Raw genomic sequence first — 55953 nt, 5'->3', positions numbered from 1 at the left:
GCATCGCCTCGAAGGCGCCGCGCACGTCGATGTCGGCGACGGCCATGCCTGCTCCGAGCAGCGTCGTCGCGAGCACGTTGCCGCCGGGATCGACGACCTTCGCGTTCCCGACGTAGCGGAGCGAGCCGAAGGTCCCCGACTGGTTCGAGGCGAGCCAGAACACCTGATTGTCGAGGGCGCGGGCGATGTCGAACTGATTGAACCGGTACGTCCAGCGGTCCTCCTGCAGGTTCTCGGCCGTCGCCGTCCGAGCGGCCGGCCACGCCGAGAGCGAGGCGATGATCTCGGCGCCGTCCAGCGCCATCGACCGCGCCGCCTCGGGGAACGCCTTGTCGTAGCAGATCTGCAGGCCCACCCGGCCGACCGGCGTCTCGAAGGTGCCGTAGCCCGGGCCCGGCGAGTACGAGAGGTGCTCGCCCAGCGGCTGGTGCACCTTCCGGTAGCTGCCGTAGACCTGCCCGCCGTCCAGGAGCGCGGCCGCGTTGTAGCGGGTCTCGCCGTCGTCGTCGAGCTCGCAGAAGCCGATCGCCACCACCAGGTCGCCGACGATCTCCTGCACCCGCCGCAGCTCCGGCCCGTCCAGGCGCACCGCCGGCGGGAGGGAGCGGCGGGTGGTGGCGACCGTGTCGCCGTGGTTGCCGAGCGAGGAGAGGTAGCCGCCGATCGCGGCCTCGGGGAGCACCAGGAAGCGCACTCCCCTCTCGCGGGCCTCCTCGGCCAGGGAGGCGATGAGCGCGTAGTTCTGATCCAGGTCGCGGGTGAAGTTCGCCGCGACCGATCCGACGAGGGTCATCGCGATCGCCTACAGGTTGTAGGTGGAGTTGATGATCGCGCCCTTGCGGGCGTAGTGGATGAGCGCGTCCTGCACGTCGAGCGGGTGGCAGGGGATGCAGCCCTCGATCAGGTCCTCCTCGCGGAGGCCGTGGAGCGCCATGCCGAACCGGCAGACGAAGACGCGGTTCCCCTCCTGGATGAAGGTCTCGATGGCGTTGTTGAGGTTCTGCTCGCCGGGGAATCCGGAGTCGCCGACCGTCGGGAAGCCGCGGGTGGCCATCGCGTTGATGGTGCCGGGCCCGTAGAAGTAGAGCGCGGACTCGTAGCCCTTCCGCGCCGCGCGGGTGGCCTGGAGCACTGCGACGAAGCTGACCGAGGACTCGTGGGCGATGCCGTGCACGAGGGTCAGGTACGACTCCCCGGGCTCGGCCTGGTAGTCGGGGAAGACCTTGGTGGAGCCGTAGAGGTTGCTGCCGTTCGGGAGCGCCGGGTGGGCGATCTCGGAGCGCGACATCTCGATGTTGGCGCTGACCTGGTCTTCGATCTCCTGGGAGACGGACATGGTTCCTCCTGGTGTCGGTCCGCCGAAGCGGCGTGCGAGTGCATGGCTCCGGCGGGATGCGCTGAGACGACGCGGGACGACGTCCGCCGGGGTGGAGCAGTGGTGCGGAGTGGAACGCGTCCAGTCAACGGCCGGGATGTTTCGGAGTGGTTTCCACCGGAAGAAGCTCCCGTGACGGCGGATCCGTAACGAGACCGCGTTCCTCCCGTCACGAGGGCGAAACACGAGGCGCCTTGACTGGGGGGTGAGACGACCGCACCGACATCCCGGCCGCCGCTGTGCGCGGCCCGTCCGGCCCGCTCCGCGGTGCCACGAAGGAGTCCTCGTGACCGATCTCCGCAGTCCCTCCCCCGCGTCCTCGCCGCCGGCAACCGGTGCGGCGCACCCGGCCGCCGGCCCGCACCCGGTCGGCGGGGCGCACTCCCCGGGCGGGGCGCACTCGACCGGGATCCGCCGCACCGGCCCCTCCGCCCTCCGCACTCGCGTCGACATCGCCCTGCAGGGCATCCGCGTCGAGGCACCGGTGCACCGCGAGGCCGGCGCCGGCCCGAGCGACGACGGGCACGTGATGCTCGGCGGCCTGGGCGCCGCGATCCCGGTGAACCCCGACAGCCCCTACGTGGTGAGCGGGAACCGCCTCCTGCTCGAGGGCGCCGACATCGGCCTGGACGTGACTCCCGTCCGCCGCCCGCGCTTCTACGATCTCGACACCGCCGACGGCGTCTCCTACGAGAAGATCGCCCGGCTGCACGGCCGTGACATCCTCGCGACCACCGTCGTCCAGACCTGCATGCGCTATGACGAGGCGGAGCGCTGCCGCTTCTGCGCGATCGAGGCCTCGCTCGAAGCCGGTGCGACCATCGCGGTCAAGACCCCGGCCCAGCTCGCCGAGGTCGCGGAGGCGGCGGTCCGCCTCGACGGCGTGCGCCAGATGGTGATGACCACCGGCACCTCCAAGGGCCGCGACCGCGGAGCGGCCCACCTCGCGCGCTGCGTCCGCGCGGTGCTCGCGGCGGTCCCCGGGCTGCCGATCCAGGTGCAGTGCGAGCCGCCCTCCGACGTCTCGGCGCTGCAGGCGCTGAAGGACGCGGGCGCCGTCTCGATCGGCATCCACGTGGAGTCGATGGACGACGCGGTGCGGCAGCGCTGGACCCCGGGCAAGGCGCGGGTCAGCCTGGACGAGTACCGCTGGGCGTGGCGCGAGGCAGTGCGGATCTTCGGCCGCAACCAGGTCTCGACCTACCTCCTGGTGGGCCTCGGCGAGGACCCGGACGAGCTGGTCACGAGCGCCCGCGAGCTGATCGGGATGGGGGTCTACCCCTTCGTGGTGCCCTTCCGTCCGCTGCGCGGGACCCTGGCGACCGAGGTCGACCACGTGCTCCCGCCGGCCGGGTCACTGCTGGAGCGGGTCAGCGCCGAGGTCGCCGCGCTCCTGATCGAGGCCGGGATGCTGAGCAGCGGGCAGAGTGCGGGCTGCGCGGCGTGCGGGGCCTGCGGCGTCCTGAAGACGGCCGGCGCCTGATGGTGGAGCTCTCGATCCTCGAGGGTGTTCGGGTCGCGCCTGCGTTCACGGTGGTGCGGGCGGAGGAGCGCGAGCTCGCCGCGCACCGGGCCCTGCGGCGCGAGGTCTTCGTCGCCGAGCAGGGGCTGTTCGCGGGCGACGACCACGACGACGCCGACGACGATCCGCGCTCGGTGGTGCTCGTCGCGGTGGCTCCGGACGGCGCGGTGCTCGGCGGGGTCCGGATCGCGCCTGTCGGCGGCGGACGCGATCTGGGCTGGTGGACCGGCAGCCGCCTGGTGGTGGCGCGCGAGGCGCGGGGCGGCTCCGGGATCGGTGCCGCCCTCGTGCGCGCGGCCTGCGCGGAGGCGGAGGCGCGCGGGGTGCTCCGCTTCGAGGCCTCGGTGCAGTTGCGCAACGAGGTGCTGTTCCGGCGGCTCGGCTGGCGGAGGATCGGCACGAGCACCGTCGCCGGAGTCGAGCACGCCCGGATGCGCTGGCCGGTCGACCGGCTCGACCGGGCGGCCACCGCGGCCAAGGCGGCCCTCGGCGCCCTTCTGGCTCCGCTGGCGGCCGAGGGGGGCCTCGGTGGGGCCGGCTTCGTCGGCGACGACGGAGCACCGGTCCCGGGCAGCGACCTGATCGCCGTCTGCGACGCGATCGTCCCGTCCATGGTGGAGCGCCACCCGGAGTGGGCGGGGTGGTGCTCGGTGCTGGTCAACGTCAACGACCTCACCGCGATGGGCGCGACCGGCATCGGGCTGATGGACGCGATCGGCGCTCGCGACGCGGCCGCCGCCGCGCGCATCGTGAGCGGTCTGCGGGCCGCCTCCGCCGCCTGGGGCGTCCCCGTGCTCGGCGGGCACACCCAGCTCGGAGTGCCGGCGGCCCTGAGCGTCACCGGTCTCGGCCGTACCGCGGCGCCGGTGCCGGGCGCCGCCGCTCCGGGCGACGAGCTCTCGCTGACGGCCGACCTCGGCGGCGGCTGGCGGCCCGGCTTCGCGGGCGCCCAGTGGGACTCGACGTCGTCCCGGCGCGCGGAGGAGCTCCGGGCGATGGCCGCCTCCGTCGGACTCGCGCGGCCGAGGGCGGCGAAGGACGTGAGCATGGCCGGGCTGGTGGGGACGGTCGGCATGCTCGCCGAGGCCAGCGGAGGAGGAGCGGTGATCGACCTCGCGGCGGTCCCCGTCCCCGAGGCGGCCGGCACCGCCGACTGGCTCGGCTGCTTCCCCGGCTTCGCGATGATCACCGCCGACCGGCGGGGGGAGTCGCGGATGGGCACACCCTGGACCGCGACGGCCGCGGTGGGGAGCGTCGTCACGGAGCCGGGCGTGCGGCTGCGCTGGCCGGACGGCGAGGAGACGACGGCGATCGCCGGTGCGGTGACGGGGCTCGGCGCAGCGGGCTGACGGGCCGGGCCGGAGGCGAATCGTCCTCGGCGCGGCCGTGAGACGCAACCCCGCGCAGATCCTCGCCGAGCGGCGGAGACTGGCGGCGGCCCGTTGCTCGACGGGCGCTCATCGACGGAAGGAACGACCCCATGGTGGATCTCGGAGGACTCGCGGACAAGGCGAAGAACGCCGTGAACAGCGACAAGGGCGAGGAGCTGACCGACAAGGGACTCGACAAGGCGGGCGACGCCGCCGACTCCGCGACCGGCGGGAAGTTCGCCGGCCAGGTCGACAAGGCCCAGGAGGCCGGCGACCAGCACGTCGGCAACGACTGACCGCCGGGCGGCCCTTCCGCGCTGTCGCGGAGGGCCGCCCGTCCATCAGTCCCGGTCGCCGAGCCCGCGCAGCAGCGCCCGCACCACGGCGACGGAGCGATCGGCCGCGTCGTCGACATGCGCCTCGAACTCGCCGGGGGCGCAGAGGTCCGAGATCCCGCGGACCGAGACGAACGGCAGCCCGTGCACGTGCGCCGTCTGCGCGAGGGCGACGGATTCCATGTCGGTGGCGAGCGCGCCGGGGAAGTCGTTCCGCACGCGGTCCACGTGGGCGCTCGAGACGAAGACGTCGCTCGAGACGATCAGGCCGCGGCGCACCGGCGGCCCCTCCAGCAGCTCGAGCTCCGCGGCGAGCGCCGCGTCGTCCCCGGAGTAGCGGGCGGGCATCCCCGGGACCTGCCCGAGCGCGTAGCCGAACGCCCGCGCATCGGCGTCGGTCTGCACGTACTCGGCGCCGATCACGACCTCGCCCACGCGGACGTCGGCGCCCAGGCCGCCGGCGGTCCCCGCGCTCACCACGAGCGGCCGGGAGCCGCCCTCCCGCAGGATCGCTGCGGTGAGACCGCCGGCCGCGTTGACGAGGCCGATGCCGGTGCGGACGAGCAGCACCGCGCGGGAGTCGAGCTCGAGCTCCCACTGCAGCGCGTTGCCGACGGCGCGCGGCTCGGAGGCGCTGGACGCGGCGGCGAGGAACGGCGCGGCCTCCTCGTCCATCGCGACCAGGACGATCGCCGTGCTCACGCGGTGACCGTCTCCCACTCCGAGCGGTGCGCGAGGAACATGCGCGCCGCCTCCTGCGCCCCCTCGAGGGAGTGGTTGGCGCCCCAGCCGCACTGGGTCTCGTTGGCGGCCGGGACCTCGTCGGCCTCGGTGATGTCCTGGAGCGTCGCCTCGACCAGGCCGAGCACCTCGGAGAGCTCGGGCTCGCCCGAGAGGAGCAGGTAGAAGCCGGTCTGGCAGCCCATCGGCGAGAAGTCGATCACGCGGTCGGAGTGGTTGCGGGACTTCTCGGCGAACAGGTGCTCGAGCGAGTGCACGGTGGGCATCTCGAGGTGCCCGCGGTTGGGCTGGGTGAAGCGCACGTCGTACTTGACGAGGTGGTCGCCTCCGGGCAGCGTCTTCGCGTCGGCGAGGCGCACGTACGGCGCTGCGACGGTGCGGTGGTCGAGGTTGAACGACTCGACGTTCATGCGCGGCTGATCCACGGTGGTCTCCTTCGCTGGGGGTCCCTCCATTGTCCTCCGCTCCGCGGAGCGGAGGCGGACCCCGGCGGATCCGGCTGCTTCTTCTCCGGGGCTGCGCCCGGATGCGAAGAGCTCCTCGCCGGCCACGACGAGGTACGCCGTGTCGAGCGCGATGATCACCAGGACCGCCCTGAACAGGCGCGCGGAGACCGTGCGGTCGTCCAGCGGGACCCCGCCGCCCAGACCCGCACGGAGGCGTGGAGCACCCCGGACAGCACCAGCGCGACGAGCGCCGTCACGCCGAGCACACTGTCCGGAACGACCACCGCCACCACCTCCTCCGTCGACGGGTCGAGCATGCCGTCGCGCCCGACGCGGCGGGGACCCGGGCCCCTGAGCGGTGGAGAACGGGCCGCTCCGATCCCTGGGGAGGAGCCTCGGCCGCTCCTCAGAACAGGTCCGAGAAGCCCATCGCGACGAGGTTCGCGTGCGAGGTCCGCAGGCAGTCGAGCGCGCTCCGCCCGTAGCGCTCGTCCTGCTCGACGAGGAGATGGTCGACGCCGAGCGCGAGGCTCGTCCCGAGGATCCCCGGGAAGTCGAGGTTTCCCTCCCCCACCTCGGCGAACTGCACGTTCGAGGTGAAGGCGTGCACGGACCACCCGCCGGACATGTCGGCGGGCGGCCCGACCCGGTAGTCCTTCAGGTGCACCAGGGCGACGCGCTCCCCGTACCGGCGCAGCGTCGTCACGGGATCGAGCCCGCCCCGCTGCACCCAGTGCACGTCGAGCTCGAGCCCCAGCAGCGGAGCCCGGTCGGCGACGACGTCGAGCAGGAGGCGGCCGCCGTGCCGCGCGAACTCGTGGTGGTGGTTGTGGAGCAGCAGCCGCAGCCCGTCGTCGCGGAGCCTCGCCGCGGCGGCCTGGCAGCGGTCGGCGAAGCCGAGCAGAGCGGCCGGCGAGGCCGCCGCGGAGGCGGGCAGCATGCCGATCCGGACCGTGCGCGTGCCGAGCGCGCGGGCGTCGGAGACGATCCCGGCGAGCCCGCCCTCGAGCGCGGCGCCCGGGGAGTCCCCCGGTGCCAGGCCCGCCGAGATCGCCGCGATCTCGACGCCGAGCTCGTCCCGCGCCCGCTGCAGCTCGGCCACGGTGGCCGCCGTCAGCGGGATCTGCGAGATCTCCACCGACCGGTAGCCGATCGCTCGGACCTCCCGGAGCGTCGCGAAGGCGCCCGCCGAGGCGAACGCGTCCTTCAGCATCATCGCCTGCACGCCGATCCTGGTCACGGCAGTCCTCCCGGTCGCGGTGGGGGCCGGCGTCTCCGCGGCCCGGAACGCCCCCGACGGTAGAGGCGCGCCTCCGATCTTGTCAATCGGTTGCCAATACGCGTATGGTCGTGGCACGGCGGCGCTCCTGCCCGCCGGTTCCCGACGACGAGAACGAGGCACGCACCGTGACCACCGCACCCGCGAACCCCGCACCCTGGACCCTCTCCGGCTTCGGCGACGAGATCGACCCCGACCCGGTCGTCCAGGTCGCCGTCCTCCGAGCGCTCGGCGCGCACAGCATCGAGGTGCGCAGCGCCTGGGGCCGGAACGTCGTCGACCTCGACGACGAGCGCCTCGCCCGCCTGGCCGCCGTGCTCGAGCGCGGCGGCCAGTCCGTCTCGGCCGTCGCCTCGCCCATCGGCAAGGTCGACGTCGCCCTCGACCCCGAGCTCGAGGTGGCGCGCCTCGACCGCGTCATCCGCGCCGCGCACGCCCTCGGCACACCGAGCATCCGCGTCTTCTCGTTCTACCGGGGCGAGGGAGTGCCGGTCGAGAGCATCCGCGACGACGTCCTGCTGCGCATGCGCATGCTCGCCGATCGCGCCGAGCGCGAGGGCGTGATGCTGCTGCACGAGAACGAGAAGGACATCTACGGCGACGTCCCCGAGCGGATCCTCGACCTGGTCGAGTCCGTCGGCTCGCCCGCCCTGCGCCTCGCCTGGGACAACGCGAACTTCGTGCAGTGCGGGGTGCGGCCCTTCGACGACGGCTGGACGGCGCTGCGGCCCTACGTCGACTACCTGCAGGTGAAGGACGCGGTGGCCGCGACCGGCACCGTGGTGCCCGCCGGCGAGGGCGACGGCCAGCTGCGCGAGACGCTCACCGCCCTGCGCGACGACGGCTGGACGGGCGTCGCCTCGCTGGAGCCGCACCTCGCGATCACGGACGCCCTCGGCGGATTCTCCGGCCCCGAGTCGTTCGGAGTGGCCGCTCGGGCCTTCCGGGGGCTCGCCTCCTCGCTCGGGATCGACCTGCGATGACCGTCCGCGCGGCGGTGATCGGCTGCGGCGACATCTCCTCCGTCCACCTCGCGGCGATCGGCACCGCACCCGGCGCGGAGCTGGTGGCGGTCTGCGACACCGACCCGGGCCGGCTCGCCGCGGCCGCCGAGAGGCACGCGGTGCCGGGCTTCCCCGAGGCGGTCCGGATGCTCGACTCCGTCCGCCCCGACGTCGTGCACGTCTGCACTCCGCACAGCACGCACGCCGCGCTGGCGGTCGCGGCCCTGGACCGCGGCGTCGCGGTGCTCCTCGAGAAGCCGCTCGCCTCCTCCGTCGCCGAGGGCGAGCAGGTGATCGCCGCGGCCGAGCGGGGCGGGGCGCGCATCGGCGTCTGCTTCCAGAACCGCTACAACCCGCCCGTGCAGCGCCTCCGCGAGCTGCTGGCGTCCGGCTCCCTGGGTGCCGTGACGGGTGCGGCCGCGACCGTGCTCTGGCACCGCGCTCCCGGCTACTACCTCGACCGCCCCTGGCGCGGGATGCGGGCCGAGGGCGGCGGCGGGATGCTGATGAACCAGGCGATCCACACCGTCGACCTCCTGCAGTGGCTCCTCGGCGAGGTGGTCGCGGTGAGCGGCTCCGCCTCCACGCGCCTGCTGCCGATCGAGGTCGAGGACACCGCCGACCTGGTGCTCACCCACGCCTCCGGCGCGCGCAGCGTCCTCTACGCGACCGTGGCGAACGCGTGGGACGAGCCGGTCGAGCTCCGCCTGCGCACCGAGCGCGCCACCGTCTCGTTGCGCGGTGCCCTCACCGTGCGGCGCGACGACGGATCCGTCGAGGTCGTCCCGGACACGGAGCGCCGATCCGGCGGGCGCTCGTACTGGGGCGCCTCGCACGAGCTGCTCGTGCACGACTTCTACGCCCGCCTCGGCGAGGACGAGCCCTTCTGGATCTCGCCCCGCGAGGCGGCGAGGTCGCTCGCGATCGTCCAGGCCGCCTACGCCCCGAGCGCGCCCGCGCGGATCCCCCACTCCACCCCGAACGAAGGACTCCTCCCATGACCACCGTCCGCCTCGGCATCATCGGATTCGGCGCCCAGGGCTCCTCCTACGCCCGCTTCCTCGCCGACGGCAGGGTGCGCGACCTCGTCGTCACCGCCGTCGCCGACGTCGACCCCGCCCGGGAGGCGGCGGCCGCCGCGCTCGCGCCCGGAGCGTCCTTCCACGCCGACCACCGCTCCCTCCTCGCGAGCGGGGAGGTCGACGCCGTCGTCGTCTGCACTCCGCACTACCTCCACCCCGGGATCGGCATCGACGCACTCGAGCACGGGCTGCACGTGCTGGTCGACAAGCCGGCGGGCGTCTACGCCGCGCAGGTGGCGGAGCTGAACGAGGCCGCCGCCGCCCGTCCCGGTCAGCGCTTCGCGATCATGTTCAACCAGCGGGCGAACCCGCTCTACCGCCGGCTCAAGGAGGTCGTCGACGAGGGCGGGATCGGGCGGATCCTGCGCTCGAACTGGATCATCACGACCTGGTGGCGGCCGCAGGCCTACTTCGACCAGAGCGCGTGGCGTGCGACGTGGGGAGGCGAGGGCGGAGGCGTCCTGGTCAACCAGGCGCCCCACCAGCTCGACCTGTGGCAGTGGCTGTGCGGAGTGCCGGAGTCGGTGGTCGCGAAGGCCGGCTACGGGCGGTGCCGCGACATCGCGGTGGAGGACGAGGTGACGGTGCTCGCCGACTTCGGCGGGGGCACGACCGGAGTGCTGGTCACCACGACGCACGACCCGATCGGCACGGACCGCCTCGAGATCGTCGGCGAGCGCGGTCGGATCGTCGTCGACGACTCCCGGGTCGCGACGATCACCCGGCTGAACGCCCCCGAGCGCGAGGTCAGCGCCGCCCTCAGCGCCGAGGACGTGGGCCTCCTGCTCAGCGGTCGCTACGACACCGCGGGCCTCTCCACGACGGAGCGGATCGAGTCGGCGTCGGTCTGGGGCGAGCAGCACACGGCCGTCCTGCAGGACTTCGCGGACAGCATCCTGCACGGCACGCCGCTGCTCGCACCCGGGGCGGAGGGGATCCTCGGGGTCCGGCTCGCCAACGCCATCCACTACTCGAGCTGGACGGGACGCGAGGTACCGCTCGACCTCGACGAGGGCGTGTTCCTGGCGGCGCTCAACGAGCGCATCCGCGAGGAGGGGGCGTTCCCGGAGCGGAGCTGACGGGGCGGAGCCGCGCGGACCCGCGCTGGACGGGGCCGGAGCGGTGAGCGGCCGGCCGGTGACGGCGGCCTCCCGGAGCGCGGGCTCCCCGATCCGGCGCGACCCGGACGCGAGCGACGGGCCGGGCGGGCTTCTCGGCCCTGTGGCAGCATGGGCGGCGGACGGCGCCCCGTCCGCCGCCGTGCCCCTCGAGAGAAGACCGCGATCGTGCCCAGCGAAGACGCGCCCACCGGCACCTCCGCCGCGAGACGCCGCGGCCGCTCCGCGACGACGATCTACGACGTCGCCCGACTCGCCGGCGTCGCCCCCTCCACCGTCTCCCGCGGGCTGAGCACGCCCGGACGGCTGAACGCCGCGACCGAGCAGCGGATCCGCGCCGCCGCGAAGGAGCTGGGCTACCGGCTCAACCCGATGGCGCGCGCGCTGCCGACGGGCCGCACCTCGACCCTCGGGCTGCTGGTGGCCGACATCACCAACCCGGCCTTCTTCCCCGCCGTGCGCGGAGCGGAGCGGGCGGCGTCGCTCCGCGGCTTCACGATGATCCTCGCCGAGTCGCAGGAGTCCGGGGAGCGCGAGGCCGAGGCGGCCGACCGCATCGCCGCCTCCACCGACGGGCTCGTCCTCGTCAGCACCCGCCTCAGCGACGAGGAGATCATCGCGCTGGCCGGGCGCATCCCGGTCGTCGTCCTCAACCGCGTGGTCCCCGGCGTCGCGGGGATCGTGCCCGATCTCGCCCCCGGGATCGACGCCGCGCTCGACCACCTCGCGGCCCTCGGCCACCGCTCCCTCGCCTTCATCGCCGGTCCGCCCGACTCGTGGATGAGTGCCGCGCGATGGGAGCTCCTCCTCGACCGCGCTCCGCAGCGGGGCATGACGGTCGTCGAGATCGGGCCGGGCGTCTCGACCCTCGAGGGCGGGAGGAGCGCGCTCGCGAGGGTGACCGCCTCCGGCGTCGGCGCGGTGATCGCCTACAACGACCTGGTCGCCATCGGGCTGATGCGCGCGGCTCAGGAGTCGGGCGTCGCGATCCCGGAGCAGCTCAGCATCATCGGCTTCGACGACATCTTCGGGAGCGACTTCACCTCGCCGCCGCTGTCGACCATCAGCGCACCGCTGGGCCGGATGGGCGAGCGGGCGGTCCGCCGGGTGCTCGGCGACGAGGAGCCTCCGGAGCGGGCCGACGATCTGCCGACGGAGTTCGTCCCGCGCGCCTCGACGGGGCTCCGCCGCGACTCCTGACCCCGGTCCGCGCCCGGCGCGCCATCCGGTGCGACACCTCTGGCAATCGGTTGACACTCCTCGGCACCCATACTTGGATGGCCCCGTGCCGACGAAGCTGCTGAACGATCCCGACCGACTCCTGCCGATCGACCCGACGACCCGGGCGATCGCCCGCGATCTCCACGCGAGCGTCGCCGACCTGCCGATCCTCTCCCCGCACGGGCACGTGGATCCGCGCCTCCTGCTCGAGGACCGCCCGTTCGCCGACGCGGCCGAGCTCTTCCTCCGGCACGACCACTACGTCACCCGTCTGCTCCACTCCGCCGGGATCGACCTCGGCGATCTCGGCATCCCGGGAGGCGAGCGCCTCGCCGGCCCGGAGGAGGTGTGGCGCACGTTCTGCGCGCACTGGCGGATCTTCGCGGGAACCGCCTCGGGCTACTGGCTCCAGTCGATCCTCGCCGAGCAGTTCGGCATCACCGAGCAGCCCGACGCCTCCACCGCCGACGCCCTCTTCGCGGCGATCGGGGCCCGGCTGGCGTCCGACGCCTTCCGCCCGCGGGCGCTCTTCGAGCGGTTCGGGATCGAGGTGCTGGCGACGACCGACGATCCACTGGACGACCTGGCCGTCCATCGGGCTCTGGCGGAGGATCCGGCGTTCCCGGGCCGCGTGCTGCCGACCTTCCGCCCCGACGCCTACCTCGATCCCTCCGCCCCCGGCTGGCCCGAGCGCGTCGCCGCCCTGGCCGCCGCCACCGGAACGAAGGAGTCCAGCTTCCCCGGATTCCTCGAGGCCCTCCGCGCCCGTCGCCGGCACTTCCTCGACCACGGCGCCGTCTCCGCCGACCACGGAGTGCTGGAGCCGCTGACCGTCGACCTCGATCCCGCCGAGGCGCAGTCCCTCTTCGCCCGCGCCCGCGCCGGCACGATCGACGCCGAGGGCAGCCGCGTCCTCGCCGGCCACCTGCTGCTGCAGTCCGCCCGCATGAGCGTCGACGACGGCCTGGTGATGACCGTCCACGCCGGCGTGCTGCGCAACCACGATCGGCCGACCTTCGAGCGCTTCGGCCCCGACACCGGCCACGACATCCCCGTCGCGACCCGGTTCGCCGAGCCCCTCCGCCCGCTGCTGCAGGAGCTCGGCAACGCGCCGGGCTTCCACCTCGTCCTCTTCGGGATCGACGAGAGCACCCACTCGCGCGAGCTCGCTCCCCTCGCCGGCTACTACCCGTCGGTGTTCCTCGGAGCGCCGTGGTGGTTCCTCGACGCGCCCGACGCGGTGCTGCGCTTCCGCGCCGCCGTGACGGAGACCGCCGGCTTCTCGCGGAGCTCCGGCTTCATCGACGACACCCGCGCGTTCCTCTCCATCCCGGCCCGTCACGACATGGCGCGGAGGCTGGACGCCGCGTTCCTCGCGCGCCTGGTCGCCGAGGGGCGCATCGACTTCGAGACGGCGAGCGCCGTCATCCTGGACCTCGTCGACGCCCAGCCGCGGAAGGTCTTCAAGCTGTGAGCGGGCACGGCGGAGGAGGCGGTTTCGATCGCGCGTCCGCGGGCCTGCCGGCGGCTCCCGTCCGCATCGTCCACCTCGGCCTCGGCGCCTTCCACCGAGCGCATCAGGCCTGGTACACGCACGCCGTCGACGACGACCACGAGTGGGGCATCGCCGCATTCACCGGCCGGAGCCCCCGCGCGGCCGAGGAGCTCGCCGCGCAGGACGGCCTGTTCACGCTGATCGAGCGCGGACCGGAGGGCGACTCGGCGACGGTCGTGGGCAGCATCGTCGAGGCGGTCGACGGCGCGGACGTCGCGCGTCTCGTCGAGCTCGTCGCGGCTCCAGGGACGGCGATCGTCACGCTGACGATCACGGAGGCCGGGTACCGTCTCGCCGCGGACGGCGGCCCCGACCTGGACGACCCCGCCGTCCGGAGCGACCTCGCCGCCCTCCGATCGGGAGGAGCGCCGACGACCGCGCTCGGCCGCCTCCTCCTCGGCCTCACCGCCCGGCGCGACGCCGGCTCCGGCCCGCTCGCCGTCGTCCCCTGCGACAACCTCTCCGGCAACGGCCCTCTCGTGCGCCGTGGACTGCTCCTGCTCGCCGAGCGGCTCGACCCGTCGCTCGCCGACTGGATCGACCGCACCGTCTCGTTCGTGTCGACCTCCGTCGACCGGATCACCCCGGCCACCACGGCGGCGGACCGGGAGGCGGCGGCCGAGCTCACCGGCATCAGCGACGCCGCGTCCGTCGTGACCGAGCCGTTCCGCGACTGGGTCCTCTGCGGCGGGTTCCCCGCCGGCCGACCCGCCTGGGAGCGCGTCGGAGCCCGCTTCGTGGACGACATCGAGCCCTTCGAGCGGCGCAAGCTGCGACTCCTCAACGGCGCGCACACGCTCCTCGCCGCCACCGGCCGCCGGCGGGGCCTCGCCACCGTCGCGGAGGCGATCGCCGACCCCGCCTGCCGGAGCGCCGTCGAGGCGTTCTGGGCGGAGGCGGCGGCCGGCCTCCCCGCCGGTCTCGACGCGGACGCCTACTGCGCCGCCCTCCTCGAGCGCTTCGGCAACCCCCGGATCGAGCACCGGCTCGAGCAGATCGGCGCCGACGCGACCGCCAAGCTCCGCATCCGGATCGTGCCCGTGCTCCTCGCCGAGCGCGCGGGCGGACACGGCGGAGCCGCCTCCCTCCGTGCCGTCGCCGACTGGATCGCACTGCTGCTCCAGGGCGACCACCTGCCCGACGCGCAGCGCCCCGCCCTCGACCGCGCCCTCGGCTCCGCCCGGCCCGTCGAGGCGCTGCTGCGGCTCGTCGACCCGCGCCTCGCCGACGACCCGGCCCTCGTCGCCGCGGTCGCCGCTCAGGCGGCCTAGACCTCCACCCCGCCTCTCCGCGCGGCGCCTTCCGGCGCCGTCGGCAACCGATTGCCACCCTCGCACCGTCTCGATGCGGCGCGGATCCCCGACGGGTCCGCGCCCGGGTAAAGGAGCCCGCATGACCCCCCGCACCACCGCGCCCGGAGCGCCCGCCGCTGAGAAGCTCTCGAAGCTGAGCATCGTGGGCTACGGCGCCGGCGACACGGCGAACAACCTCGCCTTCACCACCGCCACGATGTTCCTGCTCGTCTACTACACCGACGTCGCCGGGATCTCCGCGGCCGCGGCGGGCACGCTGCTGCTCGTCGTGCGGATCTTCGACGCGTTCGCCGACGTCTTCGCCGGCCGGGTCGTGGACCGCACCTACAGCAGGCGCTTCGGCAAGTTCCGGCCCTTCCTGATGTTCGGGTCGGTCCCGCTCCTGCTGCTCTCGGCCGCGACCTTCTCCGTCCCGCAGATCGGCGAGAGCGGAACCCTGCTCTACGCCTACCTGAGCTATGCCGCGCTCGGCCTCGCCTACAGCCTCGTCAACATCCCCTACGGCTCACTCGCCGGAGCGATGACGCAGGTCGGCACCGAGCGCGCGAAGCTCGCCAGCGCCCGCGCCATCGGCGGCGCGATCGTGGGGGCCGGGCTCGGCACCTTCATGGCCCCGCTGGTCGTCCCCGGCGCCGATCTGCAGTCGCTCTTCTCGATCGTCACGCTGAGCTTCGTCGTCGTCGGCTCCGCGCTCTACCTCTTCACGATCCTGACCGCGAAGGAGCGCGTCCAGCGCGACGTCGCGCACGTCACGTTCCGTCAGAGCATGACGACCCTCCGCTCCAACCGGCCGCTGCTCTTCCTCTGCCTCAGCTCGTTCCTGTTCCTCACCGGGACGCTCGCGCTCCAGACCGTGCAGCTCTACTACCTGCGCGACGTGCTCGGATCGGTCCAGCTCTACGCCGCGATGTCGCTGATCCAGCTCGCCCTGACCTTCGGCCTGGCCGCCCTCGTCCCGACGATCGTGCGGCGGTTCGGCAAGCGCAACGCCTACATGGCCGGAGTCGGGGTCCTGATCAGCGGCGGAACGGTCGTCTTCCTCGCCCCGGGCGACGCGGTGGCGGTCGGCTTCGGCGGACTGGTCCTCGCCTACGTCGGCATCCAGCTCGTCAACATGCTCGTCTGGGCCATCGAGGCCGACACCGTCGAGTACGGGGAGTGGAAGACCGGCATCCGCTCCGAGGGCACGATCTACGCCCTGTTCTCCTTCACCCGCAAGACCGGCCAGGCGGTCGGAGGCGCCCTCGCCGCGTACGCGCTGGCCTGGGGCGGCTACGTGGCCGGGGCCGCGGAGCAGAGCGAGCACGCCGAGTGGGGCATCCGCGCCGCCGCCGGCCTCATCCCGGCCGTCGCGGCCCTGCTCGCGGTGCTGATCATGGCGTTCTACCCGCTGACCGACCGCCGGCACGCGCAGATCGTCGCCGAGATCGCCGAGCGCCGCGAGAGCACGGGTCAGGCCGCGCCCGTGGCGCCCGGCCTCTCGACCGCCGCGTTCTCGATGGACCGCGCTCCCGGCCGGAACCCCTGACCCGATCCCCCACCACGAAAGGCACCCCATGAAGATCGACAAGGTCGAGGTCGTCGTCACCAGTCCCGACCGCAACTTCGTCACCCTCAAGCTCACGACCGACGACGGGCTGACCGGCCTCGGCGACGCGACCCTCAACGGCCGCGAGCTCGCCGTGGTCTCCTATCTCGCCGACCACGTCGTGCCGCTGCTCCTCGGTCGCGACGCCTCGCGCATCGAGGACACCTGGCAGTTCCTCTACCGGTCGTCCTACTGGCGCCGCGGGCCGGTCACGATGGCGGCGATCGCGGCGGTCGACACCGCCCTCTGGGACATCAAGGGCAAGGCCGCCGGCATGCCGCTCTACCAGCTGCTCGGAGGCGCGTCCCGTACCGGCCTGCTCGCCTACGGCCACGCGTCCGGGCGGACGGACGCGGAGCTGTTCGACAGCATCCGCGAGCACCAGGAGGAGGGGTACCGCGCGATCCGCGTGCAGACCGCGGTGCCGGGGCTGACCTCGATCTACGGCATCGCCTCCAACGCCGTCCTCGAGGGCAACGCCGGTGTGCGCTACGACCACGAACCGGCGCAGCGCGGCGGCCTGCCGACCGAGGAGGACTGGGACACCCGCGCCTACCTGCGCCACGTCCCCCGCGTCTTCGAGGCCGTCCGCAACGAGTTCGGGCCGGGGCTCCCCCTCCTCCACGACGGCCACCACCGGATGACACCGATCCAGGCCGCGGCCCTCGGCAAGTCCCTCGAGCCGTACGACCTCTTCTGGCTCGAGGACTGCACGCCCGCCGAGAACCAGGAGGCCCTCCGCCTCGTCCGGCAGCACACCACCACGCCCCTGGCGATCGGCGAGGTCTTCAACACCGTCTGGGACTACCAGCTCCTCATCCGCGAGCAGCTGATCGACTACATCCGGAGCGCGGTCACGCACACCGGAGGCGTCTCCCACCTCCGGAGGATCCTCGACCACGCCGCGCAGTACCAGATCAAGTCCGGGATGCACGGACCCACCGACGTCTCCCCGGTGGGCATGGCGGCCGCGATGCACCTGGGCCTGGCGATCCACAACTTCGGGATCCAGGAGTACATGAAGCACGGCGAGCGGACCGACAGCGTCTTCCAGCAGTCGTTCACCTGGAGCGAGGGACGGCTGCACCCGGGCGACGCCCCCGGTCTGGGCGTGGAGCTCGACGTCGACGCCGCCGGGAAGTACCCCTACGTGCGCGCGTACCTGCCCTTCAACCGCCTCGCCGACGGCACCGTCCACGACTGGTGACCTGCCCCCTCCGCCGAGGCGATCCCGGACCGTCGCGGGAGCCACGACCAGAGGGCCCCCTCGACGGTCCGGGGTTCCCCCGCTGAGCAGAGGCCGGTCAGGGCACGAAGCGGTAGCCCATGCCGGCCTCGGTCAGCAGGTGCCGCGGATGCGCGGGGTCGGGCTCGAGCTTCTTGCGCAGCTGCGCGAGGTAGAGGCGCAGGTAGCCGGTGTCGGTGACGTGCGCGGGGCCCCAGATCTCGGCCAGCAGCGAGCGGCGGGTGACCAGCTTGCCCGCGTTGCGGATGAGGATCTCGAGCACCTGCCACTCCGTCGGGGTGAGCCGCACGGAGACGCCGTCCCGCGTCGCGCTCTTGGCCACCAGGTCCACGGTCACCTCGCCGATCACGACCAGCGGCTCGCCGTCGGCCGGCTGCACCCGCCGCGAGAGGGCCCGGATACGCGCGAGCACCTCGTCCATCGAGAACGGCTTGGTGACGTAGTCGTCCGCGCCGGCGTCGAGCGCGCCCACCTTGTCGGCCGCGCCCGTCCGCCCCGACACCACCAGGATCGGCGCGCTCGTCCAGCCGCGCAGTCCGTGGATGACCTCGACCCCGTCGAGCCGGGGCATGCCGAGGTCGATCATGTAGAGGTCCGGATGCTCGTCCACCGCGCGGTTGATCGCCTCGGTGCCGTCGCCGGCCGTCACCACGTCGTATCCGCGGGCGGTGAGGGTGATGCGCAGGGCGCGCAGGATCTGCGGGTCGTCGTCGGCGATCAGGATCTTCATGCGGCTCCTCCGGAGTCCTCGTGCGGGGCGGTGCCCGACCCGCCGTCGTGCGGGGCGGCGGGAGCGACGTGAGCCGCAGGAGCAGCGGCAGCAGTCTCCGGCGCCAGCGGCAGCGTCACCACCATCGTCAGCCCGCCCCCCGGAGTGTCCTCCGTCTCGAGCGTGCCGCCCATCCCCTCCGTGAAACCCTTCGAGAGCGCGAGGCCGAGGCCCAGGCCCGTGAGGTTGTCGTCGTCGCCGAGCCGCTGGAACGGCACGAAGATCTCGGCGCGCCGCTCCTCGGGCACCCCGGGGCCGTGGTCGACGATCCGCAGCTGCGCGCTCCCGCCGAAGGCGCTGGCGGCCACGCGCACCCGGGTGCCGGACGGCGCGTAGCGGACGGCGTTCGCGAGCAGGTTGACCACGACGCGCTGCAGCAGAACCGCGTCGGCGAGCAGCGCCGGGCCCTCCGGATCGAGGTCGAGGTCGACCTCGCCGGGACCGAGACCGAGCTCGTCGAGCGCGGGAAGCACCACGTCGGCAGCGTCGAGCGGAGCGAGCGCCACGGCGAGCGCCCCCGCCTCCAGCCGCGTCACGTCCAGCAGGTCGGTGACCAGCGCGGCGAGCACGGTGAGGCTCTCGTCGGCGGTGGCGAGCAGCTCCTCCCGGTCGCGCTCGCTCCAGACCACCTCGGGCGAGCGCAGACCGCTGACCGCCGCGGTGGCCGCGGCGAGGGGCCGGCGCAGGTCGTGGCTGACGGCCGACAGCAGGGCGCTGCGCACCCGGTCGGTCTCGGCCAGCGGAGCGAGGGAGCTGGCCGTCTCGCTGAGAGCCGCGTTCTCGAGCACCGAGTCCAGCTGGGCGGCGACGACCTGGAGCAGCCGCCGCTCGCTCCCCTCCAGCTCGCGGCCGTGCAGCTCGAGCACCGCGCCCTCGCCCACCGCGATGCGCGCGGGATCGCCCTCCGGCTGCGGCTCGCCGTCCGCCGCGACGAGCTCGCCGCCGCGCAGCAGCCGCACGCCGGTCAGCCCGAACGCCTCGCGCGAGCGCTCGAGGATCGCCTGCAGCGCCCCCTGCCCGCGGATCACGCCACCGGCGATCGTCGCCAGCAGCTCCGACTCCGCCCCCGACCGCTTGGCGGCCCGCGCCCGCCGGGCCGCGCGGTCGACCACGGCGCTGACGAGCGCCGCGTTGAGCACGTAGAGCACCAGGGCCAGCGCGTGCAGAGGCTCGTCGACGGTGATCGTGTAGAGCGGATCGACGAAGAAGAAGTCGAGGGTCAGCCCCGAGAGCACGGCCGCGAAGAGGGCCGGCCAGAGCCCGCCGACCAGCGCGACCACCACCACCAGCAGCTGGTACGAGAGCACGTCGCTCGTGATCGACTCGTCGCTGCGGAGGCTCGAGAGCAGCCAGGTCACCAGCGGGCCGCCCACGAGGGCGAGTGCCAGTCCCAGGAGGCGGCGCCGCAGCGTCAGGGCGCCGTCGAGCCTCGGCAGCACCGCGGTGCGCCCGGCGGCGGAGTGGCTGACGATGTGCACGTCGATGTTGCCGGACTCGCGGATCACCGTCGACGCGGTGCCGGGCGTCAGCGCCGAGGCGAGGCGGCTCCGCCTGCTCACGCCGATCACCAGCTGCGTCGCGTTGACCGAGCGGGCGAACTCGACCAGCGTGCGCGGCACGTCCTCGCCGACCACCTGGTGGTAGCTGCCGCCGAGCTTCTCGACCAGCACCCGCTGCGCCTCGAGCACGTGCGGGCGCGGGGTGCGGAGGCCGTCGGGGGTCACCACGTGCACGGCGAGCAGGTCGCCCCCGGAGGCGCGGGCCGCGATCCGCGCGCCGCGCCGCAGCAGGGTCTCCCCCTCCGGCCCGCCGGTGAGGGTCACGACCACGCGCTCGCGCGCCTCCCAGGTGCTGTCGATGCCGTGCTCGACGCGGTAGTCGCGCAGCGCGCTGTCGACCTCGTCGGCGAGCCAGAGCAGCGCGAGCTCGCGCAGGGCGGTCAGGTTGCCGAGCCGGAAGTAGTTGGACAGCGCCGCGTCGATGCGCTCGGGCGGGTAGACCCGGCCGTCGGCGAGGCGGTCGCGCAGCGCCTGGGGCGCCAGGTCGACGACCTCGATCTGATCGGCGGCGCGGAGGACCGCGTCCGGGATCGTCTCGCGCTGCGGCGCTCCGGTGATCGCGTGCACCACGTCGTTGAGCGACTCGATGTGCTGGATGTTCACGGTCGAGAAGACGGTGATGCCGGCGTCGAGGAGCGTCCTGACGTCCTCCCAGCGCTTCTCGTGCCGGGAGCCGGGGGCGTTGGTGTGCGCGAGCTCGTCGACCAGCGCGACGTCGGGCCGGCGGGCGAGCACCGCGTCGAGGTCCATCTCGTCGAGCAGCACACCGCGGTGCTCGACGGCCCTCCTCGGCACGACCTCCAGCCCCTCGACCATCGCGGCGGTGGCGGAGCGGCCGTGCGTCTCGACCACGGCCACCACGACGTCGCGGCCCTCGGCGGCGAGCCGGCGGCCCTCCTCGAGCATCGTGTAGGTCTTGCCCACTCCGGGCGCGGCTCCGAGGAGCACGCGCAGGCGGCCCTTCGTCATGCTCCCGGCCTCCCCTCGTGCTCGCGGCTCCGGGGCGCCCCGGGCTCGCGGGACCGGCGTCGATCCGCTCGATCGGACGGTCGCGACGAGCCGATCGCGATTCTACGAGCCGGAGGCGCCACCGCAGCGGTCACAGCCGCGCGAGAGCGGCGTTGAGCTCGAGCACGTCCACCGTCGGCTCGCCGAGGTACCCGAGCTCGCGGCCGGCGGTATGCTCCTCGACCAGCGCGCGCACGGCGCTCACGTCGAGCCCGCGGGCGGCGGCGACGCGGGGCGCCTGCAGCTGCGCGTAGGCGGGGCTGATCGCGGCGTCGAGCCCCGAGGCGGAGGCGGTCAACGCATCGGCCGGCACCGCGGCCGGGTCGACGCCCTCGAAGGCCGCGATCGCGGCCCGGCGCTCCTCGACGGACGCGACCAGGCCGGCGTTCTCGGGGCCGAGGTTGCTGCCGGTCGAGGCCGCGGCGTCGTAGCCCGCGGCGGAGGGACGCGACTGGAACCACTCCGGCAGGGGCGCTCCGTCGGCGTCCGTGAACGACTGGCCGATCAGCGACGAGCCGATCACCGCGCCGTCCTGGCGCAGCAGCGAGCCGTTCGCCTGGGCGGGCAGGGCGAGCTGCCCGATCCCGAGCACCGCGAGCGGGTACGCCGCTCCCAGCAGCACGGTGAGCACGATCATCGCGCGCAGCGCGACACCGTAGGGACGGAACATGGTCTCTTCTCTCTGTCTTCAGTGGTCGGGACGGGCGGGTCAGAAGCCGGGGATCGCGGCGACGATCAGGTCGACGAGCTTGATCCCGAGGAACGGAGCGATCACTCCGCCCAGCCCGTAGACCAGGAGGTTGCGGCTGAGGATGCGCGAGGCGGCGACCGGGCGGTACGCCACTCCCCGCAGCGCGAGCGGGATCAGCACGACGATCACCAGCGCGTTGAACACGATCGCCGAGAGGATCGCCGAGGCCGGCGAGTGCAGCTGCATCACGTTCAGCACCGCGAGCCCGGGGAAGACCCCCGCGAACATCGCCGGGATGATCGCGAAGTACTTCGCCACGTCGTTCGCGATCGAGAACGTGGTGAGCGCGCCGCGGGTGATCAGCAGCTGCTTGCCGATCCGCACGATGTCGATGAGCTTGGTGGGGTCGGAGTCGAGGTCGACCATGTTGCCCGCCTCCTTCGCCGCCGAGGTGCCGGTGTTCATCGCCACGCCCACGTCGGCCTGCGCGAGGGCCGGGGCGTCGTTGGTGCCGTCGCCGGTCATCGCGACCAGCGCGCCGCCCTCCTGCTCGCGCCGGATCAGGGCGAGCTTGTCCTCGGGGGTCGCCTCGGCGAGGTAGTCGTCGACTCCCGCCTCCGCCGCGATCGCCTTCGCGGTCAGCGGGTTGTCGCCCGTGATCATCACGGTGCGGATGCCCATCGCGCGCAGCTCCGAGAAGCGCTCGGCGAGCCCGTCCTTCACCACGTCCTTCAGGTGCACGACGCCGAGCAGGCGGGCGCCGTGGGCGTCCTTCACCGCGACGACGAGGGGCGTGCCGCCGCTCTCCGAGACGCCGTCGACGAGCACCGTGAGGCGCGCCGCGACCGCGGACGGCAGCGGCCCCTCCTCCTCCACCCAGGCGCGCACGGCCGAGCCGGCGCCCTTGCGGATGGAGGAGCCGTCGGCGAGGTCGAGCCCGCTCATCCGGGTCTGCGCGGTGAACGGCACCACGGCGGCCTGAGCGGGCTCGGCGGCGGGGCGGCCCGAGTCGCCCGCGAGGTCGACGATCGACTTCCCCTCGGGCGTCGGGTCGCTGAGCGAGGAGGAGGCGGCCGCGTCGACGAGGGCGGCCTGCGCCACTCCGTCGAGCGGGAGGAACGCCACCGCGCGGCGGTTGCCGTAGGTGATCGTCCCCGTCTTGTCGAGCAGGAGCGTCGTGACGTCGCCCGCCGCCTCCACCGCCCGGCCTGACATCGCGAGCACGTTGCGCTGCACGAGCCGGTCCATGCCGGCGATGCCGATGGCCGAGAGGAGGGCGCCGATGGTGGTCGGGATGAGGCAGACGAGCAGGGCGACCAGCACCGGGACGCTCACGGAGGCTCCCGCGAACGAGGCGATCGGGTTCAGGGTCAGCACGACCACGACGAACACGATCGAGAGGCTCGCCAGGAGGATGTCGAGCGCGATCTCGTTCGGTGTCTTCTGCCGCGACGCGCCCTCGACCAGGCCGATCATCCGGTCGACGAAGGTCTCGCCCGGCCGGGAGGTGATGCGCACCACGATCCGGTCCGAGAGCACTCGCGTGCCGCCCGTCACCGCGCTGCGGTCGCCTCCGCTCTCGCGGACGACCGGGGCCGACTCGCCCGTGATCGCCGACTCGTCGATGGAGGCGATGCCCCAGACGATGTCGCCGTCGCCGGGGACGAGGTCGCCCGCCTCCGCCACGACCACGTCGCCCAGCTGCAGCTCGGCCGAGGAGACCTCGACCAGGCGGGCCGACAGGGCGGAGGGGTCCGCGGGGTCGTAGTCGGCCACGCGCCGGGCCGGAGTGCTGGTCCGGGTGGCGCGCAGGCTCTCGGCCTGGGCCTTGCCGCGGCCCTCGGCCACCGACTCCGCGAGGTTCGCGAACACCACGGTGAGCCAGAGCCAGATCGCGATGCCGGCCGTGAAGGTGACGGGCACCGTGGATCCGCCCGACTCCTCCGGCCCGCCGAGGAACGGCTCGGCGATCGCCAGCACCGTGGTCAGCACGGCGCCGACCTCGACGATGAACATCACGGGGTTGCGCCACATCAGGCGCGGATCGAGCTTGCGCAGCGCTCCGGGGAGGGCGGCGGCGAGCTGGCGCGGCCCGAGGGCGGCGCGGGTGGGGCGCGCGGGTTCCGCGGGGGCCTCGGTGAGTGCAGTGGTCATCGGAGTCGCAGTCCTTCCGCCAGGGGGCCCAGCGCGAGTACGGGGAAGTAGGTGAGCGCGGTCACGACGACCGTGACGCCCACGAGGAGGCCGACGAACTGCGGCCGGTGGGTGGGCAGCGTGCCGGCGCTGGAGGGCACCGGCGACTGCGCCGCGAGCGAGCCGGCCAGGGCGAGCACCAGCAGGATCGGGAGGAAGCGGCCGAGGAGCATCGCGACGCCGAGCGCCGTGTTGAGCCAGGGCGTGTTCGCCGTCAGCCCCGCGAACGCCGAGCCGTTGTTGTTGGACGCGGAGGTGAAGGCGTAGAGCACCTCCGAGAGCCCGTGCAGCCCGGGGTTCAGGATCGACGTGCTCTCCACGTCCTCCCGCACCGCCGGGATCGCGAAGCTCAGGGCCGTGCCGGCCAGCACGAGCGTCGGCGTCACGAGGATGTAGAGGCTCGCGAGCTTGATCTCGCGCGGGCCGAGCTTCTTGCCCAGGTACTCGGGCGTCCGGCCGACCAGCAGCCCGCCGACGAACACGGCCAGCACCGCGAGCACGAGCATCCCGTAGAGGCCCGAGCCGACGCCGCCGGGGGCGACCTCCCCGAGCATCATGTTGAGCATCGGCAGCATGCCGCCGAGCGCGGTGAAGGAGTCGTGCATCGCGTTGACGGCGCCGGTCGAGGTGAGCGTCGAGGCGGTCGCGTAGAGGGCGGAGCCGGCGATGCCGAAGCGCGTCTCCTTGCCCTCCATCGCGGCTCCGGCGGCCTGTGCCGCGGATCCGCCGCCCGCCGCCTCCAGCGCGGTGAGGGCCGCGAGCGACACGACGAAGATCGTCGCCATCGCCGCGAGGATCGCGCGCCCCTGCCGCACGTCGCCGACCATCCGGCCGAAGGTGCGCGGCAGCGAGAACGGGATCGCGAGGATCAGCACGATCTGCAGCAGCGACACCCACGCCGAGGGGTTCTCGAACGGGTGCGCGGAGTTGGCGTTGAAGTAGCCGCCGCCGTTGGTGCCGAGCAGCTTGATCGCCTCCTGCGAGGCCACCGCGCCGCCCGGGATGCTCTGCTCGCCGCCGGTGAGCGTGGTCACCGTCAGCGGGCCGTTCAGGTTCTGGATCACGCCGCCCGCGATCATCACGACCGCTGCCGCCACCGCGAGGGGCAGCAGGAGGCGCAGCGTGCCGCGCACGAGGTCGACCCAGAAGTTGCCGAGCGTTCCGGAGGAGCGGCGCGCGAATCCGCGGATCAGCGCCACCGCCACGGCCAGGCCCACGGCCGCCGAGACGAAGTTCTGCACGGCGAGGCCGCCGAGCTGCACCGCGAAGCCGAGGGTCGCCTCCGGGGAGTAGGACTGCCAGTTGGTGTTGGTGACGAACGAGACGGCGGTGTTGAACGCCAGCCCCTCCGGCACCGCGGGCAGGCCGAGGGAGCCGGGCAGGACCGCCTGGAGGCGCTGCATCCCGTAGAGCAGGAGCACGCCGACGAGCGAGAAGGCCAGCACGGCCCGGAGGTAGGCGCGCCAGCTCTGCTCGCCCGCGGAGTCGACGCCGATGAGGCGGTAGACGCCGCGCTCGAGGGCGAGGTCGCGCGTCGAGGTGTAGACGCGGAACATGTGGTCGCCGAGGGGGCGGTGGAGGAGGGCGACGGCCAGGCCGACGGTCGCGACCTGGAGGACGGCGAGGAGCGGATCCATCAGAAGCGCTCCGGTCGGATCAGGGCCGCGACGAGGTAGACGACGGCGGCGAGCGCCAGCACGGCCGCGAGGGCGTCGAAGACGATCACCGGCCCGCCTCCTTCTCGCGGGTCCCGCGGGTCGCCGAGGGGGGCGGTCCGCCCAGCCGCTCGACCCCCTTCGCCGCGAGAGCGATGAGCGAGAAGAGGGCGAGCACGCCGAGGAGGTAGGCGAGGTCGAGCACGGAGGACTCCATCCGGGGAGCGGACGACGCCCGGGACCGGACGCCTGCCGGGAAGCGGCACAGGAAGCGATGCAACACCTCGCGGGGGCCCCTCGGAGCGGTCCTCACGGTTCCCCTACGGCCCGGCCCGGAGTCCTCGCGTTTCCCTCACGCGGACGGCGGCGGGCGCCCGGCGGAGGGGCGCGAGCCGGGCGGGAGCCGAGCGGTGAGAGCGTTCTCCCCCAGCAACGGCGGGGGTCGACGTCCCGAAGATCACATTTCGGCATCGCCTGGACAAATTCGCCGCCCGCGCTTTACTCCCCCCGATCGAAGGAATATGTTCTCTCCGTGGACAAAGCCCCTCGGGGCTCTCCCGCCCTCCCGGGCGACGACACGACGACGTGCGCCACACGTGCACGCCTCTTGTCGTCCTCTCCCTCGGACACTGCTTTCAGAGAGGAATGCACTCCATGAAGTTCTCCCGCGGCATCACCACGCTGGCCGCCGCCGGCATCATCTCCCTCGGCCTCGCGGCCTGTTCCGCGAGCCCCGCCAACTCCGGAGGCGCCGCTGCCGGCGCCGGCGCGGAAGGCGACTGCACCGTCGGCATCTCGATGCCCACGCGCAGCCTCGAGCGCTGGATCAACGACGGCGAAGGCCTCCAGTCGCAGCTCGAGGGCGACGGCTGCACCGTCGACCTCCAGTACGCCGACAACAAGACCGATCAGCAGATCTCGCAGATCCAGAACCAGATCGCCGGCGGCTCCAAGATCCTGGTCATCGCCGCGATCGACGGCGAGGCCCTGGCGCCCGTCCTCGCCGAGGCGAAGAAGCAGAACGCCACCGTCATCGCCTACGACCGTCTCATCAACGGCACCGCGGACGTCGACTACTACGCGACCTTCGACAACTACAAGGTCGGCCAGCTCCAGGGCCAGTACATCGAGTCGACCCTCGACCTGAAGAACGCCGCGGGTCCCTTCACCCTCGAGCCCTTCGCCGGCAGCCCCGACGACAACAACGCGAAGTTCTTCTTCTCCGGCGCGTGGGACGTCCTGCAGCCCTACATCGAGAGCGGCAAGCTCACCGTCCCCTCGGGCAAGTCGCCCGCGTCGGACGACGACTGGGCCTCGATCGGCATCCAGGGCTGGGCCTCCGACAAGGCGCAGTCCGAGATGGACAACCGCCTCTCGTCCTTCTACACCGGAGGCCAGAAGGTCGACGTCGTGCTCTCCCCCAACGACAGCCTGGCCATCGGCATCGAGGCCTCGCTGAAGTCGGCCGGCTACACCCCCGGCGCCGACTACCCGGTCATCACCGGCCAGGACGCCGACAAGGCCAACGTCAAGGCGATCCTCGCCGACGAGCAGTCCATGACGGTCTGGAAGGACACCCGCACCCTCGGCGACCGCGTCTTCCAGATGGTGCAGTCGATCGTCGCGGGCGAGGAGCCCGAGGTCAACGACACCGAGACCTACGACAACGGCGAGAAGGTCGTCCCGTCCTACCTGCTGGAGCCGCAGGTCGTCACGAAGGACGACGTCCAGTCGGTCCTCGTCGACTCCGGCTTCCTCAAGGCCGGCGACGTCGGACTCTGATCCGTCGGGCGGGGGCGGGGAGGAGCGATCCTCCCCGCCCCCGCCTCCCCGTCCGCACACCACTCCCCCCCAACGAAGTGAGGCCCTGTTGGCCAGTCCCATCCTCATCATGCGCGACATCGTCAAGGAGTTCGGCGGCGGCGTCCGCGCCCTCGACGGCGTCTCGCTCTCGGTCCAGCCCGGCGAGGTCCACGCCATCTGCGGCGAGAACGGCGCCGGCAAGTCGACCCTGATGAAAGTCCTCTCCGGCGTGTACCCGTACGGCAGCTTCGAGGGCACCATCGAGTTCGAGGGCGAGGAGGCGCAGTACCGGTCGATCAACGACAGCGAGGCCGACGGCATCGTGATCATCCACCAGGAGCTCGCCCTCAGCCCCTACCTCTCCATCGCCGAGAACATCTTCCTCGGCAACGAGAAGTCGACCCGCGGCGTCATCAACTGGAACGCGACCAACGCGGAGGCGGCCAAGCTGCTCGCCCGCGTCGGCCTCGCCGAGAGCCCCGCGACCAAGATCCTCGAGCTCGGCGTCGGCAAGCAGCAGCTCGTCGAGATCGCCAAGGCCCTCGCCAAGGAGGTGAAGCTCCTCATCCTCGACGAGCCCACCGCGGCCCTCAACGACGAGGACAGCGACCACCTGCTCGGCCTGATCGACCAGCTCCGCAAGCAGGGCATCACCTGCATCATCATCAGCCACAAGCTGAAGGAGATCCGCGCCATCGCGGACACCGTCACGATCATCCGCGACGGCCGCACCATCGAGAGCTTCCCGATGGCCGGCGAGGAGGCGTCCGAGAGCCGGATCATCCGCGCGATGGTCGGACGCGACCTCAACAGCATGTTCCCGCCGCGCGACCCGCAGATCGGCGAGGAGAAGCTGCGCGTCGAGAACTGGACGGTCCACCACCCGGTCGACATCAACCGCGTGGTCGTCGACGACGCCTCCTTCACCGTCCGCGCCGGCGAGATCGTCGGCTTCGCGGGCCTGATGGGCGCCGGACGCACCGAGCTCGCGATGAGCATCTTCGGGAGGAGCTACGGCACCGGCATCTCCGGCCGCGTCTACAAGGACGGCGAGGAGATCCAGACCCGCACCGTCGACGAGGCGATCCGCAACGGCCTCGCCTACGCGACCGAGGACCGCAAGCGCTACGGGCTCAACCTCATCGGCGACATCACCGTCAACGTCTCGGCCGCCGCGCTCTCGCGGCTGGCCCGGCTCGGCGTGATCGACAAGCACCGCGAGTACAAGGTCGCCGACTCGTACCGATCGAAGATGAACATCAAGGCGCCGACCGTCTCGGCCGTCACGGGGAAGCTCTCCGGCGGCAACCAGCAGAAGGTCGTCCTCTCGAAGTGGATCTTCTCCGGTCCCGACGTGCTGATCCTCGACGAGCCCACCCGCGGCATCGACGTGGGAGCCAAGTACGAGATCTACGGGATCATCAACGAGCTCGCGGCCCAGGGCAAGGCGGTCGTCGTCATCTCGTCCGAGCTGCCCGAGCTGATCGGCCTCGCCGACCGCATCTACACCATCTCCGAGGGACGGATCACGGGCGAGATCGATCGCGCCGACGCCACCCAGGAGCACCTCATGCACTACATGACCGCCGGAAAGGAACAGGCCCGATGAGCGCCACGACCACCACAGCGCCGGCGGACACGCCCGCCAACACGCCCTCCACCCCACCCAAGCGCTCGCGCCGGCTGAACATCAACCTCCGGCAGTACGGCATCCTCGCCGCGCTGGCCATCATCATCCTGCTCTTCCAGGTGCTGACCGGCGGGCGCCTGCTCCTGCCCGGCAACGTCAACAACCTGATCCAGCAGAACGCCTACGTGCTGATCCTCGCGATCGGCATGGTGATGGTCATCATCGCCGGCCACATCGACCTCTCGGTCGGCTCGGTCGTGGCGATGGTCGGCGCCATCTCGGCGATCGCGATGAACAACTGGGGCCTGCCCTGGTGGGCGGCCGTCGTCGTCGCCCTCGTCACCGGCGCCGCCGTCGGAGCCTGGCAGGGCTTCTGGGTCGCCTTCGTCGGCATACCGGCGTTCATCGTGACCCTCGCGGGCATGCTGATCTTCCGCGGCTTCACCCTCGTCCTCCTCACCGGCGGAACGATCAACGGCCTCCCCACCGAGTTCACCGCGATCGGCGCCGGCTGGCTCCCGGGCGTCCTCGGCGGCATCGCCGGGCGCGACGCGCTCACCCTGGTCCTCGGCCTGATCGTCTGCGTCGTCCTCGTGGCCCAGCAGCTCCGCAGCCGCGCGACCCTCCGCCGCCTCGAGCTGCCCCGCGAGCCCATCGGCTCGCTGGTCGCGAAGTCGGCCATCGCCGTCATCGCGATCATGGCCCTCTCCTGGCTGCTCGCCGGCTACAGCGGAACCCCGATCATCCTGATCGTGCTCGCCGTGCTGATCCTCGCCTACAGCTTCGTGCTCGGCCGGACGGTCTTCGGCCGCCACATCTACGCGATGGGCGGCAACCTGTTCGCCGCGATGATGTCCGGCGTCAAGACGAAGTGGGTCAACTTCTTCATCTTCGTCAACATGGGCGCACTCGCCGGAGTCGCGGGCATCGTCAGCACCGCCCGCGCCGGCGGTGCGGTCGCCTCGGCCGGACAGAACTACGAGCTGGACGCGATCGCCGCGGTCTTCATCGGCGGCGCCGCCGTCCAGGGAGGCGTGGGCACCGTCGTAGGAGCCGTCATCGGCGGACTCGTGATGGGAGTGCTCAACATGGGCCTGTCCATCCTCTCGGTCGACGCGGCCTGGCAGATGGCGATCAAGGGCTTCGTCCTCCTGCTCGCGGTGGCGTTCGACATCTTCAACAAGCGCCGCGCCGGCGGCCGCTAGGCGAACGCCGAGCGCCGCCCAGCGGCGCTCCTCGTCCTTCTCTTCTACAGTTCTCGGGCGCGGCTTCTCCTCGGGGGAGCCGCGCCCGAGTGCATCCGAGACCCGTCGGGGTCCAGCGACAGGCAGGCGATCATGGCAGGAGCAGTCGGAGCCTCCAGCAACGCGCTGCTGCGCCGCACGAACCTCGCGAGCCTCGCGACCCTGGTGCACCGCTCCGGTCCCACCAGCCGCGCCGAGCTCGGCCGCCTCACCGGGCTGAACCGCTCCGCCGTCGCGAACCTCGTCGGCGAGCTGAGCGAGCTCGGCTGGGTGGCGGAGGAGACCACCGCGCCCGACGGCCGCATCGGCCGCCCCAGCGCCACCGTCGTCCCCGGCGACCGGTTCGCGGCCGTGGGCGTCCACCTCGACACCGACGCGATCATCGTCGGCCTCGTCGGGCTGCACGGCGAGCTGCTCCGCCGCGTCCGCTTCGACACCCCCAAGCCCGCGAGCCCCGCCACGGTGGTCCGCGTCGTCACCGGCATCGTCGAGGGCTTCCGCTCCGAGCGGGAGTCGCTGCGCACGCTGGTCGGCGCGGGCGTCGCCGTCCCCGGCCTCGTCCAGGCCGACTCCGGCTTCGTCCACCGCGCCCCGCACCTGGGCTGGCGCGACGTCGACCTCGCCACCCAGCTGAGCCGCGCCCTCGACCTCCCGGTCGCCGTCGGCAACGACGCGACCCTCGGCGCCATCGGCGAGTCCCTCTTCGGAGCCGCGCACGGCGTGGCCGACGTCGTCTACGTCACCGGCGGCGCGGGCGGCATCGGCGGAGGAGTCATCATCGGCGGCGTCCCGCTCCAGGGCTCCTCGGGGTTCGCGGCCGAGCTGGGCCACACCCTCGTCGCCACGAACGGCCGCCTCTGCGGCTGCGGCCGGCGCGGCTGCCTCGAGGCCGAGGTCCGGATGCGCTCCCTCCTCGACGTCCTCGGCGCCCGCGTCCTCGACCAGGACGAGCTCGACATCGCCCTGGGCACCTCCCGCGACCCCGCCGTCCTGGGCGAGGTCGCCCGCCAGGTCGACCTGCTCTCGGAGGGCCTGTCCACCTACATCAACCTCTTCAACCCCACCGCGGTCGTGCTCGGCGGCTTCCTCGGCTCGCTGCTCACCGTCGACCGCGAGCGCCTCGCCGCCCGCGTCTCGGCCCGCGCCCTGAGCGACCTCGCGCGCGGCGTGCGGATCGAGCGGGCCGCCCTGCGCTCGAGGCTGGAACTCGTCGGCGCCGCGGAGCTACCCTGGCGGCGGGCGCTGGCGGATCCCGCCGCCGTCACCGGGGGCGCACAGCCGCCGGGTGGGAGCAGCAGCCGCGAGGACGCTCTGGGCGCCCGCGCCTGACCCCGGCACTCGAGTGCCGGCACCGCGTCGAGGAGGACGAGCATGGCCGACTGGAACGACACGATCATCGAGGAGTTCCGCGCGAACGGCGGGACCGTGACCACGGGCGGCTTCGGGAGGAGCCTCGTGCTGGTGCACCATCGCGGCGCCCGCTCCGGTGAGGAGCGCGTGACTCCCCTGATGGCGCTGCACCCCTCCGACGACGTCTGGCTGCTCGCCGCGTCCGCCGCCGGTGCGCCGAAGCACCCCGCCTGGTTCCACAACATGATCGCCCATCCGGACCTGGCGATCGAGACCCCCGACGACGGCACCGTCGACGTCCGGGCGCGCGTCCTCGCCGGGGAGGAGCGCGACGTCGGCTGGGCCCGCTTCACCACCGCCTCCGCCGGCTTCCTCGACTACGAGAAGCGCACCACCCGCATCATCCCGGTCGTGGAGCTCACCCGCCGCTGACCGCGGCTCGTCAGCGCAGCAGCACGGGCACCGTGTCCGGCGTGCTCCAGCTCAGCGCGATCCGCTCGCGGAAGCCGCCGCTGCGCAGCTCCGCCTCGAGCGCGTCGATCACCACGGGGAGCAGCGCGCGCCGCTCGATCAGCAGGTCGAGTACGAGCCGGTCGCCGGAGGTCAGCAGCACCGGGCCCGATCCGGGCAGCACCGCGATCCACTGGCACTCCCCCACCTGCACGCTCCGGTGCCGGCCGAGGCGTCGAAGCAGCTCGGGCAGCGCCTGCGTATCGAGGGCGGACACGTCGGCACGGAGGGCGATCACCCCGCGAGCGTGCCCGCGCCGGACGACCTCGCGCCGACCTCCCGGTGAACACCGCCCCTCCGCGGGACGCCGTCCGCGAGAACGACACGACAGGAGCCCGCCCCGGAGCGCACCGCACCCGGGAACGGGAGAAGCCCCCGACCGGACATCCGATCGGGGGCTTCTCTCCGGTTCCCTCGAACCCGGTTCTCTCGAACTCCGGTTCTCATGAACTCTGGTGCGCGAGGGGGGAGTTGAACCCCCACGCCCTTTCGGGCACACGGACCTGAACCGTGCGCGTCTGCCTATTCCGCCACTCGCGCTCACCAGCGGCACCGAAGCGCCGACGAGAAATCGTAGCATCCCCCGGCCCCGGAGCCGAACCGGCACCCGCCGCCCCGGGTCGGAGCTCCCCCGGGAGCCGCCACCGGGCCGTGCCGGTGAGAGCGCGCACACGGCACTCCGGCCGCGAAACCACCGCGGAGGATCGCGCATCCAGACCACCCCAGTAACATGCCCGTAGCCGTGCGCGGCGCAGACCAAGAAGAGGAAGCGGCGACGGGCGCGCAGACATCTCGATCCGTGCGCGACCGCCGAGAAGGCGAAGAACCGGAAGATCGGAAGACTGTGGGCATACTGGACAACTTCGAGAAGGGACTCGAGCGCGTCGTCAACGGCGCGTTCGCGCGGACCTTCAAGTCGGGTCTGCAGCCGGTCGAGCTCGCCTCCGCCCTCCGCCGGGAGCTCGACACCTCCGCCGCCGTGGTCAGCCGCGACCGCATCCTCGTCCCCAACAGCCTGGTCCTGCGGATGTCCGCGACCGACCTCGACCGGATGCAGCGCCTCGGCGCCACGCTGATCGACGAGCTCACCACGGTCGCCACCGAGCACGCCACCAAGCAGGGCTTCCGCTTCCCCGGCCCGATCGACATCTCCCTCGCCGTCGATCCGGCGCTCAGCGACGGCATGGTCGAGGTCGACTCCCGCAGCGTGAAGGGCACCGTCGCCTACACGCCCGTCCTCGACATCGACGGCCGGCGCCACCCGATCACGAAGGCGCGCACCGTCATCGGCCGCGGCAGCGACGCCGACATCACCGTCGACGACTCGGGCACGTCCCGCAAGCACGTCGAGATCCTCTGGGACGGCTCCCGCGCCCAGGTGCACGACCTCGGGTCCACGAACGGCTCCAAGCTCGACGGCCGGCCCGTCACGCAGGCGCCCCTGGCCCCCGAGCAGACCATCACGATCGGGCGCACCTCGATCGTCTACCGCGTCGTGCAGGGCTCCGCGCCCGCACGCACCGACCGCCCGTCGTCCGGCAGGGCAGCCGGACGCGGCTCCGAGGGATTCTGGGACGACCGGCTATGAGCGAGCTCACTCTCTTCCTCCTGCGCATCGCGTTCCTCGCGCTGCTGTGGTTCTTCGTGTTCGGCATCGTCTACGCGCTGCGCTCCGACCTGTTCGGGCAGCGCGTGCGCAAGCTGCCTCCCGGCGCGCAGGCCGCGTCCCCCGAGGCCCCGTTCGTGACGGCGGCCCAGCCCGTGGTCGCCGCGGCCGCCGCGGCTCCCACGCCCGCGCAGCCCGCCTCTCCGTCGGCCCCCTCGGCCCGGAGGAGCCGAGAGGCCGCCGCCGAGCGCGCCGAGCAGGGAGGCGCCGCCACGGTCCACACGGCGCAGCGCCTCGTGATCACCTCGGGCCCCAAGCGGGGCACCGAGCTCGAGCTGACCGGCGACCCGCTGACGATCGGCCGCTCCGCGGAGTCGACGCTGGTCATCCGCGACGACTACACCTCGACCCACCACGCGCGCCTGCTCCTCTGGAACGACGAGTGGATGATCCAGGACCTCGACTCCACCAACGGCACCTTCCTCGACGGCCGCCGTGTCGGCGCGCCCACCAAGGTGCCGCTGGACACGCCCGTGAAGGTCGGCACCACCACCTTCGAACTGCGGCGGTCGTAGCGCGTGGCCCCCACTCCGGAGAGCGGCTCCGGCCACGGCGCGGTGCGCGAGAGCGCCGCCGTCTCGCACGTCGGCAGAATCCGCTCGAACAACCAGGACTCCGGCTACGCGGGCCGGCAGCTCTTCGTCGTCGCCGACGGCATGGGCGGTCACGCGGGCGGCGACGTCGCCTCCTCCATCGCGATCAAGCGCATCGCGGAGGCGGACCGCGTCTACGCCTCCACCTACGAGGCCGAGGACGAGCTCAAGCGCACCCTGCTGGCGGCCAACACCCTGCTGGCCGACGCCGTGGTCGACCACCCCGAGCTCACCGGCATGGGCACCACCGTCAGCGCGATCGCCCGCGTCGGCGAGTCGGTGGCGATCGCGCACATCGGCGACTCCCGCATCTACGTCCTCCGCGACGGCCGGCTCGAGCAGGTCACGACCGACCACACCTTCGTGCAGCGCCTCGTCGACTCCGGCCGCATCACGGAGGAGGAGGCGATGACGCATCCGCGCCGCTCCGTCCTGATGCGGGTCCTCGGCGACGTGCACACCAACCCCGAGATCGACACGCTCACGCTCGAGACCGAGCCGCACGACCGCTGGCTGATCTGCTCCGACGGCCTCTCCGGCGTCGTCCCGCACGACGAGATCCTCAAGGAGCTCAGCCGCGACGAGACCGCGCAGCAGGTGGCCGACCGCCTGATCCGCGACAGCCTCTCGCACGGCGCCCCGGACAACGTCACCGTCGTCGTCCTCGACATCCCCGGGGCGGGCGACACCGCGCGCATCCTCGCCCCCGTGGAGGAGCCGGTGGTCGTCGGATCCGCCGCCGCGCCCACGCCCTTCAGCACCGACGACTCGCAGAACCGCGTCCGGATCCCCGGCCTCCGCCTGCACACCCGGGCTCCCGCCGCGCAGGGCCCCACCCACTTCGAGCCCGCGTCCGAGGACTACCTCGACGAGCTGATCGAGGAGGACCGCCGCCGGCACCTGCGCCGCCGCATCACCTGGCTCGTCGGCCTGTCCCTCGTGCTCATCATCGGATTCCTCGGGATCCTCTTCGCCTACGACTGGACGCAGTCGCGCTTCTACGTCGGCACCGACGGGGACACCGTGATCATCTACCAGGGCATCCAGCAGTCGGTCGGCCCGCTCTCGCTCTCGGAGGTGAAGGAGGACACGGGAATCCCGCTCGACTCCCTCCGCGCCTACGACGTCGAGCAGCTGGAGCAGACGATCAGCGCCGACTCCTACGCCGGCGCGGTCGACATCGTCGAGCGCCTCACGGACGCGAACGGAGCACCATGACGGACGCCGCCACGGCCACCGCCCGCCCCGCCCCCGAGCGGCAGGGCTTCTTCCGCCAGAAGCTGCGCAATCTCGAGCTCCTGCTCCTGATCGGCGCATGCCTCATCGACGCCGGCGCGATCGTGCTCGTGCAGCTCGGCGCCCTCGGCTCGATCGACACCACGCTGGTCTCGCTGGGCGCCGGCCTCTCGGCGCTCGTGCTCGCCGTGCACGTCGTGCTGCGCTTCGCGGCCCCGGCGGCCGACCCCTTCCTCCTCCCGATCGCCACCGTGCTGAACGGACTGGGGGTCGCCGAGATCTACCGGATCGACATCGCCGACGGCGCGACCGGCTGGGAGTCGGTGGCGGTGCGGCAGATCTTCTGGAGCGCCCTGGCCGTCGTGGCGGCGATCGTGGTGCTGCTGGTCATCCGCAACCACCGCGTGCTGTTCCGCTACACCTACGTCGCCGGGTTCGCGGCGATCGTGCTGCTCCTGCTGCCGCTCCTGCCCTTCATCGGCCGCGAGGTCAGCGGCGCGCGTGTGTGGATCGGGATCGGCGACGTGGCGAGCTTCCAGCCCGGCGAGATCGCCAAGATCGCCCTCGCGGTCTTCTTCGCCGGCTACCTCGTGCGCAACCGCGACTCCCTCTCGATGGTGGGCCGCACCGTCCTCGGGATGCGCTTCCCGCGCCTGCGCGACCTCGGCCCGATCCTGGTGGTCTGGGCGGTCACGATGGGCGTCATCGTCTTCCAGCGCGACCTGGGGACGGCGCTGCTCTACTTCGGCCTGTTCCTGGTCATGCTCTACGTCGCGACCGGCCGCACCAGCTGGGTCCTCATCGGCGTCGGCCTGTTCCTCGGCGGCGCGCTGCTGGCGAGCCAGACGCTCGACTACGTGGGCAACCGCTTCGCCAACTGGCTCGAGCCCTTCAGCGCCGAGCGCTACGGGGCGGATCCGGGCGGCAGCTACCAGCTCGTGCAGGGCCTCTTCGGCCTCGCGCACGGCGGGCTGCTCGGCACGGGCCTCGGCCAGGGGATGCCGGATCTCACGCCGGTCCCGCAGTCCGACTACATCATCGCCAGCCTCGGCGAGGAGCTGGGCCTCGCCGGGCTCTTCGCGATCTTCGGCCTCTACCTCCTGCTGGTCTCGCGCGGGTTCCGCATCGGCTTCGCCGGGCAGGACGACTTCGGGCGCCTCCTGGGAGTCGGCCTCTCGTTCGTGATCGCCCTGCAGTGCTTCATCGTCATCGGAGGCGTCACCCGCGTCATCCCGCTGACCGGCCTGACCACGCCGTTCCTCGCCGCCGGCGGCTCCTCCCTCGTGGCGAACTGGATGATCGTGGCGGTGCTGCTGCGCCTGTCCGACACAGTCCGCAGTCAGCCTCGTCTGGTGGTGTGATCCGTCGATGAACCGAGAACTCAAACGGGTGAGCCTCGTCGTGCTGACGATGTTCGTGGCCCTCTTCCTCTCCACCACCACCATTCAGGTGATCCAGGCCGACTCCCTCGACGAGGACGGCCGCAACACGCGGACCCTCTACGAGAGCTTCTCGACCGAGCGCGGTGCGATCCTCGCCGGCGGTCAGCCGATCGCCTCCTCGACGCCGTCGGACGACCTCTACAAGTTCCAGCGGCAGTACGCGAACGGCCCGCTCTACTCCGCCGTGACCGGCTACTTCACCCTGAACCAGGGCACCACCGGCATCGAGCGCACGCTCAACGACTACCTCTCGGGCACCTCGAACTCGCAGTTCTTCGACGAGATCAACAACCTCGTCACGGGCCAGGACCCGAAGGGCGCGTCGGTCGAGCTCTCGATCGACCCGGTCGCCCAGCAGGCCGCCTTCGACGCGCTCGGCGACTACACGGGGGCCGTCGTCGTGACGGAGCCGGCCACCGGCCGCATCCTCGCGATGGTCTCGAAGCCCACCTTCGACCCCACCGCGCTGGCCTCCCACGACACCGACGACGTCCTCGCCGCCTACCGGGCGCTGAACGACGACTCCTCCGAGCCCCTCGTGAACCGGGCCATCGGCGGCTCGCTCAACCCGCCCGGCTCCGTCTTCAAGCTCGTCGTGGCCTCGGCCGCCCTCGAGTCCGGCCGCTTCACCGCCGACTCGAGCTTCCCCAACGTCGAGTCGTACACGCTGCCCGGCTCCTCGTCGCAGGTGATCAACTCCGGAGGCGGCCTCTGCGGCTCCGGAGAGACGGTCACGCTGGCCACCGCCGTCTCGCTCTCCTGCAACGTCCCGATGGCCGAGATGGGCGTGCAGCTGGGAGCGGACGCGATCCGCTCGCAGGCCGAGAAGTTCGGCTTCGACACCGAGCTCGAGATCCCGATGTCGGTCGAGGCGAGCACCTACCCGACGAAGACGGACGACGCCCAGACGGCCCTCACCGCCTTCGGGCAGTACGAGGTGCGCGCGACGCCGCTGCAGATCGCCATGGTCTCCGCGGCGATCGCGAACGGCGGCGAGGTGATGCAGCCGAACCTGGTCGACTCGATCCGCTCGCAGGACCTCAGCGTGCTGCAGCAGTTCCAGGAGAAGTCGCTCGGCCGGGCGGTGAGCACGCAGACCGCGGACGCCGTCAAGGCGATGATGGTCGCCAGCGTCCAGGGCGGCGCGGCGACGAATGCAACAATAGGGGGCGTCACTGTGGCCGGTAAGACCGGTACCGCCGAGAACGGCGGGGACGACCCGTACACCCTCTGGTTCACCGGCTTCGCGCCTGCGGACGACCCGCAGTACGCCATCACCGTGCTCGTGGAGAACGGTGGAGGGCTCGGCCAGACCGGGTACGGCAACCTGATCGCCGCACCCATCGGACAACAGGTACTAGAGGCGGTGCTGAACAAATGAGACCCACGACAGGCCTCACCTTCGGGGGACGCTACGAGCTGCAGTCCCGGATCGCCATCGGCGGCATGGGAGAGGTGTGGCAGGCGACCGATCTGGTCATCGGCCGCACCATCGCGATCAAGATCCTGAAGGACGAGTACCTCGGCGACCCCGGCTTCCTCGAGCGCTTCCGCGCCGAGGCCCGCCACGCGGCGCTGGTCAACCACGAGGGCATCGCCAACGTCTACGACTACGGCGAGGAGGACGGCTCGGCCTACCTGGTCATGGAGCTCGTCCCCGGCGAGGCGCTCTCGACCGTCCTCGAGCGCGAGCGCGTCCTCTCGACCGACAAGGTCCTCGACATCGTCGCGCAGACCGCGCTCGCCCTGCACGCCGCGCACGCCGCGGGCCTCGTGCACCGCGACGTGAAGCCGGGCAACCTGCTCATCACGCCGGACGGCCGCGTCAAGATCACCGACTTCGGCATCGCGCGCATCGCCGACCAGGTCCCGCTGACGGCGACCGGCCAGGTCATGGGCACGGTCCAGTACCTGTCCCCGGAGCAGGCGAGCGGCCAGCCCGCCTCCCCCGCCACCGACATCTACTCGCTGGGCATCGTCGCGTACGAGTGCCTGGCCGGGCGCCGCCCCTTCACGGGCGAGTCGCAGGTCGCCATCGCAATGGCGCAGATCAACGACACCCCGCCGGAGCTGCCGGTCACGGTCGCGGAGCCGGTGCGCAATCTCGTCTACTCCTGCATCGCCAAGAAGCCGGCCGACCGCCCCGCCACCGCCGCGCACCTCGCGCGGGCGGCCCAGGCGCTGCGCTCGGGCGACGTGCGCGGAGCGGCGCTGGCCGTCCCCGCGGTCCTCAGCGACGTCCCCACGACGCAGGCGACCACGGTCCTCCCCTCCAACCAGGGCGCGACGCAGGCGACCACGGTGCTGCCCTCCGGCGCGCCCGCGGCCGCGGCCGCCGCTCCGTTCGTGCCGATCGAGGAGCCGCTCGAGCCGGCCGAGGAGCCGCGGCGGCGCAGCCCCTGGACCTGGCCGCTGATCGCCCTCATCGTGATCCTCGCCGTCGTCATCGCGGGCACGATCTTCGCCCTGACGACCGGCGGGAGCAGCGACCCGGCCGCCTCCCCCACCGCGACGACCAGCACGGCCCCGTCGCCGACGCCGTCCGAGACTCCGAGTCCCACGCCGACGCCGACCTCGAACACGGTCGTCATCGACAAGGCCGACTACGTCGGGCGCTCCTTCGACGACGTCGAGACCGAGCTCGAGGCCCTGGGCATGGGCGTCCGCCGCGCGGACGGTCCGAGCGCCCCCACCGCCGAGCAGGTCGGACTCGTCGAGGACGTGAACCCCACCGCGAACGTGGTGAAGGGCACGACCATCGAGGTCTCCGTCTTCACCGAGGTCGCGACCCCGGACGCACCGACCGCCGTGCCGACCGTCACCCCCGCCGCCTCCAGCGTCGAGGCGGGCGCGACGTTCAACGTCACCTGGAGCAACTACAACCAGTGCCCGAGCGGAACCTCCGTGAGTGGTTACCGGGTGACCGCGACCGGTGAGGGCGCGAGCGTGACGAGCACCAACCCGTCGAACTCGACGACCGCGACGATCCAGGCCGGCACCACGGCGGGCACGATCGACGTCACGTACACCGTGCTCTGCGGCGACTCGGAGTCGGCGGCCTCGCCCACCCTCTCCGTCACCGTCGAGGAGCCGGCTCGGACCCCGGCGCCGACCCCCACCTCGAAGGCCACCTCGACGCCCACCCCCTCCGAGTAGCGGCGGCGCGCCGGCCCGGGGCACCGCTCCGGCCCGGCGCCTCGGGGCCGTCGCGTCGCGCCCCCGCCCGGAACACCAGGGGCCCATAGGTACACTTGCCGTGGCTCCTCGGGGCCGCACCACACGGAAGTACAGGGCGGGAGCGTGCGCGTGACGGATGAGGGTCGCCTGATCGCGGGACGGTACCAGGTCGGGCCCCGGCTCGGCCGCGGCGGGATGTCCGAGGTGTACCTCGGCACCGACACCCGGCTCGGCCGCACCGTCGCCATCAAGGAGCTGAAGCTCTCCCTCTCCTCCGACTCCGCCTTCCGCCTGCGGTTCCGGCAGGAGGCGCAGTCCGCGTCGCGCATGTCGCACCCCACGATCGTCCGGGTCTTCGACGCGGGCGAGGAGGTCTCGCTCGACGACAACGGCGCCGAGTCGCGCCGGCCCTTCATCGTCATGGAGCACATCGAGGGCCGCCTCCTCAAGGACCTGATCGCCGAGGGCCCCCTCGACGTGGACGAGGCCGTCCGCATCACGGAGGGCATCCTCACCGCCCTCGAGTACTCGCACCGCGCAGGCGTCGTCCACCGCGACATCAAGCCCGGCAACATCATGCTGACCCCGTCGGGCCAGGTGAAGGTGATGGACTTCGGGATCGCCCGCGCCGTCTCCGACTCCGCCGCCACGGTCGCTCAGACCACGGCGATCCTCGGCACCGCGGCCTACTTCTCCCCCGAGCAGGCGAAGGGCGAGCAGGTCGACGCCCGCAGCGACCTCTACTCCGCCGGCATCGTGCTCTTCGAGCTCCTCACCGGCCGTGCGCCCTTCCGCGGCGACACCCCGGTGGCCGTCGCCTACCAGCACGTCAGCGAGACGCCGCCGGCGCCGAGCTCCATCAACCCGGCCGTCACCCCCGCACTCGACGCGGTCGTCGCCCGAGCACTCTCGAAGGACCGCTACGAGCGCTTCCAGGGAGCTGCGGAGTTCCGCGACGACCTGCGCGACGCCGCCGCCGGACGCCTCCCCGACCATCGCCCGATCGACGAGCTGACCACCTCGCTCTTCGCGGCCCGCAGCCAGGGTGGAGTCAACGACTCCGAGCTCGCCCTCCGCCAGCTGGCCGAGGACAACTCGATCGTCCGCACCCAGCGCCGCCCGCCGGTCCTCTGGATCTGGTCCTCGATCGTCGTGCTGGCCGTGATCGTCGCCGCACTCGTGATCTGGGTGCTGACGCTCCAGCCCGCGTCCACGCTGCCGTCGCAGTCGCGCGAGGTCCCCACCCTCACCGAGACCACCTACGACAGCGCCCAGTCGACCCTGACCGAGCTCGATCTCGTGCCGAGCCAGGTCGCGGAGTACAGCTCGACCGTCCCCGAGGGCGAGGTGATCCGCACGGATCCGGGCTCGGGCACGATCGTCGCACCCGAGACGGTCATCCGCATCGTCGTGTCCCAGGGCCCGCAGCCCGTCGCCGTGCCGGACACCGTCGGGCAGAGCCTCGCCGAGGCCATCGACGCGCTCACCGCCGTCGGCTTCGTCGAGGGCTCCCAGACCCGCGAGAACTCGCCGACCGTCCCGGGCGACGTCGTGCTCTCCGCCTCCCCCGGAGCGGGACAGCAGGTCGCCCCGGGCACGCCGGTCGACCTCACCGTCTCCTCCGGCCAGGTCACGCTCCCCGACCTCGTCGGGACGTCCCTCAGCAGCGCACTGGCCACCCTCGCCTCCGAGAAGCTGCAGCTCGTGGGGGTCGAGGTCCCGGACGAGACCTGCGACGCGACCCGGGCGAACCCGCCCATCACGACCCAGTCCCTGGCTCCGGGCGACGTCCCGCAGGGATCGACCGTCCAGCTCGGATACTGCGCGGGCTGACCCGGCCTGCAGCCCGCTGCGGCTGCGGCGTCGGCCGACGGTGCCCGGTGGAGGCCGGGTCGCTGCTCTGCGCGCCGAGAAGGGCTCGTCCGGACGTTGCTCGTCGGGTTCGATGCTCCACGGGGGCCGACGGCCCCGAGCTGAACGGCTAGGCCCTGCGCGCGTCGGCGAGCGGGGGCTGGAGCCGCACGACCTCGCCGGCTGCCGATCCATCGGCGGGGCGCGCGATCCTGCCGCGGATGTCGCTCGGGGTGAGCCCCTCGCGGCGCTTGAGCGCACGGCGGAGGTGGTCCGCCGAGGAGAATCCGGACGCGGCGGCGATCGCCTCGAGCGGGACCTCCCGCGGGCGGCGGCGCAGGAGCTCCACGGCGCTGGCGACCCGGGATCGCTCGATCTCGCTCGCGACCGTGGTGCCCGCATCCTCGAAGAGCCGCTGGAGGGAGCGGGTGGACACGTTGACCGCATCGGCCACCGCCTCCGGAGTGCAGCGCGGCGTGCGGTGCGTCCGGTCGATGACCGTGCGCGCGCGCCCGAGCGTGGCGGCTCGCACGCTCGTGGTGCCGGGCTGCGAGCTCGCCGCCGCGAGGAACGCGCTGGTGAGGAGCTGCTTGACCACGTGGGCGAAGCCGGTGACCTCGCCCTCGCCGGGCAGCCCCGTCCCCGACTCCGCCGCGAGGGCGAAGGCGGTCGTGAAGGCGTATGCGGCGCGGGTGGACCGGGCGTCGGGGTCGAGCGCGTAGACCGGGGCCGACGTGTCGAAGCCGTAGCGGCGCATCTCGTCGGCGCGCAGCGAGAGGTGGAGAATCGTGGCCGGAGTCGTCGACTCGGTCGTGAACGTCGTCGTCCCCTGCTGGTACGAGATCGAGCCCGGACGCAGCAGCACCGTTCGGTCCGGGGCGACCATGCGCACGAAGCCGTCGATGAGGAAGCTGAAAGTGAGGAAGGAGGTGTCGTCGGCCGGCCACGTCCCGCGGAGGACGCGCAGAGGCGAGACCGTCATCAGCACGACGCTCAGATCGGCGGTGCCGAATCCCGAACCGGTGATGCTCGGAACGGTGCCGGGTTTGACGACGATGCGCGGTCCGAGATTCTCGAGCTCTCGGATTCCCGAGAAAGCCCAGGAGATCGATGCGACCATCTGGTCCCCCCGGACTTCTCTTGTGGCGCCGACCCCCTGTCGACGCCCTCTGATTATGCAGCGAAAAGGGGCCGCATCCTCCGCCGGGAGCCCGTCAAATCCCGCCACCTGATCGGGGGGTGCGCAAGGGGGTGGACAAGGTCACGCTCATACCCTGTCGCGGCGTTCTCCTCCGCCCGCCGTCATTTAGCCGTCAGATGGCGGATTTCTACGTGAGAACGCACTCAGGGCGGCATCCCCGTTCGGGGGACGGTGGTCGCTGATCATTCTCAATGCTCTCGACTCGATAACGAGCCCGATAAGCCCGGCGAATTCCAATTCATCGAGCCGGGATCGAGAGTCCGGGCGTGTCGTCGGCCGATACGGACGCGCCGCCCGGCCTCACCTCGCGCAGCCAGTTCTCGAGAAGGCGCCGCCCGCCCTCGGTGAGGACCGACTCCGGATGGAACTGCACGCCCACGAGCGGAGCACTCCGGTGCCGGACGGCCATGACCACTCCCTCCGGTGTCCGCGCCGTCACCCGCAGCTCCTCGGGAAGGCTCTCACCGTCGACCGCGAGCGAGTGGTACCGCATCGCGGCGAATCCGGAGGGCAGGCCGTCGAAGAGCGGATCTCCGTCGTGGAGGACCGCGGACGTCCGGCCGTGCAGCAGCTCCGGCGCCTCCGTGACGCGGGCGCCGAGAGCATGGGCGAGCACCTGGTGGCCGAGGCAGACTCCGAGCAGCGGCCGCCCGGTCGCCTCCGCCCGTTGCACGAGCGCCGTCGATGCGGGGACGTCCTCGGGGCGGCCCGGTCCGGGTGAGACCAGGACTCCGTCCGCCTCCTCCGCGCGAGCCAGGAGCGCCGTCGTCCCGAGGTCGTCGCCCTCGACCACGTCGACCTCGGCACCGAGCTCGCGGAGATACGAGACGAGCGTGAAGACGAAGCTGTCGTGGTGGTCGACGACCAGGATCCGCGGGGCCGCGCCGCCGGTCACGAGCCGACGGTCACGTTCCGGTCGAGCACGAGCGACTGCACCCAGGGGAACACCCACTCGTCGAGCGCGACCAGGACCGCCGCGACGAGGACGAGGACGATCAGGAGCCGGACCCACCACGGCCCGGGCAGAAGCCGCCACAGCGCTGCGTACACGGTCAGCCCTCCTGAGCCAGCGAGGCGGCGATCTCGGCGGGGGCGCCCGCGGACCGCGGCTGGAACGAGTCGAAGACGCCGTACGCGATGATCCGCTCGGCCGTCGAGTAGAGCGGGTTGCAGCTCGTCAGCGTGATCAGGCGGTCGGTCGGAGCCGCGTCCGGAGTCCACGGGACCGGGTCGATCACCTGGACGTCGGAGGGCTGGACGTACTCGAGGTTGCGGAAGCGGTAGGTGTACCAGCCGTCCGCCGTCTCGATGTAGATCGGGTCGCCGAGCTGGAGCTCGTCGATCAAGTGCATGCCTCCGCCGTACGCGCTGCGGTGCGCGGCGAGCGCGAAGTTGCCGGCCTGCCCGGGCATCTGCGTCCCGGGGTAGTGGCCGATGCTCCCCTCGTCGAGCACGTTCTCAGCGTCGATGCCCTCGGCGATCGTGCGCACCCACCCCTCGCCGTAGCGCGGGATGTAGAGGTTGCCGAAGGAGGTGTCGAGGGCGGCGACCGACGCGACGACCGGCTCCGCCGGGGCGGCCTCGGTCGGCTGCGGTGCCGGCGAGGAGTCGCCCCAGGCCTCGCGGAGCTCCGCGGCCTGCGTCGTCTGCCGGCCGGCGATCACCGCGTCGTTCCACCAGAGCTGCCAGGCCAGGAAGAGCAGGACCATGACGCCGGCGGTCATCAGGAGCTCACCGACGACTCCGAAGAACGAGAGTCGTCGGACCGGGCGGGCCCTCCGTCGCTTCGCTCGCGGCCGCAGAGCCGCCCCGTCGGGGTTCTGGGCGGTCATGCGACGAGTCTAGGCGCGAGCCGTGACCGGCTGTGGCGCACGATCCGGACCTGTGGAGAGCCCTCCAGAATGGCCGCCTGAGGAGGCCCGATGGGATCACTCGAGCGCCCGCACCGGCCGCTCCGCGAGTCCGCACAGCACCCGCGCAGCCCCGGCGCTCCCGGCCCGGAGCCTCCGCCCGGTACAGTGGTCGGCATGGCACGAGCGACGAAGAGCCCGAAGCCCGAGCGCGACGAGGCCCGGACCGGCGAGAACGCACCGAATCCGGTCTGGTTCAAGCCGGTGATGTTCGGCTTCATGCTGCTCGGACTCGCCTGGATCATCGTCTTCTACGTGAGCCAGGGCACCCTGCCGATCCCCGATCTCGGCAACCTCAACATCCTGATCGGCTTCGGCATCGCGTTCATCGGCTTCCTGATGACGACGCGCTGGCGCTGAGCCTCCCCCAGTCGTGAACGACGCCCCGTCCGGTCCGCCGACGGGGCGTTCGTCGTCGGTGGAGCGTCTGCGCGCCGCCGGCTGCGTCTTCGCCGAGGAGGAGGCGGGCCTGCTCGAGGAGGCCGCCGACTCCTCCTCCGACCTCGAGCTGCTGCTCCGCCGCCGCGAGACGGGCGAGCCCCTCGAGCAGATCCTCGGCTGGGTCGCCTTCCGCGGCCTGCGCGTCCCCGTCGCACCCGGCGTCTTCGTGCCCCGCGTGCGCACCGAGTGGCTGGTCGACTGCGCCCTGGAGATCCTCCCGGAGGGCGCCGTGGTGCTCGACCTCTGCTGCGGATCCGGCGCCCTCGCCCGGTCGATCTCCGAGGAGCGGCCGGACGTCCGCCTGCTCGCGGCCGACCTCTCCCCCGCCGCCGTCGCCTGCGCGCGCCGCACGCTCGCAGGCCGCGCCGACGTCCACGAGGGCGACCTCTTCGACGCGCTCCCCGGGAGTGAGCGCGGGCGGATCGACGTCGTCGTCGTCAACGCCCCCTACGTCCCCTCCGCGGCGATCGCGCTCATGCCGCCGGAGGCCCGGGTGCACGAGCCGATGCTCACGCTCGACGGCGGGTCGGACGGGCTCGCCCTGCACCGCCGTATCGCTCAGGAGGCGGGGGCGTGGCTCGCACCCCACGGCGTCGTCGTGATCGAGGTCGGCGCGGATCAGGCCGCTGCGAGTGCCTCGGCGTTCCAGGCGGCCGGGTTCGCCACCTCGCTGCACCGCGACGACGACCGTGAGGCGACGGCCCTGGTGGCCGTCCGCCGGAGAACTACACCGCTGTAATTATCCCCAGCTGTGGAATCTCCTGTGGAGAACTCCGCGGTCTCCGCCGCGCTGGCCTGCTCGAGGCGCGAAGTGCCCCGATCGGCACCAGCCCGCCGGTTCTCGGACGCGCCGCCGTCCCCGGATCGTCCTCCCGAGGAGGACACCCGGAACGTTCTCCCCAGTGTTAACAACTCTGTGGATAACTTCCTCCCCACCTGTTGAGAGCACCTGTGGACAGCGGTGGAGACGGTCGCCGCGGGAACGACGAAGCGGCGGGCCCGGGAGTGCGCGAGGCACTGCCGGACCCGCCGCTGCGGGAGGGGGGATCAGCCGAGGACGTAGGCGCCCGCGGTGATCGCCACCAGTCCGACTCCGATGAGCCCGACGAGGAGGTTCTGCGTGCGCCGCTGGGCGCGCTGCCGGGTCTTCGTGAAGACCAGCCCGATGAGCGCGCCCGCCACCAGACCGCCGACGTGCGCCTGCCACGCCACGTTCATCCCGGGCAGGAAGCCGATGACGAGGTTCAGTCCGACCAGCACCAGCAGCTGCGACGCCTGACCGCCCAGATGCCGGAGGATCACCAGGTACGCGCCCATCAGCCCGAAGATCGCACCGGAGGCGCCGATCACCGGGGTCAGCGGGTTCGCGAGGAGCAGGACGCCCACCGACCCGGCGAAACCGCTCAGGAGGAAGAGGGTGAGGTACCGCCCGCGGCCCAGCATCCGCTCGAGCACCATGCCGAACACCCACAGCGTGTACATGTTCAGCACCAGGTGGAACGGGATGACGATGAAGAGCGACGTGCTGTGGAGGAACACCGAGGTGAGCATCCGCCACGGCTCGAAGCCGGCACCGAAGCCGGGGAGCGTGTAGGCGGGGGCGTACAGGAGCGCGTTGACCGCCGGCCCGCCGACGAAGGGAAGGATCTCGACGATCCACAGCACGATGCAGAGCGCGATGATCGCGTAGGTCACCGTCGGCTGGTCGGCACGGGTCATGGCCCGCACGCGGGAGAGGAGGGGACCGCGGGTGCGCGGTGCGGTGGCGCGCTGCTGCGCCATGTCGTCCGGGCAGATCACGCCGACCGGAGCCGGCGTCTGGCACTCGCCGCAGATGGTGCGGCCGCACCGCTGGCATCGCACGAAGCTCTGCCGGTCGGGGTGTCGGTAGCAGGAGTAGGTGCTGCTCGGCGGGACCTGGGTCACGGACGTGCCTCCGGGGAGAACGAGGGCCGGGCCCTGACGGACCCGGCCCTCGAATGAGTGGTGGATGAGGCGATCAGACCTCGGTGATCTCGACGCTCTCGATCACGACGTCCTCGAGCGGCTTGTCACGGCCGTCGGTGGGAACAGCCGAGAGCGACTGCACGAGCTTCTTCGACTCCTCGTCGGCGACGGCGCCGAAGATGGTGTGCTTGCCCTGGAGCCAGGTGGTCGGCGCCACGGTGATGAAGAACTGCGAGCCGTTGGTGCCGCGGCCCGCCTGCTTGCCGGCGTTCGCCATCGCGAGGATGTAGGGCTGGGTGAAGTCGAGCTCCGAGTTGATCTCGTCGTCGAACTGGTACCCCGGGCCGCCGATGCCCTGACCGAGCGGGTCGCCGCCCTGGAGCATGAAGTCGGGGATGATGCGGTGGAAGACGGTGCCGTTGTAGAGCGGCTCCTTCGTCTTCGCACCCGTGGCGGGGTGGGTCCACTCGATGTCGCCGGTCGCGAGACCGACGAAGTTGCGGACCGTCTTGGGAGCGTGGTTCCCGTAGAGGTTGACGACGATGTCGCCCTTGTTGGTGTGGAACGTCGCGACTGCGGTGTGCAAAGGCATGCTCGGATTCTCGCACAGCGCGTCTGTAGGCCCCTGCAACGCCCGGTGTCAATGCGCTGGGTGCGCGATGCGGACGCCGATCGATGAGTGGCAGTATTGAGGCGTTCGCTGCTCGTAGCCGATGGAGGACCAACATGGGTCTGTCACGTAAGCACAAGAAGGACCTCAAGCGTCTTCGCAAGAACGCCGAGGCGGTCTGGGGCGAGCAGCAGGAGGTGCTGGCGCACGCGGCCTCCGTGCTCGAGAAGAGCCGCCGCCACGCGTCGAAGTACGCCAAGAAGGAGCTCGTCCCCTTCGTCAAGGACACGTACGACTCGCGCGTCAAGCCGGTCTACGACAACGGCGTCTCGGCCGTCGAGGGCACGTACTCCTCGGCCCGCCACGCCTACAAGCACAAGGTCGTCCCGACCTTCGCCGCTGTGGGCGGCACGGCCGCCGCCGCCTTCGAGGCCGCCAAGGACTCGAAGAACCGCGCGAAGCTCGCCGAGATCTCGAAGGCGCGCTGGGAGGAGCTCACCACTCCCCCGAAGAAGAAGAGCAAGGTCGGCACGGTCTTCGCGATCGGCGCCGCGCTGGTTGCCGTCGGCGGCATCGGCTACGCCGTCTGGCAGACGTTCCGCGCCGACGACGAGCTGTGGGTCGCCGAGGACGAGCCGCAGAGCGCCGCGCAGAACGCGGCCTCGACCGCTTCCTGACGTTCTCGTCGCTGGAGCCGGGCCCCTCAAGGGGTCCGGCTCCTTCGCATGCCCGGGTTAGGCTTCTGCGGTGGACATCCGGGTCGCCGCGTACGGCGTGATCATCGACGGTGAGCGGATGCTGCTCGCGCACTGGAGCCAGGGCCCCTGGTCGGCCTGGACGCTTCCGGGCGGCGGGATCGACGAGGGCGAGTCGCCCGCCGACGCCGCGGTCCGCGAGATCTTCGAGGAGACGGGCTACCGTGCCGAGCTCGAGGCCCTCATCGGCGTGGACTCGCACGTGATCCCCGCGCACCGCCGCAGCGACCCCGAGGCCGGCCCCCTGCACGCCATCCGCGTCGTGTACCGCGCCCGCATCGTGGGCGGGGAGCTCACGCACGAGGTGGACGGCTCCACGGACGCCGCCGCCTGGTTCCCCCTGAGCGACGTCGAGGAGCTGGAGCGCGTCGAGCTCGTCGACGCGGCCCTCACCATGAACGAGGCCTGGCTCCTCCGCTGACGGTGCCCGGGAATCCCCGGCCGCGCCCCGGCGTTCCCTTCGTCGTGATCGTCGAGCTCTACACCTCCGCCTTCTGCGGCGCCTGCCATGCCGCGCGCTCGGTGCTGGAGCGCGCCGCGGAGCTCGTCCCCGCCGCCGAGATCCGCGAGCGCGACGTGGCCTTCCACCCCGTCGAGGCCGAGGCCGCCGGCATCCGCTCGACCCCCACGGTCGTCGTGCGGGACACGGCCGGAGAGGTGGTCTTCCGAGCGGAGGGCGCTCCCTCCCTTCCGCAGGCTCTCGCCGCTCTGGCCCTCGCCCTGCCCGCGTAGGGTGGCCGCGGGAGGACCCATGCACCGTCGCGCCGCGCTCGCGAGCACCGTCGTTCTGCTCGGCAACCTCGCGCTCTCGGGGTGCGCCTCCGAGGAGCCGGTGACCACGGCCGCGGTCGGGCTCGGACGGGGCGGCGAGCGAGGCGAGGTCCTCGGGGTCGTCGTCGTGTGCTCGGGGTCCGTCGACGGCCTCGACCTCGCCGCCTCCGACTCCGCCCCCCTGACCATCGGCGACGGGCTGCGGAGGGTCACCCGCTGGGTCTCCCCGTCCCCGGTCACGCAGCTGGGCGCGACCGACCTCTCCGGATCCACGGTCTGGCCGGCCGACACGGTGATCGAGCGGTTCCCGCTCGGCGTCGACCTCGCGCTGGGCGCCTACGCGACCGACCGCTCCGTGCTCGCCCGCCCGGTCGTCTTCACGGCCGAGCAGTTCGACACGCTCTCCGTCGGTGAGATCATCGTCGGCGACATCCGCGACGGCACGTCCGAGACCCTCTCGGTCCAGCAGTTCCTCGGCCTCGCCTGCGTGGACCGCTGAGCGGGCGACTCGGCCGTCCGAGTGGCGACCTCGATCGCGGGGACCGCACGGTCGGCGACAGGAGAGGCCGCCGAAGACCTCGACACGGTGACCCCGCGACGGCGGAGGACCCGGAGTGCCGTGGGCCGGTGGACCAGAAGTGCCGACGAAGGGGGAGCACCCGCGAGCGGGGAGGAAGTGTGGAGCCTAGGAGATTCGAACTCCTGACATCCTGCTTGCAAAGCAGGCGCTCTACCAACTGAGCTAAGGCCCCGGGCCGGAGACGGGGCGATCCGTCTCCGAGAGTCGAACGGCCCGCCACCGCGAGGTGACGGGCCGTTCGGACCGGGTGGGGGTACCAGGACTTGAACCTGGGACCTCTTCATTATCAGTGAAGCGCTCTAACCGCCTGAGCTATACCCCCGGAATGGCCAGAGGAGACTCTACCCGACATCGAGCAGGAATCCCAATCGGCCGGACCGTGCGCCCTACTGGTTGGTGAAGCCCACCAGGAGGCCGCCGGTGATCTTGACGCTGAGGTTGTACAGCAGCGCCACGATCGCGCCGAGCGCGGTGGTGACGATGGTGTTCAGCACCGCGACGACGATCGCGAAGCCCATGACCTGCGGCAGCGAGATGATCGTGTTGAGGTCGAACGCCTCGGCGCCGGCGATGTCCTGCACGAGGCCGTTGACCTCGTCGAACACTCCCGTCTGGGCCAGGACCGTGTAGACCAGGTAGACGACGACGATCGTGATGATCGCGAGCGTCAGGCCCAGCAGGAACGAGAGCTTCACGGCCGACCAGAAGTCGACGTAGACCAGCTTCAGGCGGACCTGCTTCGCCGCCGGGCTCTTCGCGGACTTCCTGGCGAGCTTCTCGGCGACGGTGCTACTCATCTACGGACCCATCCTCCTCCGACACCGGGGCGGACTCGGCCGGCGCCGCGGCGTCGGGATCCTCGTCCTGGGCGTCGAGATTGCGTTCGGTGTTCTTGGCGAGTGCGATGATGCGGTCGTCCTCAGCGAATCGTGCGAAGACGACTCCCATGGTGTCGCGACCCTTGGCCGGTACCTCGGCCACCGCAGAGCGTACCACCTTGCCGCTGGCGAGCACGACGAGCACCTCGTCGTCCTCTCCGGTGATGATGGCGCCCACGAGGTCGCCGCGCTTCTCCTCCAGCTTGGCCACCTTGATGCCCAGCCCGCCGCGTCCCTGGAGGCGGTACTGGTCGACCGCGGTGCGCTTGGCGTAGCCGCCCTCGGTGACCACGAACACGAAGCCCTCGTCACTGACGACGTTGGCGTCGAGGAGGCGGTCCTCTCCGCGGAACGACATGCCGCGGACTCCGGAGGTGGAGCGGCCCATCGGACGCAGCGCCTCGTCGGACGCGGTGAAGCGGATCGACATGCCCTTGCGGGAGACCAGCAGCACGTCGCTGTCCTCCTCGACCAGGAGCGCCGAGACGAGCTCGTCGCCGTCGCGCAGCTTGATCGCGATGATGCCGCCGGAGCGGTTCGTGTCGTACTCCGAGAGGGCCGTCTTCTTCACGAGGCCGTCGCGCGTGGCGAGCACGAGGTAGCGGGCCGCCTCGTAGTCGCGGATGTCGAGGATCTGCGCGATCTGCTCCCCCGGCTCGAGCGCGAGCAGGTTCGCGATGTGCTGGCCCTTGGCGTCGCGGCCGGCCTCCTGCAGCTCGTAGGTCTTGGCGCGGTACACGCGGCCGGTGTTCGTGAAGAACAGGAGCCAGTGGTGCGTGGTGGTGACGAAGAAGTGCTCGACGATGTCGTCGGCCTTCAGCTGCGCGCCGCGCACGCCGCGGCCGCCGCGGTGCTGCGCCCGGTAGGAGTCGCTCCGGGTGCGCTTGAGGTAGCCGCCGCGGGTGACGGTGACGACCATCTCCTCCTCGGGGATCAGGTCCTCGACGCTCATGTCACCGTCGAACCCGAAGAGGATCTCGGTGCGGCGGTCGTCGCCGAAGCGGTCGACGATCTCGTCGAGCTCGTCCGAGATGATCGTGCGCTGGCGCTCCGGGCTCGCGAGGATCGACTTGTAGTCCTCGATCTCGGCCTGGATCCGGTCGTGCTCGTCGATGATCTTCTGGCGCTCGAGGGCCGCGAGGCGGCGCAGCTGCATGTCGAGGATGGCGCGGGACTGCACCTCGTCGATGTCGAGCAGCTCCATCAGGCCGTCGCGCGCCTCCTCCACGGTGGGGGAGCGGCGGATGAGGGCGATGACCTCGTCGAGCGCATCGAGCGCCTTGAGGTAGCCGCGCAGGATGTGGATCCGCGCCTCCGCCTCGTCGAGGAGGTACTGGGTGCGGCGCACGATGACCTCGACCTGGTGGTCGACCCACGCGCGGATGAAGCCGTCGAGCGAGAGCGTGCGCGGGATGCCGTCGACGATCGCGAGCATGTTCGCGCCGAAGTTCTCCTGCAGCGGCGTGTGCTTGTAGAGGTTGTTCAGCACCACCTTCGCCACGGCGTCGCGCTTGAGGACGACGACGAGGCGCTGGCCGGTGCGACCGGAGGTCTCGTCGCGGATGTCGGCGATGCCCGAGACGCGCCCGTCCTTGACCAGCTCGGCGATCTTGATCGCCAGGTTGTCCGGGTTCACCTGGTACGGCAGCTCGGTGACGACGAGGCAGGTGCGGCCCTGGATCTCCTCGATGGAGACGACGGCGCGCATCGTGATCGAGCCGCGGCCGGTGCGGTACGCGTCCTGGATGCCGCGGACGCCGAGGATCTGCGCACCGGTGGGGAAGTCGGGTCCCTTGATCCGCTGCAGCAGCGCCTCGAGGAGCTCCTCGCGCGTCGCGTCGGGGTTCTCGAGCGCCCACTTGGCGCCGGCGGCGACCTCGCGCAGGTTGTGCGGCGGGATGTTGGTCGCCATGCCGACCGCGATGCCGACGGAGCCGTTGACGAGGAGGTTCGGGAACCGGGCCGGCAGGATCGCCGGCTCGCGCGTGCGGCCGTCGTAGTTGTCCTGGAAGTCGACGGTGTTCTTGTCGATGTCGCGGACCATCTCGAGCGCGAGCGGCGCCATCTTGGTCTCGGTGTACCGGGGGGCGGCGGCGCCGTCGTTGCCGGGGGAGCCGAAGTTGCCCTGCCCGAGCGCGAGCGGGTAGCGGAGGCTCCACGGCTGCACCAGGCGGACCAGCGCGTCGTAGATCGCGGAGTCGCCGTGCGGGTGGAACTGGCCCATCACGTCGCCGACGACGCGCGAGCACTTCGAGAACGCCTTGTCGGGACGGTAGCCGCCGTCGTACATGGCGTAGATCACGCGGCGGTGCACGGGCTTCAGGCCGTCGCGCACCTCCGGCAGGGCTCGCCCGACGATGACGCTCATCGCGTAGTCGAGGTAGGAGCGCTGCATCTCGAGCTGCAGGTCGACCGGCTCGATCTTGTCGTGACCGTGGATCACCACACCGGTCTCGGTGACGATGTCGTCGCTCTCGTCCGGGCCGGTGGGGGTGGTGGGTTCTTCTGCCATGGTCTCTGGTCTCTCAGGTGGGTCCGTGCCCCGGAGGAGCGGGGGCGGCGGTCGCGCTGGGTGTCAGGTGTGTCGTCGGTGTGCGGGCCGGTGAGGGCCTCTGTCGCGTTCTGGTCGAGGATGCGGCCCATCGAGGGCCGCCGTCACGTGTTCGAGGTGGTCGCGAGGGCGGTCCACTGGACCGCCCGGCCGCCGCCTCTCGAAGGACGTCCGCTTCCTCGACGTCTAGATGTCGAGGAAGCGCACGTCCTTCGCATTCTTCTGGATGAAGGAGCGGCGGGACTCGACGTCCTCGCCCATGAGGGTGGAGAAGATCTCGTCGGCCGCGGCCGCGTCGTCGAGCGTGACCTGGAGGAGGGTCCGCGTGGCGGGGTCCATCGTGGTCTCCCACAGCTCCTTGTAGTCCATCTCGCCGAGGCCCTTGTAGCGCTGGATGCCGTTCTCCTTGGGCATGCGCTTGTTGGTCGCCGAGCCGTGCGCGATCAGGGCGTCGCGCTCGCGGTCGCTGTAGACGTACTCGTGCGGGGAGTTCGACCACTTGAGGCGGTACAGCGGCGGCTGCGCGAGGTACACGTAGCCGAGGTCGATCAGCGGGCGCATGTAGCGGAAGAGGAGCGTCAGCAGCAGCGTCGTGATGTGCTGGCCGTCGACGTCGGCGTCGGCCATCAGGATGATCTTGTGGTACCGCGCCTTGTCGGGGTTGAAGTCCTCGCCGATGCCGGCGCCGAACGCCGTGATCATCGCCTGGACCTCGTTGTTGCCGAGAGCACGGTCGAGCCGCGCCTTCTCGACGTTGAGGATCTTGCCGCGGAGGGGGAGGATCGCCTGCGTCTCGGGGTTGCGGCCCTGCACCGCGGATCCGCCCGCCGAGTCGCCCTCGACGATGAAGATCTCGGAGATCGACGGGTCCTTGGACTGGCAGTCCTTGAGCTTGCCCGGCATGCCGCCGCCCTCGAGCAGGCCCTTGCGGCGGGCGGTCTCGCGCGCCTTGCGCGCCGCCATGCGGGCCGAGGCCGCCTGGATCGCCTTGCGGATGATGTCCTTCGCCTGGCTCGGGTTGCGGTCGAACCAGTCGGCCAGCTGCTCGCCGGCCACGCGCTGCACGAACGCCTTCGCCTCGGTGTTGCCGAGCTTCGTCTTGGTCTGGCCCTCGAACTGCGGCTCGCCGAGCTTGATCGACACGACGGCGGTGAGGCCCTCGCGGATGTCGTCGCCCGAGAGGTTCTCGTCCTTCTCCTTGAGCAGGTTGTTCGCGCGCGCGTAGCGGTTGACCAGCGTGGTCAGCGCGGCGCGGAAGCCCTCCTCGTGGGTGCCGCCCTCGTGGGTGTTGATGGTGTTGGCGTAGGTGTGGACGCTCTCGGTGTAGGCGGTGGTCCACTGCATCGCGACCTCGAGCGAGATGCGGCGCTCGGTGTCCTCGGACTCGAAGTCGATGATCTCGGAGTGCACGAGGTCCGACTTCTTCAGCGAGTTGATGTACTCGACGTAGTCGACGAGGCCCTTCTCGTAGTGGAAGACGTCGGTCCGGTCGCCCTCGGTCTCGTTCTCGCCCTCCCCCTCGAACTCGACCTCGTTCTGGTCGGTCAGCGCGATGCGCAGGCCCTTGTTGAGGAACGCCATCTGCTGGAAGCGCGCGCGCAGGGTCTCGTAGTCGAACTCGACCGTCTCGAAGATGCCGGCGTTGGGCCAGAAGGTGATCGTCGTGCCGGTCTCGTCGCTGGCCTCGCCCTTCTCGAGCGGGGCGTCCGGCACTCCGTCGGTGAAGCTCATCCGGTACACGGCGCCCTGGCGCTTGACCTCGACGTCGAGTCGCGTCGACAGCGCGTTGACCACGGAGGAGCCGACGCCGTGCAGGCCGCCGGAGACCGCGTAGCCGCCGCCGCCGAACTTGCCGCCGGCGTGCAGCACGGTGAGGACCAGCTCGACCGTGGAGATGCCCTCGGTCGGGTGCATGTCGACCGGGATGCCGCGGCCGTTGTCGGAGACGGTGACGCCTCCGTCGGCGCGCATCAGGATCTCGATGTTGTCGCAGTAGCCCGCGAGCGCCTCGTCGACGGCGTTGTCGACGATCTCGTAGACCAGGTGGTGCAGACCGCGCGGACCCGTGGATCCGATGTACATGCCGGGGCGCTTGCGGACCGCCTCGAGGCCCTCGAGGACCTGGATCTGGTTCGCGCCGTAGTCGCCGGACGACTTGGTCGACATGCTCTCGTGCGGAGCGGAGGGGGCTGCTGAGCCGTTCGCGTCCAGGTCGTTCGCTGCGGGTGACGTGGAGTCGTTCGGCTCGTGAGTCATAGCTGTGGAGTTCTCCTCTGACGGTCCGTCGCGACGCGCACGGTGATCTGGAGATCGCCCGCGCGGCGGCGTCACTGCGGTTCGGCGGCCCTCCATTCTACCGCGTGCCGGGTCGATCCGAAGCGCTGGACGGCGATCTGAGGCGCGAAAGATCGGCGGTCGACCGAAAATGCGTCCTCAGCCGTAGGTGTCGCGCGGACCACGCCCTGGAATCGACCTGGGACCCTTTTTCCAGTTCGGGACGTCCGGGCCCTGGAAACGGATCGACGCGATGCCCGCGTCGGGGAAGTTCACCGCGATGTGGTTCATGATCTCGATCCGCATCAGCCGGAGCTGCGTCGACCACGCCGTGGACTCGCACGCGACCGTCAGCACGCCGTCGACGACGCCCACCGGAGTCGAGTGCTTCGCGGTCTCCTCGCCGGCGATCGCCGTCCACGACGACATCAGGTCGCCCTGCGCCAGCGGCGCCGTCCAGCCG

At 71.9% G+C, this 55953-nt stretch carries 52 protein-coding genes and 3 tRNA genes (2 of these 55 running past the window's edge); 29 read left to right on the top strand and 26 right to left on the bottom strand.

Annotated elements, in window-relative coordinates:
• A protein-coding gene (locus C5D09_RS06045) for a carbon-nitrogen hydrolase family protein (protein ID WP_104222635.1) crosses the window boundary here: on the bottom strand, positions 1-793 show its 5' portion. It extends 86 nt beyond the left edge of the window; 793 of the gene's 879 nt are visible here — the first part of the coding sequence; its start codon is at positions 791-793; the stop codon falls past the left edge of the window.
• A gap of 9 nt (positions 794-802) precedes the next feature.
• Entirely contained in the window at positions 803-1336 is a 534-nt protein-coding gene (locus tag C5D09_RS06040; protein ID WP_104268835.1) for an MSMEG_0572/Sll0783 family nitrogen starvation response protein, read from the bottom strand.
• Between the two features lie 325 nt (positions 1337-1661).
• Here C5D09_RS06040 and C5D09_RS06035 point away from each other — a divergent pair, with 325 nt between their 5' ends.
• From C5D09_RS06035 to C5D09_RS06025, 3 genes are all read left to right on the top strand, one after another.
• The gene (locus C5D09_RS06035) at positions 1662-2858 is read left to right on the top strand and encodes an MSMEG_0568 family radical SAM protein (protein ID WP_258059779.1); all 1197 of its coding nucleotides are present in this window, start codon (positions 1662-1664) and stop codon (positions 2856-2858) included.
• Positions 2858-4246: an MSMEG_0567/sll0787 family protein gene (locus tag C5D09_RS06030; protein ID WP_104222637.1), complete on the top strand. Its 1389-nt coding sequence runs from the start codon at positions 2858-2860 to the stop codon at positions 4244-4246. The genes C5D09_RS06035 and C5D09_RS06030 overlap by 1 nt, the downstream gene beginning before the upstream one ends.
• Before the next feature lie 131 nt (positions 4247-4377).
• Positions 4378-4563 (top strand): antitoxin, encoded by a 186-nt coding sequence (locus C5D09_RS06025; RefSeq protein ID WP_104222638.1) that lies wholly within the window; start codon positions 4378-4380, stop codon positions 4561-4563.
• A gap of 45 nt (positions 4564-4608) precedes the next feature.
• On the opposite strand, the gene mtnN is transcribed toward C5D09_RS06025, so the two are convergent.
• The 3 genes from mtnN to C5D09_RS06005 all read right to left on the bottom strand — a co-directional run bounded on the left by mtnN (position 4609) and on the right by C5D09_RS06005 (position 7029).
• Positions 4609-5304: a 5'-methylthioadenosine/S-adenosylhomocysteine nucleosidase gene (mtnN, locus tag C5D09_RS06020; protein ID WP_258059322.1), complete on the bottom strand. Its 696-nt coding sequence runs from the start codon at positions 5302-5304 to the stop codon at positions 4609-4611.
• Positions 5301-5798 (bottom strand): S-ribosylhomocysteine lyase, encoded by a 498-nt coding sequence (locus tag C5D09_RS06015; protein WP_308471882.1) that lies wholly within the window; start codon positions 5796-5798, stop codon positions 5301-5303. Before C5D09_RS06015 ends, mtnN begins: the two co-directional genes overlap by 4 nt.
• A 397-nt stretch (positions 5799-6195) precedes the next feature.
• Positions 6196-7029, bottom strand: a complete 834-nt coding sequence (locus C5D09_RS06005) for a sugar phosphate isomerase/epimerase (protein ID WP_258066925.1) — start codon at positions 7027-7029, stop codon at positions 6196-6198.
• Between the two features lie 167 nt (positions 7030-7196).
• On the opposite strand from C5D09_RS06005, the gene C5D09_RS06000 reads away from it, so the two are divergent.
• From C5D09_RS06000 to manD, 8 genes are all read left to right on the top strand, one after another.
• Entirely contained in the window at positions 7197-8051 is an 855-nt protein-coding gene (locus C5D09_RS06000; RefSeq protein WP_258065778.1) for a sugar phosphate isomerase/epimerase, read from the top strand.
• The gene (locus C5D09_RS05995) at positions 8048-9073 is read left to right on the top strand and encodes a Gfo/Idh/MocA family protein (RefSeq protein WP_104247552.1); all 1026 of its coding nucleotides are present in this window, start codon (positions 8048-8050) and stop codon (positions 9071-9073) included. Before C5D09_RS06000 ends, C5D09_RS05995 begins: the two co-directional genes overlap by 4 nt.
• Positions 9070-10233, top strand: coding sequence for a Gfo/Idh/MocA family protein (locus tag C5D09_RS05990; RefSeq protein WP_104268833.1), 1164 nt, complete (start codon positions 9070-9072; stop codon positions 10231-10233). The genes C5D09_RS05995 and C5D09_RS05990 overlap by 4 nt, the downstream gene beginning before the upstream one ends.
• A 207-nt stretch (positions 10234-10440) precedes the next feature.
• On the top strand, positions 10441-11472 hold the full coding sequence (locus C5D09_RS05985; protein WP_258066923.1) for a LacI family DNA-binding transcriptional regulator: 1032 nt from the start codon (positions 10441-10443) through the stop codon (positions 11470-11472).
• Between the two features lie 85 nt (positions 11473-11557).
• Complete coding sequence (uxaC, locus tag C5D09_RS05980) at positions 11558-12967, top strand: glucuronate isomerase (RefSeq protein ID WP_104268831.1); 1410 nt, start codon at positions 11558-11560, stop codon at positions 12965-12967.
• Positions 12964-14319, top strand: a complete 1356-nt coding sequence (locus tag C5D09_RS05975; RefSeq protein ID WP_258066922.1) for a mannitol dehydrogenase family protein — start codon at positions 12964-12966, stop codon at positions 14317-14319. The genes uxaC and C5D09_RS05975 overlap by 4 nt, the downstream gene beginning before the upstream one ends.
• Before the next feature lie 121 nt (positions 14320-14440).
• Positions 14441-15889 carry a glucuronide transporter gene (uidB, locus tag C5D09_RS05970; protein ID WP_104257955.1) on the top strand — a complete coding sequence of 483 codons (1449 nt, stop codon included), beginning with the start codon at positions 14441-14443 and terminating at the stop codon, positions 15887-15889.
• A 28-nt stretch (positions 15890-15917) separates the two neighbouring features.
• Positions 15918-17156, top strand: coding sequence for a D-mannonate dehydratase ManD (manD, locus tag C5D09_RS05965; protein WP_104268830.1), 1239 nt, complete (start codon positions 15918-15920; stop codon positions 17154-17156).
• A 97-nt stretch (positions 17157-17253) separates the two neighbouring features.
• On the opposite strand, the gene C5D09_RS05960 is transcribed toward manD, so the two are convergent.
• The 7 genes from C5D09_RS05960 to C5D09_RS17425 all read right to left on the bottom strand — a co-directional run bounded on the left by C5D09_RS05960 (position 17254) and on the right by C5D09_RS17425 (position 25287).
• Positions 17254-17925, bottom strand: coding sequence for a response regulator (locus C5D09_RS05960; RefSeq protein WP_104222647.1), 672 nt, complete (start codon positions 17923-17925; stop codon positions 17254-17256).
• Positions 17922-20492 carry an ATP-binding protein gene (locus tag C5D09_RS05955; protein WP_104268829.1) on the bottom strand — a complete coding sequence of 857 codons (2571 nt, stop codon included), beginning with the start codon at positions 20490-20492 and terminating at the stop codon, positions 17922-17924. Before C5D09_RS05955 ends, C5D09_RS05960 begins: the two co-directional genes overlap by 4 nt.
• 130 nt (positions 20493-20622) lie before the next feature.
• Entirely contained in the window at positions 20623-21201 is a 579-nt protein-coding gene (gene kdpC, locus C5D09_RS05950) for a K(+)-transporting ATPase subunit C (protein WP_104268828.1), read from the bottom strand.
• Positions 21202-21240: 39 nt separating this feature from the next.
• Positions 21241-23376 carry a potassium-transporting ATPase subunit KdpB gene (gene kdpB / locus C5D09_RS05945; RefSeq protein WP_104268827.1) on the bottom strand — a complete coding sequence of 712 codons (2136 nt, stop codon included), beginning with the start codon at positions 23374-23376 and terminating at the stop codon, positions 21241-21243.
• On the bottom strand, positions 23373-25052 hold the full coding sequence (gene kdpA, locus C5D09_RS05940; RefSeq protein ID WP_104268826.1) for a potassium-transporting ATPase subunit KdpA: 1680 nt from the start codon (positions 25050-25052) through the stop codon (positions 23373-23375). Before kdpA ends, kdpB begins: the two co-directional genes overlap by 4 nt.
• The gene (kdpF, locus tag C5D09_RS05935; protein WP_068209492.1) at positions 25052-25141 is read right to left on the bottom strand and encodes a K(+)-transporting ATPase subunit F; all 90 of its coding nucleotides are present in this window, start codon (positions 25139-25141) and stop codon (positions 25052-25054) included. Before kdpF ends, kdpA begins: the two co-directional genes overlap by 1 nt.
• Positions 25138-25287, bottom strand: a complete 150-nt coding sequence (locus C5D09_RS17425) for a hypothetical protein (protein WP_167299012.1) — start codon at positions 25285-25287, stop codon at positions 25138-25140. The genes kdpF and C5D09_RS17425 overlap by 4 nt, the downstream gene beginning before the upstream one ends.
• A 437-nt stretch (positions 25288-25724) precedes the next feature.
• Between C5D09_RS17425 and chvE the strand changes: the two genes are divergently transcribed.
• From chvE to C5D09_RS05910, 5 genes are all read left to right on the top strand, one after another.
• Positions 25725-26852, top strand: coding sequence for a multiple monosaccharide ABC transporter substrate-binding protein (chvE, locus tag C5D09_RS05930; protein ID WP_374952918.1), 1128 nt, complete (start codon positions 25725-25727; stop codon positions 26850-26852).
• 109 nt (positions 26853-26961) lie between these two features.
• Positions 26962-28482: a multiple monosaccharide ABC transporter ATP-binding protein gene (gene mmsA / locus C5D09_RS05925; RefSeq protein WP_104222653.1), complete on the top strand. Its 1521-nt coding sequence runs from the start codon at positions 26962-26964 to the stop codon at positions 28480-28482.
• Positions 28479-29708 (top strand): multiple monosaccharide ABC transporter permease, encoded by a 1230-nt coding sequence (gene mmsB, locus C5D09_RS05920; protein ID WP_104222654.1) that lies wholly within the window; start codon positions 28479-28481, stop codon positions 29706-29708. Before mmsA ends, mmsB begins: the two co-directional genes overlap by 4 nt.
• A 132-nt stretch (positions 29709-29840) precedes the next feature.
• Positions 29841-31076, top strand: a complete 1236-nt coding sequence (locus tag C5D09_RS05915; RefSeq protein ID WP_104222655.1) for an ROK family transcriptional regulator — start codon at positions 29841-29843, stop codon at positions 31074-31076.
• Between the two features lie 42 nt (positions 31077-31118).
• Positions 31119-31529, top strand: coding sequence for a nitroreductase/quinone reductase family protein (locus tag C5D09_RS05910; RefSeq protein WP_104268825.1), 411 nt, complete (start codon positions 31119-31121; stop codon positions 31527-31529).
• Between the two features lie 10 nt (positions 31530-31539).
• Here the strand turns inward: C5D09_RS05910 and C5D09_RS05905 are convergent, their stop codons facing one another.
• Together C5D09_RS05905 and C5D09_RS05900 are read right to left on the bottom strand one after the other, a co-directional pair.
• Entirely contained in the window at positions 31540-31845 is a 306-nt protein-coding gene (locus C5D09_RS05905) for a hypothetical protein (RefSeq protein ID WP_104268824.1), read from the bottom strand.
• 215 nt (positions 31846-32060) lie between these two features.
• Positions 32061-32147: transfer RNA gene (locus C5D09_RS05900), tRNA-Leu, on the bottom strand.
• Positions 32148-32451: 304 nt separating this feature from the next.
• Here C5D09_RS05900 and C5D09_RS05895 point away from each other — a divergent pair.
• The 7 genes from C5D09_RS05895 to pknB all read left to right on the top strand — a co-directional run bounded on the left by C5D09_RS05895 (position 32452) and on the right by pknB (position 41554).
• Positions 32452-33195 (top strand): DUF3662 and FHA domain-containing protein, encoded by a 744-nt coding sequence (locus C5D09_RS05895; protein ID WP_104225775.1) that lies wholly within the window; start codon positions 32452-32454, stop codon positions 33193-33195.
• Complete coding sequence (locus tag C5D09_RS05890) at positions 33192-33788, top strand: FHA domain-containing protein (RefSeq protein ID WP_104222659.1); 597 nt, start codon at positions 33192-33194, stop codon at positions 33786-33788. The genes C5D09_RS05895 and C5D09_RS05890 overlap by 4 nt, the downstream gene beginning before the upstream one ends.
• A 3-nt stretch (positions 33789-33791) precedes the next feature.
• Complete coding sequence (locus C5D09_RS05885; protein ID WP_244229533.1) at positions 33792-35084, top strand: Stp1/IreP family PP2C-type Ser/Thr phosphatase; 1293 nt, start codon at positions 33792-33794, stop codon at positions 35082-35084.
• A complete protein-coding gene (locus C5D09_RS05880; protein ID WP_104225777.1) occupies positions 35081-36463 on the top strand; it encodes an FtsW/RodA/SpoVE family cell cycle protein in 1383 nt (460 codons plus the stop codon). The genes C5D09_RS05885 and C5D09_RS05880 overlap by 4 nt, the downstream gene beginning before the upstream one ends.
• Before the next feature lie 7 nt (positions 36464-36470).
• Complete coding sequence (locus C5D09_RS05875) at positions 36471-37925, top strand: penicillin-binding protein 2 (protein WP_104232999.1); 1455 nt, start codon at positions 36471-36473, stop codon at positions 37923-37925.
• Positions 37922-39700, top strand: coding sequence for a serine/threonine-protein kinase (locus C5D09_RS05870; RefSeq protein ID WP_104268823.1), 1779 nt, complete (start codon positions 37922-37924; stop codon positions 39698-39700). Before C5D09_RS05875 ends, C5D09_RS05870 begins: the two co-directional genes overlap by 4 nt.
• A gap of 150 nt (positions 39701-39850) precedes the next feature.
• Entirely contained in the window at positions 39851-41554 is a 1704-nt protein-coding gene (pknB, locus tag C5D09_RS05865; protein WP_104222663.1) for a Stk1 family PASTA domain-containing Ser/Thr kinase, read from the top strand.
• A gap of 148 nt (positions 41555-41702) precedes the next feature.
• Here the strand turns inward: pknB and C5D09_RS05860 are convergent, their stop codons facing one another.
• From C5D09_RS05860 to C5D09_RS05850, 4 genes are all read right to left on the bottom strand, one after another.
• Entirely contained in the window at positions 41703-42692 is a 990-nt protein-coding gene (locus tag C5D09_RS05860) for a helix-turn-helix domain-containing protein (RefSeq protein WP_104222664.1), read from the bottom strand.
• 319 nt (positions 42693-43011) lie between these two features.
• Positions 43012-43668: an aminodeoxychorismate/anthranilate synthase component II gene (locus C5D09_RS05855; protein ID WP_104268822.1), complete on the bottom strand. Its 657-nt coding sequence runs from the start codon at positions 43666-43668 to the stop codon at positions 43012-43014.
• The gene (locus C5D09_RS17420) at positions 43665-43823 is read right to left on the bottom strand and encodes a hypothetical protein (RefSeq protein ID WP_167299010.1); all 159 of its coding nucleotides are present in this window, start codon (positions 43821-43823) and stop codon (positions 43665-43667) included. The genes C5D09_RS05855 and C5D09_RS17420 overlap by 4 nt, the downstream gene beginning before the upstream one ends.
• A gap of 2 nt (positions 43824-43825) precedes the next feature.
• Positions 43826-44605, bottom strand: a complete 780-nt coding sequence (locus C5D09_RS05850; protein ID WP_104268821.1) for a class E sortase — start codon at positions 44603-44605, stop codon at positions 43826-43828.
• 195 nt (positions 44606-44800) lie between these two features.
• Between C5D09_RS05850 and C5D09_RS05845 the strand changes: the two genes are divergently transcribed.
• Both C5D09_RS05845 and C5D09_RS05840 read left to right on the top strand, forming a co-directional pair.
• Positions 44801-45043 (top strand): cell division protein CrgA, encoded by a 243-nt coding sequence (locus C5D09_RS05845; protein WP_104222667.1) that lies wholly within the window; start codon positions 44801-44803, stop codon positions 45041-45043.
• Positions 45044-45101: 58 nt separating this feature from the next.
• Complete coding sequence (locus C5D09_RS05840) at positions 45102-45863, top strand: putative protein N(5)-glutamine methyltransferase (RefSeq protein ID WP_104268820.1); 762 nt, start codon at positions 45102-45104, stop codon at positions 45861-45863.
• Between the two features lie 308 nt (positions 45864-46171).
• Here C5D09_RS05840 and C5D09_RS05835 read toward each other — a convergent pair whose 3' ends face one another.
• Together C5D09_RS05835 and C5D09_RS05830 are read right to left on the bottom strand one after the other, a co-directional pair.
• Positions 46172-47050, bottom strand: coding sequence for a rhomboid family intramembrane serine protease (locus tag C5D09_RS05835; RefSeq protein ID WP_104222668.1), 879 nt, complete (start codon positions 47048-47050; stop codon positions 46172-46174).
• A 73-nt stretch (positions 47051-47123) separates the two neighbouring features.
• The gene (locus C5D09_RS05830) at positions 47124-47663 is read right to left on the bottom strand and encodes a peptidylprolyl isomerase (protein WP_104222669.1); all 540 of its coding nucleotides are present in this window, start codon (positions 47661-47663) and stop codon (positions 47124-47126) included.
• A 134-nt stretch (positions 47664-47797) separates the two neighbouring features.
• Between C5D09_RS05830 and C5D09_RS05825 the strand changes: the two genes are divergently transcribed.
• The 4 genes from C5D09_RS05825 to C5D09_RS05810 all read left to right on the top strand — a co-directional run bounded on the left by C5D09_RS05825 (position 47798) and on the right by C5D09_RS05810 (position 49706).
• On the top strand, positions 47798-48358 hold the full coding sequence (locus C5D09_RS05825) for a hypothetical protein (protein WP_104247539.1): 561 nt from the start codon (positions 47798-47800) through the stop codon (positions 48356-48358).
• A gap of 70 nt (positions 48359-48428) precedes the next feature.
• The gene (locus tag C5D09_RS05820) at positions 48429-48857 is read left to right on the top strand and encodes an NUDIX hydrolase (RefSeq protein WP_104222671.1); all 429 of its coding nucleotides are present in this window, start codon (positions 48429-48431) and stop codon (positions 48855-48857) included.
• A gap of 2 nt (positions 48858-48859) precedes the next feature.
• A complete protein-coding gene (locus C5D09_RS05815; protein WP_258059325.1) occupies positions 48860-49168 on the top strand; it encodes a thioredoxin family protein in 309 nt (102 codons plus the stop codon).
• A gap of 19 nt (positions 49169-49187) precedes the next feature.
• Positions 49188-49706, top strand: coding sequence for a hypothetical protein (locus C5D09_RS05810; protein WP_104268819.1), 519 nt, complete (start codon positions 49188-49190; stop codon positions 49704-49706).
• A gap of 180 nt (positions 49707-49886) precedes the next feature.
• Here C5D09_RS05810 and C5D09_RS05805 read toward each other — a convergent pair.
• From C5D09_RS05805 to C5D09_RS05780, 6 genes are all read right to left on the bottom strand, one after another.
• Positions 49887-49959: transfer RNA gene (locus C5D09_RS05805), tRNA-Ala, on the bottom strand.
• Positions 49960-50035: 76 nt separating this feature from the next.
• Positions 50036-50109, bottom strand: a tRNA-Ile gene (locus C5D09_RS05800).
• A 64-nt stretch (positions 50110-50173) separates the two neighbouring features.
• On the bottom strand, positions 50174-50584 hold the full coding sequence (locus C5D09_RS05795) for a DUF3566 domain-containing protein (protein ID WP_104222673.1): 411 nt from the start codon (positions 50582-50584) through the stop codon (positions 50174-50176).
• Complete coding sequence (gene gyrA / locus C5D09_RS05790) at positions 50577-53177, bottom strand: DNA gyrase subunit A (protein ID WP_104222674.1); 2601 nt, start codon at positions 53175-53177, stop codon at positions 50577-50579. The genes C5D09_RS05795 and gyrA overlap by 8 nt, the downstream gene beginning before the upstream one ends.
• A gap of 225 nt (positions 53178-53402) precedes the next feature.
• A complete protein-coding gene (gene gyrB / locus C5D09_RS05785) occupies positions 53403-55382 on the bottom strand; it encodes a DNA topoisomerase (ATP-hydrolyzing) subunit B (RefSeq protein ID WP_208543372.1) in 1980 nt (659 codons plus the stop codon).
• A 267-nt stretch (positions 55383-55649) separates the two neighbouring features.
• Positions 55650-55953: the 3' portion of a DUF721 domain-containing protein gene (locus C5D09_RS05780; RefSeq protein ID WP_104268818.1), read on the bottom strand. 212 nt of this gene lie beyond the right edge of the window; the window shows 304 of its 516 coding nt (coding positions 213-516); its start codon lies beyond the right edge, outside the window — the gene reads right to left on this strand; its stop codon occupies positions 55650-55652.

The sequence above is a fragment of the Rathayibacter sp. AY1C9 genome (genome assembly GCF_002932315.1).
Lineage (GTDB): Bacteria > Actinomycetota > Actinomycetes > Actinomycetales > Microbacteriaceae > Rathayibacter.
The sequence above is the reverse complement of the archived record's forward strand: the minus strand, read 5'-3'. Positions and strand labels throughout refer to the sequence as shown.

Excerpts from the sequence above, each read along its gene's own strand:
- C5D09_RS05795 (WP_104222673.1), bottom strand. The coding sequence starts at position 50,584 with ATGAGTAGCACCGTCGCCGAGAAGCTCGCCAGGAAGTCCGCGAAGAGC.
- gyrA (WP_104222674.1), bottom strand. The coding sequence starts at position 53,177 with ATGGCAGAAGAACCCACCACCCCCACCGGCCCGGACGAGAGCGACGAC.
- C5D09_RS05910 (WP_104268825.1), top strand. The coding sequence starts at position 31,119 with ATGGCCGACTGGAACGACACGATCATCGAGGAGTTCCGCGCGAACGGC.
- C5D09_RS05850 (WP_104268821.1), bottom strand. The coding sequence starts at position 44,605 with ATGACCGCCCAGAACCCCGACGGGGCGGCTCTGCGGCCGCGAGCGAAG.
- C5D09_RS05870 (WP_104268823.1), top strand. The coding sequence starts at position 37,922 with ATGAGACCCACGACAGGCCTCACCTTCGGGGGACGCTACGAGCTGCAG.
- C5D09_RS05960 (WP_104222647.1), bottom strand. The coding sequence starts at position 17,925 with ATGAAGATCCTGATCGCCGACGACGACCCGCAGATCCTGCGCGCCCTG.
- C5D09_RS06015 (WP_308471882.1), bottom strand. The coding sequence starts at position 5,798 with ATGGAGGGACCCCCAGCGAAGGAGACCACCGTGGATCAGCCGCGCATG.
- C5D09_RS05890 (WP_104222659.1), top strand. The coding sequence starts at position 33,192 with ATGAGCGAGCTCACTCTCTTCCTCCTGCGCATCGCGTTCCTCGCGCTG.
- C5D09_RS05830 (WP_104222669.1), bottom strand. The coding sequence starts at position 47,663 with ATGCCTTTGCACACCGCAGTCGCGACGTTCCACACCAACAAGGGCGAC.
- C5D09_RS05875 (WP_104232999.1), top strand. The coding sequence starts at position 36,471 with ATGAACCGAGAACTCAAACGGGTGAGCCTCGTCGTGCTGACGATGTTC.
- mmsA (WP_104222653.1), top strand. The coding sequence starts at position 26,962 with ATGCGCGACATCGTCAAGGAGTTCGGCGGCGGCGTCCGCGCCCTCGAC.
- mmsB (WP_104222654.1), top strand. The coding sequence starts at position 28,479 with ATGAGCGCCACGACCACCACAGCGCCGGCGGACACGCCCGCCAACACG.
- kdpC (WP_104268828.1), bottom strand. The coding sequence starts at position 21,201 with ATGTTCCGTCCCTACGGTGTCGCGCTGCGCGCGATGATCGTGCTCACC.
- chvE (WP_374952918.1), top strand. The coding sequence starts at position 25,725 with ATGAAGTTCTCCCGCGGCATCACCACGCTGGCCGCCGCCGGCATCATC.
- C5D09_RS05825 (WP_104247539.1), top strand. The coding sequence starts at position 47,798 with ATGGGTCTGTCACGTAAGCACAAGAAGGACCTCAAGCGTCTTCGCAAG.
- C5D09_RS05995 (WP_104247552.1), top strand. The coding sequence starts at position 8,048 with ATGACCGTCCGCGCGGCGGTGATCGGCTGCGGCGACATCTCCTCCGTC.
- C5D09_RS17425 (WP_167299012.1), bottom strand. The coding sequence starts at position 25,287 with ATGGAGTCCTCCGTGCTCGACCTCGCCTACCTCCTCGGCGTGCTCGCC.
- C5D09_RS05860 (WP_104222664.1), bottom strand. The coding sequence starts at position 42,692 with ATGGTCGCATCGATCTCCTGGGCTTTCTCGGGAATCCGAGAGCTCGAG.
- C5D09_RS05990 (WP_104268833.1), top strand. The coding sequence starts at position 9,070 with ATGACCACCGTCCGCCTCGGCATCATCGGATTCGGCGCCCAGGGCTCC.
- kdpA (WP_104268826.1), bottom strand. The coding sequence starts at position 25,052 with ATGGATCCGCTCCTCGCCGTCCTCCAGGTCGCGACCGTCGGCCTGGCC.
- uidB (WP_104257955.1), top strand. The coding sequence starts at position 14,441 with ATGACCCCCCGCACCACCGCGCCCGGAGCGCCCGCCGCTGAGAAGCTC.
- C5D09_RS05880 (WP_104225777.1), top strand. The coding sequence starts at position 35,081 with ATGACGGACGCCGCCACGGCCACCGCCCGCCCCGCCCCCGAGCGGCAG.
- C5D09_RS05915 (WP_104222655.1), top strand. The coding sequence starts at position 29,841 with ATGGCAGGAGCAGTCGGAGCCTCCAGCAACGCGCTGCTGCGCCGCACG.
- manD (WP_104268830.1), top strand. The coding sequence starts at position 15,918 with ATGAAGATCGACAAGGTCGAGGTCGTCGTCACCAGTCCCGACCGCAAC.
- C5D09_RS05955 (WP_104268829.1), bottom strand. The coding sequence starts at position 20,492 with ATGACGAAGGGCCGCCTGCGCGTGCTCCTCGGAGCCGCGCCCGGAGTG.
- C5D09_RS06030 (WP_104222637.1), top strand. The coding sequence starts at position 2,858 with ATGGTGGAGCTCTCGATCCTCGAGGGTGTTCGGGTCGCGCCTGCGTTC.
- C5D09_RS05810 (WP_104268819.1), top strand. The coding sequence starts at position 49,188 with ATGCACCGTCGCGCCGCGCTCGCGAGCACCGTCGTTCTGCTCGGCAAC.
- C5D09_RS06040 (WP_104268835.1), bottom strand. The coding sequence starts at position 1,336 with ATGTCCGTCTCCCAGGAGATCGAAGACCAGGTCAGCGCCAACATCGAG.
- C5D09_RS05845 (WP_104222667.1), top strand. The coding sequence starts at position 44,801 with ATGGCACGAGCGACGAAGAGCCCGAAGCCCGAGCGCGACGAGGCCCGG.
- gyrB (WP_208543372.1), bottom strand. The coding sequence starts at position 55,382 with ATGTCGACCAAGTCGTCCGGCGACTACGGCGCGAACCAGATCCAGGTC.
- kdpB (WP_104268827.1), bottom strand. The coding sequence starts at position 23,376 with ATGACCACTGCACTCACCGAGGCCCCCGCGGAACCCGCGCGCCCCACC.
- C5D09_RS06025 (WP_104222638.1), top strand. The coding sequence starts at position 4,378 with ATGGTGGATCTCGGAGGACTCGCGGACAAGGCGAAGAACGCCGTGAAC.